Source organism: Magnetococcales bacterium, assembly GCA_015231755.1.
GTDB lineage: Bacteria > Pseudomonadota > Magnetococcia > Magnetococcales > Magnetaquicoccaceae > Magnetaquiglobus.
In genome coordinates this window covers 1-57671 of record JADGAZ010000004.1, presented here as the reverse complement: position 1 = coordinate 57671, position 57671 = coordinate 1, and the positions used below count along the sequence as shown (strand labels likewise).

The window sequence follows — 57671 nt, the reverse complement described above, 5'->3', positions numbered from 1 at the left end:
GTTCCATGGCACCGATCTTGGCTTGCAGGATGGTGCGGTTGAACGGTTTGGTCAGAAAGTCGTCACCGCCGGAGTCGATGCATTGCACCAGCCCCTCTTCATCGGTCACCGCGGTCAGAAAGATGATCGGCGTGAAATGGGAAGCGTGCAGGGTTTTGATTTCCCGCGCCGCTTCGTAACCGTTCATCCCTGGCATGCGGATGTCCATCAGCACCAGATCCGGATGATGGAGCGCAAACGCCTCCACGCCGTCGCGACCATTGTTGGCCGTGATGACCTCGTGTCCTTCCTTGCCCAGCAACCGTTGCAAAATCGTCCGGTTGATTGGGTCGTCATCGACGATCAGGATCTTCATGCCGTCTTTCGCATTCAAACTTTCGCATTCAAAAAAGGGGGCGGTATTTTCGGTCAGGCGATTTTGAACAGGCGTTGGAAATTGGCGGTTTCCAGAATCTTGCGGATTTCCGGACGGGTGTTGATGATCTCGATGTCCGATTCGTTGGCTCCGGCCTCTTCCCGCAGCAGCAACAGCATGCCCAGCGCCGACGAGTCGATGTATTCGGTGCCGGCCAGATCGATCACGAACCGTCTGCCCTGGTTGTCCTCTCCGGAGTCGCTTTGATAGGCGGCGCGGAACTGGGAGTGCATCTCGAAGTTGAAGCGACCTTTGACTCCGATGACGGTCTCCTTGTCGCTGCGGCTGACGTGAATGGTTCCAGACATGGGGTTCTCCTCGTGTTCAGAATGGTGAGTAGAAAAAAAGTATGATGATCTCGGCGTCGGGGAACGCAACCCGAACCTCGGGGTTTTCCGAACGCTTTTTTAAAACAACTCGATGCCGCCTTCATCCATGCTGGTCTGTTGCACAGCCTGACGGTCGGCGATGTTGAAGCGCTCTATCTGATGGACGAGCGCTTCCTGGATGGAATCGGCGTCGTGTTCCCCAAGATCGGAGGGAAACAGCGCCGACAGTTGTTCCAGTACCGCGAACTTTCGCTCCATGCTGTGGGTCAATTGGGTGACCATGTCCTCGAACTGCAAGGACATCACCGCGATGCCCACTCGCATGTTGATCTCTTCGGTGATCTCGGCCACCTTGCCGATGGTTTCGGCGGTGAACTGGTCGATGGCATTGACCTCTTCCATCATGAAGTCCACCCGGCCTTTGGATTCGATGGCAAAGCTCATATCCTTGGAGGCCATCACTTCGATGATCTCCTTGGTGGCCATGATGTTCTCCCGGGCCTGATCGATCACATCGCTGATCTTGCCGCTGAAGGCGTGGGAGTTGCCCGCCAGTTTGCGCACCTCGTCGGCCACCACGGCAAAGGAGCGTCCCGCCTGGCCGGCCCGGGCCGCCACGATCCGGGCGTTGAGGGAGAGCACATGGGTCTGTTCCGCGATGCCGTTGATGTCTTTGATGAGGATCACCACTTCGTTCATCTGACTGGCCAGGGCGTCCACCCGGTGAACCATCTCCATGCTTTGGCGGCTCACCAGAATGATGTGATCCACAAAGGTACGCAGAATCTTGTCCGTCTCGCTGACAAACTTACGAATGCTGATCGCTGAATCGTCCGCATCCTTGGAGATGTCCATGGATTGGGTGAGCGAGGAGACAAGCTGATGCTGATCGTTGGATTTGTCCCGCAGTCCGTTGAAACTGTCGGTCAACTTGACAATGGCATCTTGCACCAGCGAGCGGATCTGGCCCATTTCCACGCGCACGCTGTCCACTTCGCGCGTGACCTCTTCGCGGATCTCCCGGAGGAGCTGGTCGTTCCGGCCGCTCATCACTGTCAACTTGAAGCCTGATTGTTCAGCCCCAGCACTGTGGCCACATCGAGGATGATCAGAAGATTGCGCTCGAACTCCACCACTCCGTGGACAAAATCGGCGGCGATGCCGGTCAGGTTGGCCGGTGGCGGCAGAATGTTGTCATCCACGATGTCCCGCACGTCCCCGAGTTGATCCACGGCCAATCCCACCGGATCCTCCCAGGGACATTTGGTCATGGCCAGTTCGTGGTCGATTTTCAACACTTCGTCCCGGGTCTTCATGATGACGTTGTATTGTTTGACCCGGCTTTCGCCGGAGTCGGGTTTCGACCAGCAGAGTCGGGATTTCAGATCGAACAGGGTGATGACACGACCGCGAATATTCAGCATGCCCCGGATGTAGTCCGGAGAGCCGGGGACCGGGGTACACTCCATGGAGCGGTTGATCTCCCGGACCAAGAGGATATCGATCCCAAGATAGAGGTCGCCCAGGGTGAAAGTGCTGACGAGCATGGCAGGGTTACTCCGGCGGTTCTGGTTTCACGGTGTCAATGCGTCAACGGGGGCGCAGGGTGGAGACCACCTTGAGCAGTCGGTTCTTGTCGATGGCGGGCACACAACTGACGAACCCGGCACGGGTACAACGATCTTCCAGCTCCGAGGAGATGGAGGATGTGGTGGCGATCATGGGGATTTCCGCATGGGGCGTGCCATTCAGCTCGTTGGCCAGCTCGAAGCCATCCATGACCGGCATGTTGAGGTCGGTCACCAACAAGTCGTAGTCGCTGCGGTTGAGCATGCTGATGGCGGCCTGGCCATCTTCGGCCTGATCCACCTCGAAGCCCACCGAACTCAGATAGTTGCTGGTGAGTACCCGCAGGAACGGGGTGTCGTCCACCACCAAGGCGCGGAATCCCGAGCCTTCCACCTGAGGCGGCAGCCAGGGAGGACGGATGCCCGCCATCTCGAACACGGCGTTGACATCCGGGAACAGCACCACCCGGTCGTCGATCTGCGCCGAACCGAACAGGCCAGGAGCCTGGATGGCGCGGCAATCCAGATCGATGTTGGTCTCCCGGGTGTCGAGGATGCGCGAGAAGATCAGACCGGCCTGGATGTCCGGGATGTTGGGCACCACCATGCAGAGGTTGAGATCCTCCTCTTCCTCGGAGTCGCTGCTGTTGCGGGACAGCCCCATGCCTTCGAGTCCCAGGACGTGATCCGGGTAGATGGCCCGGAAGGTCTTGCCGTCGTAGCGTACATAGGGGAGTCCGCCGATGGTGTCGAGGAGTTTGGGGGAGATCTTCTCCACCCGGCGCACCATGCTGTGGACAATACCCATGATGAGTCCGGTACCGGTTTCCAGCAGGATGATGTTCTGTCTCTCCCGCAAGGCGGCCCGGCGTTCCTCGTCCAGATCCATGCGGGTGGCCCGTTCCACGTTGCTGAAGTTGATCTGGGCCTGCTCCATGAGTCCGGCGTAGTCGATGATCAAGGAGACGCTGCCATCACCCAGAATGGTGGTGGCCGAGAAACAGGGGTTGTCCTTGAAGAAGGCGGGCAGGGGCTTCACCACGATCTCTTCGCTGTCGAGGACTTCATCCACCACCATGCCGAACTCGTTGCCGCCTACGTTGAGGACCATCACGTAGGCCACCAGGGTGTGGGGATCCCGGCGATCGGTGAGGGGATCGGTGTGGTTTTTGCTGTTGATGGAGGCTTCCTTGGCCTTGCGCATGGCGCCCCGACGGTCGGAAAGCCGTTCCCGGCGGTCGGGTTCCTGGCTGTCGGCGGGCCAGACGCGCGGAATGTTCAACACTTCGGTGAGATCCACCAAAGGCAGCAGCATGTTGCGCAGTCGCAGCACCGGGGCGTTGCCAACGATTTCGATCTGTTGGGCACGGTCGGATTCCGCCACCCGCACGATTTCCACCAGTCCGATCTCCGGAATGGCGAAACGCTGGTTGCCCGCGGACACGATCATGGCCGGAATGATGGCCAGGGTCAGGGGAAGCTTGAGAATGATGGTGGTCCCCTTGCCCACCTTGGAGAGGATCTGAACCGTGCCACCGAGTTTTTCGATATTGGTGCGCACCACGTCCATGCCCACGCCGCGGCCCGAGACATCGGAGATCTTCTTGGCCATGGAGAAACCCGGCGCGAAGATGAGATCCAGGGCGTCTTCTTCGCTCATGGTGTCGGCCTGGCGTTCGGTGATCACGCCCCGTTCCAGCGCCTTGGCCTTGACTCGTTCCGCGTCGATGCCGCCACCGTCATCGGCCAAGGAGATGTTCACCATGCCGTTTTCGTGATAGGCGGCCAGTTCCACCTGTCCGGCTTCGGGTTTGTTGTTGGCCAGACGGTCCTGGGGCATTTCGATGGCGTGGTCGGCCACGTTGCGGATCATGTGGGTCAGGGGATCGGAGAGATGTTCGATCACCGACTTGTCCAGATCCACGTCGCCGCCCCGCAGTTCCAGATCGATTTTTTTGCCCAGTTTGTGGGCCAGATCCCGCACGATGCGGGGAAACTTGTTGAACACCACCGAAACCGGCTGCATGCGGGCCTGCATGACCCGTTCCTGGATGCGGCTGGTGATGGAGTCCAGATTTTGCACCAAAGGTCCGAAGTGGGGGAATTTGGCCTGCACCTCCACGGCGGCGCGGGAGAGCTGGTTTCTGGCCAGCACCAGTTCTCCCGCGTTGTTGATCAGCTCGTCCAGCAAGGAGACGCTGACCCGCAGGGTCTCTTCCACCGTGGGGCTGGAACTTTTGGTGGTGGGGGCTCCGGTGCGGGGGGTGGCGCTGCGCTTGGGGGTGGCGGCATATTTGGGTTTTTTGAGACGGGGGGTGTGGGGACTTTTGGTCCGTTGGCCGGAGTCGTCTTCGTCCTCGTCTTCGTCGTTGTTGTTGATCTCCCGGGGTTTGCTGGCCACGACAATCGGTCCGGAGGCCTTGCGGGTCGCGGTGACCTGGGCGGTCTGGGCCGCGCCGGCGGGCAGGGCCTGCTTCTGGATGTGGTCCGGCGCCACCTGTAGCAGCGACAGCAGCAGATCATCCTCCAAGACCGTGGAGAGCAGGACCGCCAAAGAGGTGGTTTCCAGGGCTTCCAGTTCCTTGTTGGACTGGAAGGACGGATCCGTGGCCACGATGGATCCCACCGATTCCATCAAGGATTTGGTGGTGTTGAACAGGTCGATCCGCTCGTCCTTGCCAGACGGCAGATCCATGGTGATGGAGAAAAACCGGCGTCCATGGGTGACCGCATCGGCCACCGCCTCCGGATATTTTTGCAGGTCGAAGGTCTTGAGCACCACCTTTTTGGTTTCCGTCCCGGTTGCCGCAGGGGCGTCGTCGGACTCCCCGGGATCGGCCTCGGGGACCGGTTCGGGTTCCGGAGCCGGTTCCGGGGTGGGCGCGGGTTTGGGAGCCGGGGCTGCCAGCACTTTCGGCGCCGCTCCCCCCCCCATGCCGCTGCCTTCCAGGATGGCCTGGATGGTGGCGATCTGTTCGCTGGCGTCCACGGATTCGCTGGCCGACACGTCGTGGATCATGGTTTGCAGCTTGTCGAGCCCGGAGAGCAGACTGTCCGTGACGGCTGGCGACACCGACATGGACTTGTCCCGCACCTTGCCCAGGAGATTCTCCATGGTGTGGCTCAGCTTGGTGATGCTGGAAAGTCCGAAGAATCCGGCCGAGCCTTTGATCGAGTGCACGCTGCGGAACAGCCGGTTGATGATCTCCGGATCCGTGCTGTCGCCTCGTTCCTCCAGGGTCAGAAGGTCAGGCTCGATGGTCTCCAAATGCTCGGTGGCTTCCTGCACGAACATGCCCAATAGTTCATCATCTTCCTCGGCCATGACGACAATTTCCCCTGAACGCGCGACGCTTGTTACGGGTTGTTACGGACCGCAACCCTTTTTTTAAGAGGCGGACTTTATCAGTGTATCGGGATTCCATCCGAGAAATCAAGATGGACAAGGAGGCATTCCCCCACAGGCACGTCTGGCCGCGTGAAAATGGATCGCGGCGAAAATTTCTATATCATTTTTGGAATGTTTCGGCTATGATTAACGCGCTTTGGATGCATTTTTCCCATTTACGCTATGTTACAAATGGGTCGTGGCCATGGCGAAGGGGGTGGAATCCCCCTGTACGCCGCGGGCCGCGATGGGACGAAGAGAGCGCGGTTATCGTTTTGTCCGGACTGCGCCCATGGGCGTTGTTCTCGTTTAAAATCATCTAGTAAAGACGGGCCATCGGGTCTGACAGGGAGAGTTGTACTATGAACAAATCGGTCGTTTCGGAACTGTTGCATGAGCCTGCCGTGGACAATAATGACACCCATCTCTGGATGGCCGTCATGGATCGGGCGGTGCGTGATCTCGTGGCCCTGGAGCGGTATCGTCAGGATCCGGCCGTGATGGAGGATCCGGTGTTTCGTTATGATTATCGCACCTTGCGGAAATGGTTTCACTCCTCCTCCATGGAGCCGGGTTCTTTCAACTGGATTTGTTCCCTGGTCAACATCGATCCCAAATGGGCCTTGAACCGCCTGGAAGAGCGTTTGAAAGTCTGCCTTGGACCGGCAAGCAAGAAACAAGCCGGCCAGTCGTGTCTGGACCTCCAGGATCCGGATGACATCGATCTCGCCGCCATCGCGGCCGCCGCCTGATTTCAAAGGGTTCAAGAGGCGCCCTTCCTTTGGAATCCGCAACCAAAGGGCAGCGGTGACTTTTTTCGATCCGAAGGATGGCAAGACGAAAAGACCGGGCCTTGGTGCCCGGTCTTTTCGTCTTGGGTACCCGGTCTTTATCCCCTCGTGCGACGGGGATTCCCGGTTCCGTATTCCGCCCCTCTTTAAAGTTTTCTTAACAGGCAGACCTTTTTGGAGAATATGAAGACTATGACCACTGAAACGGTTCCGGACTCCTGGCGACGGGGCATGGCGTTTCTCGGTGTGCAGCACGCCGTGATGGGGGGAGCCATGTCTTGGCTTTCCGAACGTCATTTGGTGGCGGCCATCTCGGAAGCCGGGGGATTTGGTGTGCTGGCCACGGGCAGCATGCCGGTGGAACTGGCCCGGGAGGAGGTGCGGGGGGTGCGCTCTCTGACCGATAAACCGTTCGGCATCAATCTGATTGTCATGAATCCGGCCTTGCCGGAGTTCGTGAACATGGTCATCGAAGAGAAGGTGAGCCATTGTGTGCTGGCCGGCGGGCTTCCGGGCCGTGAGACCGTCGATGCGTTGCGTGGCGCCGGGGTCAAGGTGATCCTGTTCGCTCCCTCCCTGGCTTTGGCCAAACGGCTGATCCAGCGGGGGGCCGACGCCCTGATCATCGAAGGTCACGAGGCGGGGGGGCATGTGGGACCGGTCTCCACGCTGGTGCTGGCCCAAGAGATTTTGCCGCACATCTCGGAGGTGCCGGTGTTCGTGGCCGGAGGGATCGCCGATGGGGCCACCACGGCGGCCATGGTGGCCCTGGGGGCCGCGGGGGTGCAGGTGGGCACCCGGTTCGTCTGCGCCACGGAGTGCGTGGCCCATGAAAAATTCAAGCAGCGTTTCATTCAGGCCCAGGCCCGGGACGCGGTGGTGACGGTGCAGTTTGATCCGGTGCTGCCGGTGATTCCGGTACGCGCCCTGTTCAACAAGGGAACCGAGCAGTTCAACCGCTTGCAGTTGGAGTTGGTGCAGGAGGTACGGGAAGGCCGCAAGGCCCGGGCCGAAGCCCAACTGGAGCTGGAACATTTCTGGGCCGGCGCCTTGCGTCGCGCCGCCATCGATGGCGATGTGGAACACGGTTCGGTGATGGCCGGGCAGAGCGTGGGCATGGTGCGTTCCATTCAGCCGGCGGCGGAGATCGTGCGGGAGTTGGTTGCGCGGTTGTGATGGGGGGGATGGTTTGACCTCCGGTTCGCCATTCGGCAGATCGGAAGCAGGGTGGGATTGCCGGGTCGGCAAAACCGGCGCTTCCGGTTCGGGCAGAAAATGCCCGGTGTGGAGGATCTTGCCTCCCGGTCCCGTTCAGGGGGACAGGGGATGGCGTCGGGGTTGAATTGTCAATATGGCATGATGTTTGAATGTAATGGAGTTGGATACCCGTCTTTTTTGTGCCAACTCCATCGTCGAGAGTCTTGCCATGACCTTGTTGAAGATGTCCATTCCCCAGGTGGAGATGCGTCCGCCCGCCAGTGCGGAGCGGACAACGGTCACCAGGTCCGCCGAGGAGGCGAGCGCCCGCCATTTCGAGAAGGCGTTGCAACGGGCCGAGGCCCGCAAGTCCGCTGCCGGACAGGACGAGAGCCAGACCGAATCGGCCCGCTCCCGTTCCGAGGTGGAAGAGTCTGAAAAAAATGCCGCAAACGTCAGTGAAGCCCGGGAAACCCGCGCATCCGGCGAGGCCCGGGAGGCGCGGGTTTCCCAGGAATCCCGGGAAGTCCGGGAAGCCCGGGAAGCCCGGGAAGCCCGGGATGTCGAGAGTGAATCCGAAGCCGCCGGGCAAACCACCGAATCCGCAGAGACCACGGCTTGCGCCGGGATGACCGGAGAAAAACCGTTGCAAGAGAGTGCCGGTTCTCCGGGGAAACCCCGTTCCAACCGGAAAAAAGGGGATGAAATGTGGCTGGCCTTGCCCCATGGCGCCTTGATCGTCCCTGTGGAGGGTCATGTGGCCGCCTTGTCCGGTACGCCCACCACGGAAGGAACCGCGTCTCCAGGTTCCGCCAATATACCGTCACTGCCGGGTCAGGGCGTGGCGCCGGGTCAACCCAATCCGACGGGACAAGCCCCCGCGTCTCCGGGTCCGTCTCCTGTCCACGAATTCGCCGTTCCTCCTTCCCCGGCCCAACGGCTCGCCGAAACCATGGGTGCCCGGGGCATGACCCGTCCCGAAGTCTCTCATCTGCAAGCCTTGACCTCCGGCGACGACAAGAACGATTTCGCTTTTGCCATGCGTCTGGTTTCCGATGGCAGTCCCACCGCCCCGGGCAAGCCGGGACTCACCTCCCAGACCCCTCTTTCGGCCAACTCTCCGACCTTTGCCGATGATCTGGCCGACGAAGTGGGGCGGTTGCGGGTCATCTCCCGTCCCGGCGGTGCGGAACAGGTGCGGATTTCCCTGCATCCCCGGGATCTGGGAGGGCTGGATATGCGGCTGGTGGTGGACGATGAGCGTCAGGTCCATTTGATGATCACCACCGAATCGGAAGCGACACGGGATATCCTGAACCGTCAAATGCCCCAGTTGCGGGAAGCGTTGGCCCGCCAGAATCTTGAAATGGGAGAGGTGATCGTCCATGTGGATGACGGCAGCGGTGGCGGAAACGCTCCGGAGTGGGGATTCCAGGGGGGCAATCCGGCGGATGACGAACGGCAGCAATCCCAGATTTGGTGGGGTGGACGGGGGAGTGATCGTGGAGAGTTGTCCATGGAATCCTTGCGTTCGCCGCCTGTCGCCAGCAGTGGAGGGGCCGCAGGTTTGAGTCTTTTTGCCTGATTGTCTGAAAAAGACGCAATTTTGGCGCGAAATGTGAATGAAACAGCTTCAGGGTCGATGATCGCCCCGGCGGGAACCGACCCTGACATGGGTTCCGACGACAGACGGGAGTATGGACGATGAGCAGCACGAGTGGAGTATATGGCAGCATTCCTACGGTGGATACCACCTCGACCAAGTACGCCCAGACCACTCAGGACGCCGATCAGTTGCGGGTTGATTTCCTGAAATTGTTGACCGCGCAATTGCAGTATCAAGACCCGATGAAACCGGTGGAAAACACCGAATTCACCAGTCAGATGGCCCAGTTCACCGGCTTGAACGAACAACAGAAAAGCAATCAACTGCTGGAACAACTGGTGAAGTCCCAGAATGTCGGTCAGATGAATCAGGCGGTCTCCTATATCGGCAAGGTGGCGGTGGTGGAAGGCAACAATATGACCATGGCCAGCGGGGAGGGGAAACTGCGTTTCGACATGCCCCAGACCGGAGCGGTCACCATCAACCTGTTGGATGAGACCGGTCAGGTGGTCAAGACCATTCCCGCGCAAACTTTTGACAGCGGATCCCAAAGTTATACGGTGCGGGATACGGCCATCCCGAATGGCAACTATCAATTTTCCGTCACCAGGCAGGATTCGGAGGGGAACTCTGTAGCGGTTTCCACCCTGGAGTCCGGTGTGGTGAAGGCGGTGATCAACGATACCTCTGGAGTCATCCTGGAAATGAACGGGCGGCGGGTGAATCTGGCCGACGTGCGCCAGGTTGAACAGGGATAGCATTCATAGTCCAATTTTAAGAGACCTCGCGGGTCCATTGTCCACGGAGAGCTGTTATGTCCATCATGCAAGCGATGTATTCCGGTTCGAGCGCCTTGATCAACTTCGGCGAAGCCATGACCGTGATCGGTAACAACTTGGCCAACGCCAATACCACGGCCTTCAAGGCGAGTACCTCCTCGTTCGAGGATGTGCTGGTCCAGTCTGTGGGGAGTACCGGATCCGGTGCCCAGAAACAGGTGGGTACCGGTGTGGGTTTGGCCGACATCACCCAAAACATGTCTCAGGGTGCGTTTCTTTCCACCGCCAGCGTGACGGATCTCTCCATCGACGGCAAGGGGTTTTTCATGGTGAAGGATCCGGCTTTGAGCACGAAGCTGGATGTGTCGGGACGTCCCATGGACACCTTCTATACCCGGGCGGGTTCCTTCCGCAAGGACATCAAGGGTGACTTGGTGAACTCCAGCGGTTTGGTGATCCAGGGGTGGGAGCTGGATGTGGATGGCAACCAGAAGGCGGGGGGGTTGACCGCCATCAACATCTCCACGGCCAACAACGCCGATCCCATGCCCACCAGCAAGGCGGTGGTGGGGGTCAATCTGGACTCCAATACTGTGGCCAAAAGCGCGGATCTGCCCTACAGCGCCACCGATCCCGCCAGCTATGATTTTTCCACCTCGATCCGGGTCTACGACTCCCGTGGCAAGGGTCACAACGTGGAGATCCAGTTCCGCAAGCTCAACACCACGGATGACAATACCTGGGAGTGGCACGCGGTTACCGATGAGGCGGGCACTGGCGATCTGAAGGCCGTGGACCTGACCGCCGCCAACGTCAAGGCCACCCCGACCGGGGCCACCTACACGGCGGGTCAATTGAAGTTCAACGCCATGGGAAAACTCGAAAGCGAAGGTTCCACCCCGTTGCTGTTTAATTTCAGCGGTGCCGAACCCCAGGAGATTCTGTTTGATTTCGGTGATGCCATCGGCACCAAGGCCGACTCCACCAATGACTTTTCCAAAAAGACCCTGGATGTGCTCTTCGGCGCGGGAACCGTGGCGGATGACACGGACAATACCGGTGGCGAGGGCAGCATTCAGGTCTCCAGCGGTTTCGCCACCCTGCGTCTCAGCCAGGATGGTTTCCCCTCTGGCTTCCTGGACAAGTTGGCGGTCAATCAGGATGGCATTCTCAGTGGATATTACACCAACGGACAGACCAAGCAGCTTTTCCAGGTCGCGCTGGTGGACTTCAACGACGAACTGGCCCTGGAGCAGACGGGTTCCAATCTTTACAAAGAGACCATCAATTCCGGTCTGCCCCGGGTGGGTACGGCCCAGAGCGGACGGTTGGGGAGCATCCTTTCCAACTCCCTGGAGCAGTCCAACGTGGACATGTCCGCCGAGTTTGTGCGCATGATCACCACGCAGCGCGGATTCCAGGCCAACTCCCGCATCGTTTCGGTCACGGACGGCATGCTGGAGGAGTTGATCTCCCTCAAGCGGTAATGCCGGTTTTTTTGCCCCGCGGGGAAAAAGGCTTTGTGCATGGCGCTGCGGTTTGTTAACTTGACACCGATCCCAACACAATCGGTACGAAATAAAGGAAGGGTCTCATGGCAGACGATGCGGAGCAGGAGTCGGGAGGTGGCAAAGGGGGATTGATGAAAATCATTTTCCCGGTGGTTGCCTTGTTGTTGGGAGTGGGTGGGGGTTATTTTCTCGGTTCGTCCATGGGTGGCAAGCAGGCCGCCGAGGCGGAGAAACTGGAACCCACGCCGGAGCAGAAATCCAGAAAACCCGAAGAGATGGTCGGGGTGATGTTCAAGCTGGACCCGTTCGTGGTCAACTTGAACGAGCCCAAGGGCAACCGTTATCTCAAGACCACCATCCAGTTGGAAATGGATGACGGCGGCAAAAAAGGCGAACCCGCCGGCAAGGGCGGCGAGAAGAAAGAAGAACACGGCAAAGAGGGAGCCTCTTCCGCCAGCAAGTCGCCCCTGGAACAGGAACTGGAACGGCGCAAGCCCCAGTTGCAGGATGTGATCCTGGCGCTTCTGACCTCGAAATCCTCCAGGGAGTTGCAGGCCCTGGAAGGGAAGTTCCGGCTGCGGGAGGAACTTTTGGCCAGGATCAATGCGCTCCTGGTGAATGGTTCCATCACCCGGGTCTACTTTACGGAATTTGTCATTCAATAATCGGGCGGTTGATTCTCGATCGGAAATACGATGACTCAAATCCTTTCCTCGGAAGAGATTGACGCCCTGATGGCGGGGCTGGACGAAGGCTCTATCAACCTCGACGGTGGCGAGGAGAGCGCCAAGTCCGAAAAAGAAGAAAAAAAGGTCACCTCCTTTTTCTTTGGGCAAAAGACGGCCATTCGGGTCGGCGCTTTGCCCGGATTGGATCTGATCAATGAACATCTGGCCTCGCAACTCTCCTTCAAGCTCACCCAGAAGGTGGGACGGGAGGTCCATGTGCAGCCCAAATCCACGACCAACCAGATTTTCGGTCGTTTTCTGCACGGTCTGGATCCGCCGATCTTCATCAACATTCTGCGGGTCGAACCCTCCCAGTCCATGAGCCTGCTGGCCATCGACGGGGAGGTGGTCTACCATATTCTCGAAGGCTTTTTTGGCGGATCCGGGGATTCGGAACGACCGTTCCGCAACTTCTCGCCCTTCGAGATGAAGGTCATCGACCGCATCATGGATGTGACCCGGGAGCAGATCGAACTCTCCTGGAAAAAACTCGACAACTCGTTCAAGCTGGTCCTGACCCGCTGGGAGAATCAACCCCAGTTTGCGGCGGTGATGCCTCTGGACGAGACCGTGTTTCTCATCTCCTTCGCGGTGGAGGTGGGGGATTCCGAAGGGACGTTGACCATCTGTTATCCTTCGGTAATCCTGGAACTGTTCAAGCAACAATTGAAAGTGGGTTTCCAGCAGAAGGATCTGGTGGAAGGCTCCACGGCCTGGATCGAAACCCTGTTCCATCAGTTGGGTCTGGTGCCGCTGGAACTCTCCCCGGTGGTCTCCCGGGAACGCATGTCGGTGCGGGAGATGTTGAATCTGCAGGTGGGGGACGTGCTGCCCTTGACCCATGACCTCTCGGAAGAGATGGACGTGGAAGTGGAGGGACAGGCCAAGTACAAGGGGCTGGCTGGGATCGTGGATGGCAAGCGGGCGATCCGCATCACCCAGAAGCTCCCGCTCGACAAGTAACACGCACAAACGGTTAATGATTGGAAACGAGGATACTATGGACGATTCGGGTGCGTTGTTGGATCCCAATATTCTCAGGGAATTGGAAATGGGAGGAGACAAACCGAGCAGCAGCATGGGAGCCTTGGGCGCGGATGGCATGCCCAAAAACATGGAACTCCTCATGGATGTGCCCCTGGAGGTTTCGGTACGCCTCGGACAGGTGAAAATGCAGATTCGTGACCTCCTGAAACTCAACAAGGGCGCCTTGATCGAGTTGGGCAAGGAGGCGGATGATCCGCTGGAAATCCATGTCAACAACCGCCTGCTGGCCTATGGCGAGGTGGTGATGATCAAGGATAAACTGGGCATCCGCATCACCGATATCGTCTCCCTGGCCGAACGGTTGGAGAATCTGCGCCGATGAGGCCGATGATGGGGCATGCTTTCTGGCAGGGAACCCTCCTGGCCGGAGTCGGATGGCTGATGCTCGGGGTTTCCACGGTGTGGGCCTCGACGGGGGCCGACTCTGTGGATTACGCCGGGGAGGCGGCCCGTGTGGCCGGGTATTTGTTGCTGCTCATGGCCCTCGGGGCGGTTGCGGTGCGTGTCAGCCAGAAATATTCCCCCCGTCTGGGCGGGGGTGGCCCGATTCGCATCGAGGATGGTCGCAACTTTTCGCCGGGGGTGGGTGTCCGTCTGGTGCGGGTGGGATCCCGTGCTTGGCTGCTGGGGGTCTCCCGGGATCGGGTCACGCTCCTGGCCGAAATGGCCCCGGAGGATCTCCCCCCCTTGAAGGATCCTTAAGGGTTATGAAGGCACGCGCCACGATTTTGATTGTGTTGTCGGTTCTGGCCGCCACCTGCTGGCTGGTCTGGCCCCAGTTGGTGGAAGCGGGCACCGTGGCCTTGCCCGGCGTAAAGCTTTCCACCGGGGACGCCGCCGGTCGGGCGGATCCGGAACAGGTAGGGGTCGGACTCCAGATCCTGGGGTTCATGACCCTGTTTTCCCTGGCTCCGGCCCTGTTGATCATGGTGACCTCCTTTACCCGGGTGATCGTGGTCATGTCGTTTGTCCGTCAGGCCATGGGCCTTCAGGGACAACCCCCCAATCAGGTGCTGGTCTCTTTGGCCCTGTTCATCACCTTTTTTGTCATGGGACCGGTATTCGACCGGGTTAACCAGGACTCCATCCAGCCTTATCTGTCCAAATCCATCGGCGAGGAGCAGGCTTTGGAACGGGCGGTCGCTCCGGTCCGGGCCTTCATGCTGCGTCAGACCCGCTCCAAGGATCTGGAACTCTTCATGCGTCTGGCGGGCATCAAACAGGCCCCCAGTCCAGCCGAAACCCCTCTGCGTCTGATCGTTCCCGCCTTCATGATCTCGGAACTCAAAACCGCGTTCCAGATCGGCTTTATGATCTATCTGCCTTTTTTGGTCATCGACATGGTGGTGGCCAGCGTGGTCATGTCCATGGGTATGATGATGCTGCCGCCTTTGGTGATCTCCATGCCGGTCAAGCTGATTCTGTTTGTCCTGGTGGATGGCTGGGCTTTGGTGGTGGGTTCCCTGGTGCAATCCTTCAAATAGGCGTTGCCGCTCCGTCGTGCCGGGATCTCTGGTGTCTGCTGCGATCCCCGTGTAGAATGCGGCGGAAGCGATCATGATCCGGTGCGCGCCCTGGGTCGGCGTGACTTGCGGTGCGTGCTTCGGGTGTCCACTCCTGCGTCGAATGCGATTGATCCATGGCGACCGTCGAACCCCCACATTCGGAAGAATTGACCCTGCAAGGCCTGAGACAGGCCATCGACGCCATCGACGATCACATCCATGACCTGCTCATGGCGCGGGTCGAACGGGTGATGGAGGTGGGGCGACTCAAGGGCAAGGGAAGCGCTTCCGATCTGTCGTTTTATCGTCCGGAACGGGAGGCCTCGATCCATCGCCGTCTGGAGGCCCGTCATCGGGGACCGTTGCCCAAGGCCGCCTTGCATCGGATCTATCGGGAGATCATTTCCGCCTCCCTGAGTCTGGAAAAACGGCTGTCGGTGGTCTATCTCGGTTCCGAACACGCCTTTACCCATCTGGCGGCTCTCAAGCAGTTCGGTTCTTCGTGTCATCTCGCCTCCGCCGCCTCCATCGACGCCTTGTTCCACGAGGTGGAGGTGAGCCGGGCGGATTTTGGCGTGGCCCCGGTGGAAAATTCCAACGACGGCATGATCACCCACACCCTGGACCGGTTCGTGGACTCGCCTTTGTCGATTCGCGGCGAGATTTATCTGGAGGTCTCCTACGCGTTGCTGTCCAGCGTGGGCGCCATCGACGGGGTGCGGGTGCTGGTGGGCACCCGTTTGGGATTGTCCCGCTGTCGGGCCTGGATCGAACGGTCGTTGCCCGGTGTGGCGACCCGTATGGTCGAAAGCATGGCCGAGGCGGTCCGCATGGCCCGGGAAGAGACCGGAGCCGCGTTCATCGCTCCCAGCCCGCTGGCGGATCTGGAGGGGTTTGAACTGTTGGCCGGGCATATCGAGGATCGGGCCGAAGAGACCCGTTTTCTGGTGATCGGTCGTGGCGAGCCGAGCCGTTCGGGCCGGGACAAGACCAGTGTGATGTTCGCGTTGCGGGATCAGCCGGGCTTTTTGCATCAGGTTTTGGGGATTTTCGCCCGGCGTCAGATCAATCTGAGTCGGATCGAATCCCGTCCTTCCCGCAAGCAGGCCTGGGAATATCTGTTTTTCCTGGATCTGGCCGGGCACATGAGCGATCCTCCGGTGGCCGGGGCGCTGGAAGAGTTGATGGCTCTGGCCGGGGTGACGGTACGGATTCTCGGTTCCTATCCCGTGCGCGCCTTGTGATCCTTTCGACAACCGTGAAAGATTGTGCCAAGATGTCTTTTTTTATTAAGCGTTTGACGATTATCGGAGTCGGCCTGATCGGCGGCTCTTTGGCCCGTGCGCTCAAGGCCAGGCAGATGGTGGGGGAGGTGGTGGGGGTGAACCGTACCCGCGACTCCCTGGCCAAAGCCTTGGAACTGGGGGTGATCGACCGTTGGACCACTTCGGCTTCCGAGGGGGTGCGGGGTGCGGAGTTGGTGCTGGTGGCGACGCCGGTGTTGACCATTCCCCGCATTGTCGAGGATTTCGCCCAGGCGTTGGATTCTGGCTGTGTGGTGACCGACGCGGGAAGCGTCAAGGGAACCGTGGTCGGTCCTTGCGAGGCGTTGATGCCGGAGGGGGTTCATTTTGTCGGGGGGCATCCCATTGCCGGCACCGAGCATTCCGGGGTGGAGGCCTCTTTCGCCACTCTCTACCAGGGAAGCCGGACCATTTTGACCCCCACGGCCACAACCGATCCCGGAGCCTTGGCGTTGGTGCGGCGGATGTGGGAGGCGGTGGGGTCTCATGTCGAAATCATGGATGTGGTCACCCATGACCGGGTATTGGGGGCGACCAGTCATTTGCCCCATCTGATCGCTTACAATGTGGTCAATACCCTGTCCGATCTGGAGGACGACATCCGTGCCGAGGTGTTCCGGTATGCCGCCGGGGGATTTCGTGATTTCACCCGTATCGCCTCGTCGGATCCGGCCATGTGGCGGGATATTTGTCTGTCCAATCGCGAGTCGATCCTGGACATCCTGACCCGCTTCCGGGATGCTTTGGAGGTCTTGACCCAACGGGTGCGGGATGGGGATCGGGATGGGCTGTATGGAACCTTCGCCCGTTCCAAGCGCACCCGCGACGGCATTCTCCAGGCCCACAAGAAGAAAGTGGAATCGGAATAGGCGAAATCCGTCCTTCCATCATTGAAAAAAAAGAGAGGGTCTGGGAGATTCATCTCCCAGGATTTTGATCTTTGTTGTTCTGAAAAAAACATCATGAAAAATTATTTTTTTAAAATTCAAAAACCTTAAAGTCAAAACCCTGGGGGAAGAATCCCCCAGACCCTCTCTTTTCTTTTAATCGTTTCAAACCTTTTCGAGTCGCTTGCGGTGATGCCAGTGGAATCCAGGTTGATCGCCCACCCCTGTGGGCCGTTGCGTGGGGAGATCGAGCTTCCCGGAGACAAATCCATCTCCCATCGGGCGGTGATTTTCGGCGCCCTGGCGGACGGGGTGAGTGTCATTCACCATCTGCTCGAAGGCGAGGATGTCTTGCGCACCGTGGCCGCCTTCCGGGCCATGGGGGTGCCGATCCATCGTGACGAAGCGGGAGCTTGGTGCATTCAGGGGGTGGGAATCGACGGTCTGAGCGAACCCATGGACATTCTGGACATGGGCAACTCCGGTACCGGCATTCGTCTGCTGGCGGGACTTTTGGCGGGTCAGCCCTTCTTTTCCGTGCTGACCGGGGACGAAAGCCTGCGGAGCCGTCCCATGAGACGGGTGGCCGTGCCCCTGGCTCGCATGGGAGCTCGTCTGCTGGGTCGGGACAACAGCCGTTTCGCGCCGTTGGCGATCCAGGGCACGGAATTGATCGGCATCGATTATATCAGTCCGGTGGCGTCGGCCCAGGTGAAAACCGCGCTGCTGCTGGCGGGTCTGACCGCCGCGGGGCGCACCTCCGTGACCGAGCCGGCCCTGTCCCGCGATCACACCGAACGCATGCTCTCCGCTTTCGGCGTGGAGGTGGAACAAAATGGCCTGACCGTGGCGGTTCAGGGGCGTCCGCGTCTGCGGGGATTGGAACTGACGGTGCCGGGTGACATCTCCAGCGCCGCGTTTCCCATGGTGGCGGCCCTGCTGGTGCCCGGCTCGGAGGTGACTTTGACCGGAGTCGGGATCAATCCCAGCCGTACCGGGTTGCTGGATCTGTTGCTGGAGATGGGAGCCGACATCACCCTTTTCAACTCCCGCGCCGCCGGGGGAGAGCCGGTGGCGGATCTGCGGGTGCGTCACTCTCGGTTGAAGGGGATCCAGGTTCCCCCCGAGGTGGTGCCGAGGGCCATCGATGAGTTTCCGGTCTTCGCCTTGGCCGCGGCCTGCGCCGAAGGAGAGACGGTGGTGACCGGAGCCGAGGAGTTGCGGGTCAAAGAGAGCGACCGGATTCGCGCCATCGCCCTGGGATTGGGGAGTCAGGGGGCCTGGATCGAGGAGTTGCCGGATGGCCTGCGCATTCAGGGGCGTTCCGAGGGGCTGGATGGTGGTGGAATCGCCGAGGCTTTCGGGGATCACCGGGTGGCCATGACCCTGATGGTCGCCGGACTGGCGGCCCGCAATCCCGTGACCGTGAGCGGACGGGCCAATGTGGAGACCTCGTTTCCGGGTTTCGCCGAAACCATGATCGGACTGGGCGGACGGATCGAACGTTGGACCGGGGAGCGCGCATCATGATGTCCGAGACGCCCAAGGGGGAACGGGTGGTGGTGGCGGTGGATGGTCCGGCGGGAGCGGGCAAGGGGGCGGTGTGTCGTGCGGCGGCATTTCATTTCGGGTTGGCCTATCTGGAAACCGGGGCGTTGTATCGGGCCGTGGGACTGATCTCCGCCCGGGGGGGGCTGTCGGATCCGGCGGAGTTGGCGCGGGCGGCGGCGGCGATGCCCTTCGCCTATCGCCCTTTGGGAGAAGGACGGCACGGGGCTTTTTTGGGGGAGGAGGATGTCTCGCTGGCCCTGCGTGACGAAGCGGTGGGACAGGCGGCCTCCCGTGTGGCGGCTTTGCCCGAGGTGCGCCAAGCGTTGTTGGGCTTTCAGCGTCGTTACGGCGCGGGGTTGAATCTGATCCTGGATGGCCGGGATGTGGGCAGTGTGGTCTGGCCGGACGCGGATTTGAAAATTTTTCTGACCGCTTCTCTCGAAGAACGGGCGCGACGCAGGGCTTTGGAGTTGCAAGCGCGGGGAGAAGCTGTTAATTTGGCTGAATTGATCGCCAGCATGGCGGAGCGGGATGCCCGCGACGCCGGCCGCGCCCACGCTCCCATGGAACCGGCTTTTGGAGCGGTGGTGGTGGATACCACCGCCATGACCATGGAAGAGAGCTGCGCAGCGGTGATCGCCAGAATCGCCCCGGTGCTGCGCCGCTCCTGATCCGGACCGGCAAGGCATCGACAACTAATGAAAATAAACCGAAAATGAATCATCGGAACCGGCGTGTTCCGATGTCATGAGAAACCTGTCGGAGGGGTCCGACGGGTTGCCCCTGGGGAAGTGATCCCCACAACATTCAACCGAAGGTGCTGGTCCCGTGGCTTCTGAATCATTGAATCTCGACTTTGAATTTGAAGATGAAGATTTTGGCGCGTTGTTGGAAGAGTCGTTCGGCAAGGGGGTGGGAAAGGAAGGGCAGGTTATCACCGGCACCATCATCCAGCGCGAGGGTGAGGAGTTTGTCATCGATGTGGGCCTGAAGTCGGAAGGCCGGCTCAACGTCAAGGAGTTCTTGAACGCCGATGGCACCTTGACCCTGGTTGTGGGCGACAAGGTGGACGTGTTTGTGGAGCGCTGCGAAGACCAGAATGGTCAAGCGGTGCTGTCGCGCGAGAAAGCCAAACGGGAAGAGGCCTGGATCTCTCTGGAGAAGGCCTTCAACGAAAGCGCCGTGGTGCGTGGTCGCATCATGGGCAAGGTCAAGGGCGGTTATACCGTGGACATCAACACCCTGGCGGCCTTCCTCCCTGGTTCCCAGGTGGATGTGCGTCCGGTCCACGACATTTCCCGCCTGCAAGACGAAGAGCAGCCCTTCGAGATCTTGAAAATGGATCGTCGTCGGGGCAACATCGTGGTCTCCCGTCGCTCGGTGATCGAAAAGCAGCGCGAGAGTGCCCGTACCGCCCTGTTGGAGACCCTGCACGAAGGAATGATCCTGGATGGCGTGGTCAAGAACATCACCGACTACGGCGCCTTCGTGGACCTGGGTGGACTCGACGGTCTGTTGCACATCACCGACATGTCCTGGAAGCGGGTCAAGCACCCCTCCAGCGTGGTCACGGTGGGCGACACCGTGGGCGTGCAGGTGATCAAGTTCAACTCGGAAACTCAGCGTATCTCGTTGGGTATCAAGCAGTTGCAGACCGATCCGTGGGAAGGGATCGGGGCCAAGTATCCGGCTGGCGCCCGTTTCCGCGGTGTGGTGACCAACATCACCGACTACGGCGCCTTCGTGGAACTGGAAGCGGGTGTCGAAGGTCTGGCCCATGTTTCCGAACTGGCCTGGACCAAAAAGAATCTCCATCCTTCCAAGGTGCTGAATGTGGGCCAGGAAGTGGAGGTGATGGTGCTGGATGTGGATGCCGAGCGTCGCCGTATCTCTCTCGGTGTCAAGCAGTGCCTGGAAAACCCGTGGCAGACCTTTGCCGAGAAGTATCCGGTGGGTACCACGGTGCGGGGCGAGATCAAGAACATCACCGAATTCGGTTTGTTCGTCGGTCTGGATGGGGACATTGATGGTCTGGTCCATCTGTCGGACGTGACCTGGGATCCCAATCCTCCGGAAGATCTGCTCAAGAGCTATCAGCGCGGCCAGGAGGTCGAGGCGGTGGTGTTGTCCCTCGATCCCGAAAAAGAGCGCATCTCCCTGGGCCTCAAGCAGGCCACCCCGGATGCCTGGACCCAGTGGGCCGACGCCCATGGCAAGGGTGACTCGGTGAATGGCGTGATCAAAGAGGTGAGTCAGGCCGGTGTGGTGATTCAACTGGGAGACGAAATCGAAGGGTTCTTGCGCAAGTCCGAGTATTCCCGGGATGATCGGGACGGGGCCGACTTCAAGGTGGGTGGCGAAGTGACCTCTCAGGTGATCCAGGTGGATCGTCAAAAACGCAAGGTCATGCTCTCCATCAAATCCATGGAGATCAGTCAGGAACGGCAGAGCCTCAAAGAGTACGCTGCCGATCCGGGCAGTGCCACGAGCAGTCTGGGCGAGCTGTTGAGTCAGGCCCTGGAAAGACAGGCCGGTGACCTGGGGAAACGGTAATGTTGCCCCGCGCTTCGATACGAGGTGTCCCATGACCAAGTCGTCGCTGATCAGTGCCATTGCGGTGAAGATGGAGCTTTCGCGCAAGGAAGCGGAAGTGGCGGTCAACACGGTGTTTGAAACCATCAGCGCCTCGCTGGATCGCAATGATCGGGTGGAACTCCGGGGATTCGGCAGCTTCGGCGTCAAACAGCGCCGTTCGCGGGATGGCCGCAATCCCAAGACCGGGGATCACGTCCTGGTGGATGCGAAGCGGGTTTTGTTTTTTAAGGCGGGGAAAGAACTCCGCAAACGGGTGGATGTGTGATGAAACTAGGCGCGGGTCACAAGGAATCGGTTGGCCGGAACGTGGACCGATTCCCCTTGGACCCGCGCCGTTTCATGCCTGTCGGATCGATGGATGACGGGAAGAACGATGGTCGGGGAGAGCGTGGATGGGTGTTGTGATGGCGGACCGGGCATGCACGGCTGGTTCCGTCTGATCGCCGCATCGATCCTCGGGATCGCGGCTTTTGTTTTTGCCCTCGGCAATCCGGATGAGGTGTCGGTGCATCTTCCCGGTGGGTGGACCCTGGCCGAGGTGCCACTGTTCGTGTTGGTTTTTGTACCCTTGTTTTTTGGTTTCATTCTCGGGGCGTATACCGGGTGGGCGGGCGGTCGGCGACAGAATCGGAGCATGGACCATTTGCGCGATCAGAACCGGGCCTTGGAACGAGAGTTGATCAATCTGCGTAATCTCCCCTTGACCAACGATTTGTGATGACAGGATCTTCCTGATGGATTTTCCTCATCTCGCGGGTTGGGCGGCCTTGGCGGTCACCCTGGGGGCGATCGTCTTTGGCGCGGGTCGCCGTTTGGGTCGGGAGGAGGAGACCCAGGGCAGACGCCGGGGCGAACTCGGGGAAGAGTCCGCGTTTTATCTGCGTGGCCTGAATTTCCTGTTGGCGGACGAACCGGACAAGGCCATCGAGGAATTTATCAAGTTTGTCCGGATCAACTCCGAGACCGTTGAAATTCATCTGTCTTTGGGCAAGCTGTTCCGGGCCCGGGGCGAAGTGGGCAGAGCGATCCGCATTCATCAGACCCTCATTGCCCGGCCCAATTTGTCGCAAGACCATCGCATCGCCGCTTTGCACGCCCTGGCCGAGGATTTTCGTCAGGGGGGCTTTGTGGATCGGGCCATGGACGCCTATCGGCAGGTGCTCAACGTCGATCCGGACCATCGGGCCGCCTTGGCGGGTTTGCAGGCGATGCACGAAAGCGAAGGGCGCTGGGACATGGCCCTGGAGATGCTGAAACGATTGGAGGCGGTGACCGGTACCCCGGATCCCCGTCGCGAAGCCCACATCCATGTGCGCATGGGACTGGAGGCGCAACGTCCACCCTCCGCCGGAGTGGGGGACGAAGGGGCCATGGTCCACTTCCGCGAGGCGATCCGGGTTTTTCCCGGTTGCGTGGAGGCCCGCCGGTTGTTGGGGGAGTCTTTGTTGGCCCTGGGCCGGACCCGGGAGGCCATCGAAACCTTCGAGGCGTTGAAGAGTACCCGTCCGAGCCATTTTTTCATGCTGACGGACGCCTTGCGTCGCGCCCATGAACGGGCCGGGGACGAGGAGGGGTTCTTTCGCGGCATGAGCGGTTCCCTGGCGGCTTTGGCCTCCTCCCCCCGGTTGGTGATCCAGTGGGCCGCGCTGCTGGAACAACGGGGACAATGGGATGATGCGGTGGCGGTGTTGCGTTCCGGGATGGCCAATCATCCCCGCTCCCTGGCCATCGTTTCTCCTTTGATTCAGTTGCTGGCCCGGCGGGAACGGTGGCAGGAGGCGTTGGAAATCGCCCGGCGTCGCATGGATGATTTGCTCTCCGTGCAACCGGCGTTTCAGTGTTCCCGGTGCGGCTTCAAGTCGCAGGATATCTACTGGAAATGTCCCCAGTGTCACCAGTGGGACACCATGGAACCCTTATTGTGACCCCTTCGGGGGGCGGGCCGGTGGGTGGGCCTGAAAAGAGAGTGAGCATGCGTGTATTCATGGCCGCGGATCACGGCGCGTTGGAACTGAAAAACGATCTGGTGATCTGGATCCGGGATCGGCATGGGCTGGAGGTGGTGGATTTCGGTGTGCATTCCTCCGTGTCGGTGGACTATCCGGATCTGGCCGCGCAATTGTGTCGGGGCTTGTTGGCCGGGGATCCGCAAGACCGGGGCATTTTGTTGTGCGGCACCGGACTGGGTATGAGCATCGCGGCCAACCGTTGGCCCGGAGTGCGGGCCGCCTTGTGTCACGACGCCTATACCGCCCGCATGTCCCGTCTGCACAACGATGCCAATGTGCTGGTATTGGGGGGACGGGTCACCGGATTGGGCGTGGCCCGGGATCTGGTGGATGTGTGGCTGGAGGAGTCTTTCGAGGGGGGGCGTCACCAGCGGCGTCTGGAAAAGATGGAAACGCTCCCGCAGGGGCAAGATGGCGGGAACTCCTGATTATTTCTTGATTTTGATTGAGGAACATCATGAAGATGGACGGATTGCAATTCGTGGACCCCGAGATTTATGCCGCCATCGGCGAAGAGTTGGGACGGCAGCGCAACCAGATCGAACTCATCGCCTCGGAGAACATCGTCAGTCGTGCGGTGCTGGAAGCCCAGGGCAGCGTGTTGACCAACAAGTATGCCGAAGGCTATCCCCACAAGCGCTATTACGGCGGTTGCGAGTTCGTGGACAAGGCGGAGGATCTGGCCATCGAGCGGGCCAGAATTCTGTTCGGTTGTCAATTCGCCAATGTTCAGCCCCACTCCGGCTCACAGGCCAACATGGCGGCGTTGCTGGCCTTGATGGAACCGGGTGAGTTGTTGTTGGGCATGTCTTTGGCCCATGGGGGGCATCTGACCCATGGAGCGGCTCCCAATTTTTCCGGACAGTTGTTCCGGGCCGTGCAGTATGGTCTGGATCCGGCCACGGAGTGCATCGATTACGACCGGGTGGAGGCCATGGCCCTGGAGCATCGGCCCAAGGTGATCGTGGCCGGGGCGTCGGCCTATAGTCGGGTGATCGATTTCGAGCGGTTCCGTCGCATCTGTGACGCCTGCGGGGCGGCCTTGCTGGTGGATATGGCCCATTTCGCCGGACTGGTGGCGGTGGGTGAGCATCCGGATCCCTTCCCCCACGCCGACATCGTCACCACCACCACCCACAAGACCCTGCGGGGTCCCCGGGGCGGCATGATCCTGACCAACCGGGAGGATTTGGCCAAGAGGATCAATTCCAAGATTTTCCCCGGCATTCAGGGGGGACCTTTGATGCACGTGATCGCCGCCAAGGCCGTGGCTTTCGGCGAGGCGTTGCGTCCCGAGTTCAAAGGCTATATCCAGCAGGTGCGCAGCAATGCCCGGGTGCTGGCGGAAACCCTGGTGGCCGGGGGATTGCGCATCGTCTCCGGGGGCACGGACAATCACCTGATGCTGGTGGATCTCACCTCCCGCAACATCACCGGCAAGGATACGGAAAAAGCCCTGGAACGGGCGGGATTGACTTGCAACAAAAATGCCATTCCCAACGATCCCCGTTCGCCCTTCATCACCTCGGGCATTCGGCTGGGCACTCCGGCCTCCACCTCCCGGGGGTTCGGGGAAGAGGAGTTCGTCACCATCGGCCAATTGATCGTGGGCATGGTGGATGCCCTTTCCACCCATCCCGAGGGGGATTCGGTGGTGGAGGCGGAAACCCGGCGTCAGGTTTCCGGGTTGTGTGACCGGTTTCCCGTGTATACAGGGATGTGATGGATCTGAATGGATCTTGAATGAGAGGGCCGGAACGCCTCGTGAACCACGACCGCCGTTACATGGCCCTGGCCTTGCGTCTTGCGGCGCGGGCCACGGGGCGGACTCGACCCAATCCGGTGGTGGGGTGCGTGATCGTGCGTGACGGCGAGATTGTGGGGCAGGGATTTCATCCCTGTGCCGGAGCGCCCCACGCCGAGGTGTACGCCTTGCGTCAGGCCGGTGAGCGGGCCAGAGGGGCGTCTTTGTACGTCAACCTGGAGCCTTGTTCCCATCATGGCCGCACGCCGCCTTGCGCCGACGCGGTGATTCGGGCCGGAGTCGCCCGGGTGGTGATCGCCATGATCGATCCGAATTTGCAGGTATCGGGTCGGGGCGTGGAACGGTTGCGGTCGGCGGGTGTCGAAGTGGTGGTGGGGGTGCGGGCCGAAGAGGCCCAGGAGCTGAATCGTCCCTTCGTCACCTGGATTGAGCAGGAACGCCCCCTGATCACCCTGAAACTGGCCGCCTCCCTGGATGGCAAAACCGCCACACGCACCGGCGAAAGCCAATGGATCACCGGACCTGCCGCCCGGGCCTGGGTGCAACGGATGCGGGATCAGCACGACGCGGTGATGGTGGGCATCGGCACGATCTTGGCCGACGATCCCCGTCTGAACTGTCGCATGCCCAATGGACGGGATCCGATCCGGGTGGTGGTGGATTCCCGGTTGCGCATTCCGGATCGGGCGCGGGTATTCGATTCGTCGGTGGTCTCCCCTCTGTGGATCGCCACCGGACGGGGGGCCAATTTCGCCCGGGCCGAGGCTTTGGGTTCCCGGGCCAATGTGCGGGTGATCCCCTGTCGCGAAACCCCGGACGGGCGGGTGAATCTGGCTGATCTGATGTCCCGGTTGGGCGAGATGGATCTGACGAGTGTGTTGTGCGAGGCCGGATCGGTCCTGACCGGTGCCTTGCTGGAGGCGGGTCTGGCGGATCGCATGGCGTTGTTTCTGGCTCCCAAACTGATCGGTGGCCACGACTCTCCGGGTCTGCTGGACAGCGTGGGCATCGGCTCTTTGGCGGATGCCCAGCGACTGGTCAACATGCGGGTTACCCAGGTGGGAGAGGATCTGCTGGTCGAGGGGGATTTCGAGGGGTCCCGATGTTTACTGGGCTGATCGAAGAGGTGGGGGTGATCCGGGCGGTGGAGCGCTCCTCGGCGGAGTGGCTGTTGCGGATCGGTTGCGGTTTCCAGGGGGTACGGCTGGGGGACTCCATCGCGGTTTCCGGGGTTTGCCTCACGGTGGTGGAGGTGCTGGACTCCGGCGGTTTCGCGGTACAGGTCTCCGCGGCCACGCTGGAAGTCTCCACATTGGGGAACTTGACCGCCGGTTCCCGTGTCAATCTGGAGCGGGCCTTGGCTTTGGGTGGACGGCTGGATGGTCATCTGGTTCAAGGACATGTGGACGCCATGGGACGGGTGGAACGCATCACCCCCAGGGGACGTTCCCTGGAAATCTGGTTCCGGGTGCCGGGGGCTGTGGGACGCTATTTGATTCCAAAGGGTTCCATCGCGGTGGACGGTGTGAGTCTCACCGTCAATACGGTGGTGGATGTCGGGGAGGAGACACGGTTTTCCATCAATCTCATCCCCCACACGCAACGCGGGACCACTCTTTCCGCGCTCTCTCCGGGTGTTGTCGTCAATGTGGAGAGCGATCTTCTGGGCCGTTACGTGGAACGCCTGCTCGCCCGTGGCGCGGCATGCGGTCAGGATCGGGAACGGCGTGGACTGGACGAGACCTTCTTGCGTCAACAGGGTTTTTGATAAGGGTTTTAGATGTCATTGCGTTTTGATCCGATCGAGTCGGTGCTGGAAGAGTTCCGGCAGGGCCGCATGGCGATCCTGGTGGATGACGAGGACCGGGAGAATGAGGGGGATTTGGTCATCCCCGCCGAGTATGCCACCGCCGAGGCGGTGAACTTCATGGCCATGCACGGTCGCGGGTTGATCTGTCTGGCCCTGACCGGCGAGCGGGTGCGTCAGTTGCAACTGCCCCTGATGGTCTCGGACAACAATGCCCAGTTCAAGACCGCCTTCACGGTCTCGGTGGAAGCCAAAACCGGCGTGACCACCGGCATTTCCGCCCAGGACCGGGCCCGTACCGTGGCGGTGGCCATCGCCGATCACGCTTCGCCGTGTGATCTGGTGCGTCCGGGCCATGTGTTTCCCTTGGTGGCCCGGGACGGAGGGGTGCTGGTGCGTGCCGGTCATACCGAGGCTTCGGTGGATCTGGCCCGGCTGGCGGGACTGAAACCGGCGGCGGTCATCTGCGAAATCCTCAAGGAAGACGGCACCATGGCCCGGGTGCCGGATTTGATGATCATGGCCCGACGCATGGGACTGAAAATCGCCACCATCGCGGATCTGATCTCGTTTCGCACTTCCCATGAACAACTGATCCATCGGGTGGTGGAGACCCGTCTGCCCACCGATTTCGGGGGGGAGTGGCGTCTGATCGTCTTTGCCAACCAGGTGGATGATTTTCAGCACGTCGCCTTGGTCAAAGGAGAGATCAATCCCGCAGAGCCGGTGCTGGTGCGGGTCCATTCCGAGTGTCTGACCGGGGATGTGTTCGGCAGCCAGCGTTGCGACTGTGGCAGTCAGCTTCAGGCTGCCATGCGGCGCATCGGCGAGGAGGGACAGGGGATTTTGCTGTATTTGCGTCAGGAAGGGCGAGGCATTGGATTGGTCAACAAAATGCACGCCTATAATTTGCAGGATCAAGGCCGGGATACGGTCGAGGCCAATCTGGAACTGGGTTTCCCCCCCGATCTGCGGGATTATGGGATCGGTGCCCAGATTCTGAAAGACCTGGGCGTGCGCCGACTGCGCATCATGACCAATAATCCGAAAAAAATCATTGGCCTGGAAGGGTATGGCATGGAGGTGGTCGAGCGCGTTCCCATCGAGATGCCCGCGCGCTCGGGCAATGCGGCCTATCTGGAGGTCAAGCACCACAAGATGGGACATCTCTTGCAACAGTTCGCCGATTCCGGTCGAAACCGCTAGCGATCATGGAGTTTTCCTTGTATGGTCAATGAGTTGAACACCCTCGAAGGGCACTTCGACGCCCATGGTTGCCGCTTTGCCATTGTGGTGGCCCGTTTCAACAGTTTCATCACCGAGCGGTTGCTGGAAGGGGCGGTGGATGGTCTCGTCCGTCACGGGGCGCCCCGGGAGGCCATTACGGTCTTGCGGGTGCCCGGCGCTTTTGAAATTCCCATGGCCGCGCAGAAAGTGGCCCGCAGTGGCCGGTTCGACGGGGTGCTGTGTCTCGGAGCGGTGATTCGCGGCTCCACGCCCCATTTCGATTATGTCTCCGCCGAGGTGAGCAAAGGGGTGGCCTCGGTCTCCCTGGAGAGCGGCATCCCGGTGGGGTTTGGCGTACTCACCACCGATACTTTGGAGCAGGCCATTGAACGGGCCGGTTCCAAGGCGGGCAACAAAGGGTGGGAAACCGCTTTGAGCGTGATCGAGATGGTCAATCTTTTCAAACGTATCGATCCATAATGCAATCCTTACAGAAGGATCCTCCGGGCACCATGAATCCGATTCCACGACGCACGCCAATCCGTTCGGTTCCTCTCGTCACTCCGGTCGGATCTCCGGATCCGGGTATGGGGGCCCTGCCGGTGCGCAGCCGTCACAAGGCGCGTGAGTTGACCTTGTTGGCCTTGTATCAATGCGACATCAGTGGAGATGGCATCCATCGGGCGGTCGGCCAGTTGTGCGAAGACAACGCCGATGGCCGGGCCGATCTGGAATATTTCCAGAAGGTGGCCGCCGGAGCCTGGAGCCGGCTGGACGAACTCGACCACTGGATCACCCGCGGCGCCAAGAACTGGTCCTTGTCCCGCATCTCCACCATCGACCGCAACATCCTGCGGCAGGGGATCTATGAACTGCTCGCCGAACCGGATCTGCCCATTCAGGTGGTGATCCACGAAGCCATCGAGCTGTCCAAGCGCTATGGCGGGGATGGTTCCGGCTCGTTCGTCAATGGGGTCATGGACAACGTGGCCAACCAGATTCGGGGTCCCGGCGCCCTTCCGGAGGGAGGCGCCAAGTGACCTCGGAAACATCCACCCTGGCTGAAGTCGGGGAGTTTGAACTGATCCGCGATTTTTTCGCGCCGCTGCACACCCCCGCCGCTCCCGGTGTGGTCACTGGCATCGGGGACGACGCGGCGGTGCTGGCGGTGCCCCGCACCCAGCAGTTGCTGGCCACGGTGGATGCCTTGATCGAGGGGATTCATTTCTCCCCGGATGACGATCCGTTCCTGGTGGGCCAGAAGGCGTTGCGGGTCAACCTGTCGGACATCGCCGCCATGGGCGGACAGCCGAGTTGGTATCTGCTGTCGCTGGGACTGCCGGGAAACACCCCGATCCCATGGTTGACCGGGTTTGTCCAGGGGTTGCGGGTGGCCGGGGAGGCGTTCGGCGTGCATATCGCCGGAGGCAATACCACGGGTTCCCCCGCGGGCCGTTCGATTCATGTCACCATGTTCGGACTGGTGAGCCAGGATCGCGCCTTGACCCGCAAGGGGGCGTTGGTCGGGGATCGGATTCTGGTCTCCGGCACCATCGGGGACGCAGCTTTGGGCTTGGCGTCGCGTCAGGGGCGTTTGACGGTCGAGGATCCGGCGGATCGGGCCTTCCTCGAAGCCCGTCTGGATCTGCCCGAACCGCGGGTCGCTCTCGGGGTGGCGGTTTCGGACGCGGCGGCGGTTCACGCGATGATCGATGTCTCCGATGGATTGGTGGCGGATCTGGGGCATCTGTGTCAGGCCTCGGGAGTGGGGGCGCGGATCGATGCGGCCCATATTCCCCTCTCCGACGCCGCCCAACGGCAACTGACCCAGGATCCGACCCTGTTGTCCATGCTTCTGACCGGTGGGGAGGATTATGAACTGATCGTCACCGCTGCCGAAGGGGCACTGGAAATGCTGGTCACTTTGGCCCGGCAAACCGGCGTTCAATTGACCGAAATCGGCGAGATCATCGCCACTCCAGAGATGGAAGTGGTGTCGGATGGTCAGCCATTGGTGTTGGAACACAAAGGGTGGCGGCATTTTTAGGGGGGTATGCTGACGATGGCGCGTGTGGAAACAGAGGCGTGCGCCCTCAGAAGGACACGAATGGCTCATCATTGGGGGGGTGATTTTTTTCGGATCTTGATTGGTTGTCCCGGATTGTGTGGGTAGCGCCGGATTTTTGTGGCAGAGATTGCAGCGTTGCAGGTGGTGTCATCCGTTTTTTTCGTTGATCTTCCCTGAATATCATAGGGAATGGCCCTCAGACGTGTCTCCTTAGTATCGAAGAACCCTCCTTGGGAGCGTTTCCGCTTCAAAAAGACGAGACAATCGGATAATCTACCCACCGGATCGTGTCGATGGGCATGAATGGATTCCTTGGGAACCGGGGCAGGCCATGGCGGAACGGCGCGAGCGCGAAAAAAAAAACGACCCTTTTGAAATCGCCGGGATCCGGGTCAAGCCCGGAGAGCATGCGGTTGCCAACATTCCAGTGACCCGGTTGCACACCCATACCCCCATCGATCTGACGGTGCATGTCTTTCAGGGACGGCGGGTGGGGCCGTGTCTGTTCGTGAGTGCGGCGCTGCATGGCGATGAACTCAATGGCGTGGAGATCTGCCGCCGGTTGATGCGGGAGCGGGCCTTGCGGGGATTGCGGGGGACGCTGTTGGTGATCCCGGTGGTGAATGTGTTGGGATTCTTGCATCACAGCCGTTATTTCCCCGACCATCGCGATCTCAATCGTTCCTTTCCGGGACTGGCCAACGGCTCATTGGCCGCACGTACCGCGGAATTGTTCATGCGCCAGATCGTGGCCCGCTGCACCCATGGCATCGATCTGCACGCGGGCACCCGGCAGCGTTTCAACCTGCCCCAGACCCGGGGCAAGGCCGGCAGCGTGGTGGTGGAGGAGATGGCCAAGGCCTTTCATGCCCCGGTCCATCTGTATACCGATTTTCTGGACGGCTCCTTGCGGGGGGCGGCCCATGCGGTGGGAGTGCCGGTGTTGCTGTACGAGGGGGGGGAGGCCATGCGTTTCGACGAGGTGGCGATCCAGGCCGGTTTGAAAGGTATTCTGGGGGTGATGCGCCATCTGGGCATGCTCGCCGAAGGGACCAAATCCACCCCCGTCTGGTCCAAATGGTGGACCGCCCACTCCAGTCGTTGGGTGCGGGCCCCGGAAAGTGGCATGATGTGGGCGGTCAAACGGGCCGGCTCCCATGTACGCAAGGGAGAGTTGCTCGGTCACATCGCCAACCCTCTGGGCAGCGAAAGGATTGAGGTGCGCGCCGAACGGGAAGGGGTGATCATTGGTCATACCAACCATCCCCTGGTCAATCAGGGAGATGCGTTGTTCCATGTGGCTTTTGTCCCGGATGCCGAGGCGTTGCAGGAGATGGTGCAGGAGACCCTGGGGGTCGCCCTGCACGAGGGATTGAACGACGAGTTCATGTGATCATGCCGATTTTTTTTAGTGAGGAAATCATTCAATCATGGAAATGAACAACCCAGGTTCCGCCCCCTTGAGCGGATTCCAACGCAAGTTTCTGCGTGGCCAGGCCCATGCCCTGCAACCCGTGGTCTGGGTGGGTCGGGATGGTCTGGGGGAGACGTTGCTGCGGGAGGTGGATCGCGCCCTGGAGGATCATGAACTCATCAAGATCAAGTTCAACGATCACAAAGAGGAAAAAGCAAACCTCTCCGAGGTGATCGCCCGGGAGACCGGCAGCGCCCTGGCCGGAATGATCGGTCATGTGGCCATTTTTTACCGTCCCCGCGCCGAGATCGCCAAGCGGCTCATCGTGTTGCCGCAACGCCCATGAGCCGGGGTTTCGGGGGGGTGACCCGTCACGAGGTGCGTCTGGACGGGGCGGTGCCGGTGGCGGTGAGCATGACGTTAGGCCATGGGGTGGAGGCGGAGGTGGATCTGGTGACGCGGGTGGTCACCCAGCGGCTCGGTCCACCCCTGAAACCGAAACAGTCCGTCTGGGTGTTGGAAATCGCCGAATTTCTGGCCCGTCAGCACCTTCTGGAGGCCGCGGAAATCCGACGGGAACAACAGAATCAGACCGGGGGACAGGCCACCATCGCCTTTGAACCCCGTCTTAAACCGGACATGATCTGGTGGGGTTGAGGAGATCGGGATGAGGGGGGCGCCGATCTGGAGTCGTCCACTGATGCGTCTGGGGGCTGTGGCGTTCATTTCCATGGCCCTGGCGGTGGTGGTGATGGAATATCTGCCTTTTTTCCGCATCATGGACAACTGGGTGGATGATTTCCGCATCGCCGCCCTCTCTCCTCCGGAACCGGTGCATCCGGATATCGTGGTCCTGGCCATCACGGAAGAGACCTTGCGCATGTTTCCGTATCGTTCCCCCATTGATCGGGCCTTTCTGACCACCCTGCTGGAAACCCTGGAGAAAAAAAAGGCCCGGGCGGTGTTTCTGGATGTGCTGCTGGACCAGGCCACCGAGCCGGCCAAGGATGCGTTGCTCAAGGAGCGGTTGCGGGCCATGCGGATTCCGCTGGTGGCCAGTTACGGTCTGGACCGTTTCGGTCACACCTTGAGCGCGGCGCAAATGACCTTTCTGGACGACTTTCTTCCCGTGGAGATGCGGGGTTTGTCGGACATGATCAAGGATGCCCACGATGGCAGTGTGCGTTGGCTTTATCCGGGTCGGACGCTGCCGGATGGCCATCGCATGCATGGGGCGGTGGGGGCTTTGGCGGCGCGTCTGGGGGTTGCGCCCCCCACCGAGACCACGCGCATCGCCTGGCGTGGCGCTCCCAAACCCGGAGAATCCCCGTTCGTGACCTTTCCGGCCCACATCGCCGCGGTGTTGCCGGATGCGTGGCTGGAAAATCGCATCGTGTTGATCGGTGGGGATCTGCCCTTGAGCGATCGTCACCGCACCCCATTGAGTCTGGTGGCCCAGTCCCGGGGGGATGAGGGGGGCAACATGGCGGGGGTGGTGATTCTGGCCCATGCCTTGGCCCAGATTTTGGACGGACGACGTTTTCCCGAGGCAGCCCCCCTGGCACGGTGGATTCTTCTGGCTGTGGCGACCACTTCCGGCATTCTGTTGGCGCGATTGGAGACCGCGTTCATCCTGAACGCGGGATTGGCCTTGGCGGGCACCATTGTCTGCTGGGGAGGGGGATTTTTGTTTTTTGCCCATCTGGGCATCCTGTTGCCTCTGGTGACGCCGACTTTGGCGTTCTGGCTGGGATTTCTGCTCACCACCCTCCAGGTGGGGGGGGAGGAGCGGCGACGCAAGCAGCGCGCCCAGGAGGAAACCCGCATGAAGTCGGAATTTCTGGCCAACATGAGCCACGAAATCCGCACCCCCATGAATGCCGTCATCGGTATGACCGAACTGCTGCTGGAAACCCCTTTGTCCGAAGAACAGCAGAAATTGCTCGCCACGGTGATGCGCTCGGCCAAGGCGTTGCTGGGCTTGTTGAACGATATCCTGGATTTCTCCAAGATGGAAGCCGGCAAGATGACCCTGGAGCAGGTGGTGTTCGATCTGCGCCAGATGCTTTCCGACGCCCGGGAGACCCTGATCGCCGTGGCCCGCATGAAGGGACTCTCCCTGGAGTTGGCGGTGGATGAGGCGTTGGGGCCTTGTTTCACCGGGGATCCGGCCCGGCTGCGACAGGTGATCGTCAATTTGGCGGGCAATGCCATCAAGTTTACCGAGCATGGCAGCGTGACCGTGGGGGTGAGCCGGGATGGGCGGGATGAGGATTTTTTGTATTTCACCGTGGTGGATACCGGCATCGGCATTCCGGCCAACCGGTTGGATGCCATTTTCGAGAGTTTCACCCAGGCGGATGGCTCCACCACCCGCAGTCACGGCGGGACCGGTCTGGGATTGACCATTTGTCAAAAGATCGTCGAACGCATGGATGGGCGCATCTGGGTAACCAGCGAAGTGGGCAAGGGGAGTGTGTTTCACTTCCGGATTCGTCTGCCCGAAGCCCGCGGGGTGACGGAATGCCGTTTGGCCCCCATGGGTCTGGCGACCACCTCGTCGGGTTCCAGGCGTTCGTTGTCGATTTTGTTGGCGGAGGATGTGGAGGCCAACATCGAACTGGTGATGATCCGCTTGACCCGTCCGGGGCATCGGGTGACGGTGGCCCGGGATGGGGCCGAGGCGGTGGAGATGTTCGCGCCGGGCCGTTTCGATCTGGTGTTGATGGATGTGCAGATGCCCCGTTTGAACGGTTTTGACGCGGCCATGGGGATCCGGGCCCGGGAAAAGGCCAGCAATGGCGGGCGGGTGCCCATCGTGGCCATGACCGCCAATGCCATGAAGGGAGATCGGGAGCGGTGTCTGGAGTCGGGCATGGACGAGTATGTGACCAAGCCCATCGATTTTAACGCCTTGTTCGCGGTGATCGCCCGTGTGGTGCCCGAGGGGGCGGGGGAGCCTTTGCCCGGGGAGTCCCAGGGGGAAGCGCAGACGGTAGACATCATGGCAAAGAGCGTTCCCGAGACTCCTGTGGTCTTGCCGGAGGTGGCCGGGGTGGATGTGGGGGCGGCTTTGGAGGCCTGGGGGGATTGGGAGGCGTATCGTCGCGCCTTGATCCGTTTTGCCATGACCAGGGCCGACGACGGTGCCCGCATCCGGGAGGCGTTGACCGGGGGGGACGCGGCCACGGCCAAGGGGATCGCCCACGCCTTGAAAGGGGGAGCGGGCAATCTGGCGGCTGTGGAGTTGGCCGAGGCGGCCAAGGTGTTGGATACCGCCTTGCGCAACGGGGAGGAGGGATTGCCGCTGGTGGCCGCGGTGGAGACGGCCATGGGGGTGGTGGTGGAGTCTTGTCGTCGTTTGGCGCGGGAGGAGAGCGGCGTGGTGGTGGAGCGGATGTTGGCCGCCATCGATGATGGGGATCTGGAGGCGGCCCGTGGGGTGTTGCCTTCCTTGATCGCGGCGGCGGATGGTCTGGTGGCGGTCGAAGAGACCCGTGCCTTGGCGGAGCAGTTGGAGGAGTTCGATTTCGACAGCGGGCGGGATACGGTGTTGGGGATTGCCCGGCAACTGGGCCTGGAGGTGTGAGCTGTTCGTTCTCAAGAAGATCGTCGGTTTTCTGGTGATGCCGTTGCCCGCGTTGCTGCTGGCAGGCGTGGTGGGGGTGTTGTTGCTGTGGTGGGGGGGCCGGAGGCGGGATTGGGGACGTTGGCTGGTGAGCGGCGTGTTGCTTGGATTGACGCTGCTCAGTTTCAAGCCGGTGGCCGATGCCCTGGTGCGACCTCTGGAAGGACGGTATGGGGCGTATGTGGCCTATCCGGAGCGGGTGGTGTCCCATGTGGTGGTGCTGGGGGGCGGAGCGGTGGATGATCCCGCCTTGCCGGTGACCAGCCAGCTTTCCACCGAAAGTCTGACGCGACTGGTGGAGGGGATCCGCATTGCGCGGCTGCATCCGGGCAGTCGTCTGGTATTGTCCGGCGGCGGGGTGAGGGCGGCGTTCACCGAGGCCCGGATCATGGGGCAGGTCGCCTTGGGATTGGGGGTGCCCGGGGAGCGGATTGTATTGGAAGAGGTGGCCCGGGATACCGAGAATCAGGCCCGTTTGATCCAGGATCTGGTGGGCAACGAGCCGTTTGTGCTGGTCACCTCGGCGGTCCATCTGCCGCGCTCCATGGCCCTGTTCCGCAAGCGGGGCATGGCGCCGATTCCCGCCCCCACCGACCACCGGGCCAAGGCGTTCGGATCCGATTGGCTGGCGTTGTGGAACGGAATCGCGCCCCGCCAGTTGGAAGCGGTCCACGCGGCGGTCCATGAGTATCTGGGACTGCTGTGGTCCGGATGGCGGGGAGCGATTTAGAGAATTGTGTGTGTTCAGCCCCCCGCGGGCACCTTGACCCACAGCGCCCGCAAGGGCACCCGCACCCCATCGAGCAGGCGGTTTTGTCCTTCGAGAAGGGTCAGCTTCAGCACCACCCCGCCAGAGACGAAATCATACACCCCGTTTAACCTCAAGCTCTCCCCGCCGGCCTCGTCCAGACCGATTTCCGCGATGGCCTGGTTCAAGGCCAGGTCCAGTTGACGGGTGAAGTCGTTGGCAAGCTGTTTTTTTTCTTCCAGGATGGGGGTGGCCACGATGGGACGGTCGGGCCATTTCTTCGCGAAGCGTTTGACCAGATTGATCATTTGCGGAGCCAGTTTTTCCGGATCCTCGGGCACCAGCTTGCGGGAGGTGCTGTGACCCGGGGGAACCCGTCGGGGGATGTTGTCCCAGGTGGCTTCCAGCCGTTTGGGCAGGTGTTCCCGGATGCGGTGGATCAGGTATTCCCCATCCACCGGCTTGTTGACGTATCCCTGACAGGTGCCGTGGAAGGCGTCCAGAATGTCGTCGGCGGTGTTGCGGGCGGTGATCATGATGGCGATGGTCTGGCCTTTGCCCGGAACCGCCCAGTTTTTTTCCATGTCGCGGATGGCGTAAAGGGCTTGATGGCCATCCAGGCGAGGCATTTCGATATCCATGCACACCACATGGTAGGGGGCTTTCTCCTCCAGTGCCGCCTCGAAGAGGGCCAGTGCCGCTTCGCCGTCTCCGGCCTGGTCGCAGGAACCCAGGGGGGAGAGAATGGTGGTCAGTTTCTCCCGTTGTCCGGGATCATCATCGACGATCAGAATTTTCATGTTGCCCTTCACCCCCGCGATAGACCTTGGCCCAAGTGGTGCTGCATCTTTTTGGATTCAGATCACAGGATACAACACCACGGGCCGAATGGAAATGTCATTGCGTGGCCTGGAGGTGGTTCAGGGAGGCCAATTGGGCATCGCATCCCTTGGCGGTCATCCAGGCGGTTCGCTCCTTGGGGGTGGTCAGGTTGGACGGAATCAGATGCAGCGTGGTCGTGCTGGGTTGACCATCCAACTCCAGTCGATAGACCGCCCCATCGCTTATGGGCATGGTGGGGGGCGGTGTGAGCTGGTTGGTGCCCGCCGGCCATTGGGAGTGGGCTTTCCATTGTTGTTGGCCCAGTCGCACGGTGATGAGGGCATTCTCCTGACTGGATGGACGCCAGAACACCAACGGTTGCCCCTCGTTCAGGCAGTAATGACCACTGCGGGTCACATCCAGAATTTGAGGAATGGCCCGGGTGGTCCCCAGACCCCCCGAACGGGTCTTTGGGGCGGATACGAGCATTTTCAAGGTGTTGACCACTCCGGTATCCGTACTGGCCTGAGTCTTGGATATAGGCAGACCTTGAAAAGGACCTTCCAGATTGATGGCGGTCCCGTTGGAAGAGAGTAAAGTCACCCGCTGTCCGGCGGTCAGGGTCAGGGGTTGCGTGGTGTTGATGGTCTGGCCAGGGGTCAGTTGGATCCCTTCGGCCTTGTACACCACGAGTTCACTGGCCAGCAGCGATCCGCTGGCCAATATGCCCATCACCATCCCCAGTCGGCTCCAGAAAGCGATGCGTTTCATGGTAATCTCCTTCTTTGTGTGAAGCCTGATTTGAAATGGACCGTCACGGTGTTGAAATGTGGTCCGTTTCTTGGTTGTTATTACAGTGTGCAGACTGGGTGCCAATCATGTGATGTTATATGAATCAATAGGTTGATTCAATAAATGGTTATGGAACCAACCGAGAGATGTAAAAACAATGGACACTGACCAAAAATGTGACTCCCATTTTGGCTTCCGGTCTTCGAAATGGCCTGGCGCGCCGATTTTTCCCGTGATGCTGGCTTTGGAGGAGCGGTTGTTGCTGGATGCCGCCGGCGTGGGGGATGCGCTGCGGGTCTGGGAGGATGGCGGGGTTCATGGGGAGGCCACCACCGGGTCCGCCACATTGGCTCTGTTGCACGCTTTGGTGCCTGCGGTGGAGCCGTCTGGGGTGGATCGGCGGCGGGAGGTGGTGTTTGTGGATGCCGGTGTGGCGGATTACCGGGTGTTGCTGGAAAATCCCGCCATGGAGCGCACGGTGGTGGTGTTGGGGTCCAACGAGGATGGCGTGGCCCGGATTGCCCAGACCTTGGCGGGTCTGGAAAAAGTGGATGCGGTGCATCTGATCACCCACGGTTCCGATGGAAGGGTGCGTTTGGGCAATGCGGAACTCTCCCTGGAGAGTCTGTCGGTGTATGCCGAAACGGTTCGGGCCTGGGGTTCGGGTTTGAGCGGGGAGGGGGATATTTTGTTTTATGGCTGCGACGTGGCCGCTGGCGCGGAGGGACAGACGCTGGTCCGGCGGATTGCGGAGTTGACCGGCGCGGATGTGGCCGCCTCCCGGGATGCCACCGGGGCGGCGCGTCTGGGAGGCAACTGGGATCTGGAGTGGACCGAAGGGGTGGTGGAGAGCGCTTTGTCACCTTCGGTCAGGGCGCAGGCGGAGTATGATGGTTTGCTGGCCACCTATACCGTGACCAATCTCAACAATACCGGGGCCGGGAGTCTGCGTCAGGCGATTCTCAACGCCAATGCCACGTCGGGCGTGACGGATACCATTCAATTTTCCGTGACCGGCACCATCACCCTGACCAGTATGCTCACGGTCACGGATGATTTGGTCATTCAGGGGGATACCAATGGGGATCAGGTCGCCGACATCACCGTGAGTGGTGGCGGGGCCAACCTGCGCGGATTGTATGTCAACATGAGCGCAAGCACCAATACCCTGACGGTCAACGGCGTGACGATCGATAATTTTGATTATGTCGCCTCGTCCAACACCGGAGGTGGGGCGGTGCTGATCGGGAAAGGGACTCTGGTGCTGGATTATTCCACCATTTCCAACAGTTCCATCACGCCGACCGCCGGGTTCAGCACCTTTGGCGGCGGGGTTTACCTGAACGCCAACGGCGTGTTGCAGGTGATCGATAGCACCGTGAGCGGCAATTCGGCCACGTTCGGTGGCGGGATCCGCAACGATGGGGGAGTGGTCACCATCACCCGCAGTACCTTTTCGGGCAACTCGGCTCCCACCGGGGCGGCGAGTGGTACCGGTGGAGGCATTTATCAGGCGGTGGGCGGTACCCTGACCATCACCGACAGTACAATCTCCGGGAATAGCAGTGTCGGATCCGGAGGGGGCTTGATCGTCATCGCCGGGACGGTCTCCATCGACAACAGCACCATCGCCGACAACAGTTCAGCGCTTGGCGCGGGCATCCGGGTGGGGGGCGGCACCCTGACCCTGACCAATACCACCGTGGCGGCCAACACCGCCACCGGTGCCGGGGGAGGACTTTCGATTGCGGCTGGGGGGGTGGTGTCGGCGACCAATACCTTGATTGCGGACAATACCGGTACCACCGCCGATGTGTCAGGGACGATCACCGCCAACTACAGCCTGATCGAAAACACGACCGGAGCCACCATCAACACCACCACCAGCAATGTGACCGGTGTGGATCCGGTGCTGGGGAGTCTGGCCAACAATGGAGGGACAACCAAAACCCTATCGTTGGGCACCACCAGTCCGGCTTTGGACCGCTGGACTTCGACCCAGGTGAGCAGCAGCTCCACCACCGATCAGAGGGGAACCGGTTATACGCGTTATTTCAATACGTTGATTGATATCGGCGCCTATGAGTCATTGTCGCCGCTGGCCATCGACGACACCGCCAGCGCCACCGAAACCGGGAGTGCGGCCGGAGCCAACGGGTCGGGTACTCTGGTGACCAACGATGTGACCACAGGCACCAAGACGGTGACGGCCATTCGTACCGGCAGTGTGGCGGGTGGCGGCGTGGCCGGGACGGTTGGCAGTGCCCTTTCCGGCAGTTATGGGGCGTTGACCGTGCTGGCGGACGGGAGTTTTACCTATGTGGTGGATGATGCCAACAGCATGGTGAACGCCTTGCAGAGCGGTCAAAGTGTGTCGGATTCTTTTAATTATACCCTGTCCGATGGCTCCTTGACCGATATCGCCACCCTCACCGTCACCATTCAGGGTGCCAACGACACCCCCCTCGGCAGCAACGACACCGCAACCGCCATCGAAACCGGCAGCAGCGCCGGCAGCAATGCCACGGGTAATCTGCTGACCAATGATTCCGATCCGGAATCTTCTACATTAAGCGCCGTGGCTACGACGTTGACCGGCACGTATGGCACTCTGACCATTTCCAGCAGTGGCGCTTATGTCTATGTGGTGGATGATGCCAATAGCACGGTGAACGCTTTGCAGAGTAGTCAAAGCGTGTCGGATGCCTTCACCTATACCCTGTCCGACGGCTCCTTGACCAGCACGGCCACCCTCACCGTCACCATCCAGGGTGCCAATGATACCCCTCTCGGCAGCAACGATACCGCAACCGCCATTGAAACCGGCAGCAGCGCCGGCAGTAGCGCCACGGGCAATCTGCTGACCAATGATTCCGATCCGGAAAGTGCCACGTTGAGTGCCGTGGCCACCACCCTGACGGGCAGTTACGGCACCCTGACCATTTCCAGCAGTGGCGCTTATGTCTATGTGGTGAACGATGCCAATCCCACGGTGAACGCCTTGCAGAGCGGTCAAAGCCTGTCCGAGGCCTTTATTTATACCCTTTCTGATGGTTCCCTGAGTACTGCCGCCACTCTGATGGTCACCATAGACGGGGCCGATGATTTGCCGGTTGCCAGCGGGTTGACGACTCCCGAGGGTTTTATCGAAGATGGTGCTGCGTTTCTGTTGGCGCCCATCGTGATTCAGGATCCAGACTCCGCCGCTGTGACTGTCACCCTGAGCTTGAGCCAGGGTGGCGCGGGAACGTTGTCTGCCGGTCAGTCGGGAGGAGTGAGCGCCACTTTTGATGGGTTGGTTTGGCGTGCTTCCGGTGCGTTGGCTGATGTCAACGCTTTGTTGACTGAAACCTTCTTTTCTCCGGCTGCGGATTGGGATCAGGATCTGACCATCACCGCCACAGTGACCGATGGGGTGACCCCGATGGTGACCGGGGTCAAGCGGGTGGGGGTGACCGCCGTGAACGATGCCCCCACCGCCATCCATCTGTTCGGTCAGGAACGAATCCTGGAGGATGTTTCGCGTCATGATTTGATCGATCTGGTGATTACCGACGTGGACAGTGCCAGCGTAGGGGTGACTTTGACCCTGGCCGATGGTGCGGCAGGCGTTTTGACCACTTCCACCTCCCAGGGGGTGACTTCCACCTTTGACGGACGAACCTGGTCAGCCTTGGGGCCGGTGGCCGATGTCAACGCGCTGTTGGCCGCGGTGGCGTTCATTCCGTCCCGGGACTGGGATCAGGATTTCGTCATCGCCATCGCCATCGATGACGGTCAGGCCCCGACGTTGACCGGATTCAGGAATGTGGTGATGACCGCTGTCAACGACCCTCCCACCGCCACCAACCTGAACGCCCCGGAACGCTTCATCGAGGATGCCTCCCCCTTTGATCTGACTCCGATCGTGGTGACGGATGTGGACAGTGCATCGGCCACCGTCACCTTGACCCTGGAAAATCCGGCGGCAGGCAGTTTGAGCACCCTTCTGGATGCCGGGGCCACGTTGAGCAGCAATGGCACCTATTGGCGCGGTTCCGGCGAGTTGGCAGCGCTCAACGCGCTGTTGACCGGCGTGCGCTTTACCCCGGCGGAGAACTGGGATCGGGATTTCACCATCGCCACTGCGGTCAGCGATGGACAGGCTCCGGAGATCACCGGCGTCAAACCGGTCACGGTCATTCCGGTCCATGACAACCTGTTGGTTTCGCAGCTTTCCGCCCCGGAAAGTGTGCTGGAGAATGGTCCAGGGATCGACTTGACCGATATGGTTATCACCGGTACCGACAGCGCCACGGTGATCGCCTCCCTGACCCTTTCGGATCCGGGTGCGGGAATCCTTTCCACCGGGGTTGTCGATGGGGTGGCTTCGACTTTCGCGGGGGGGGTCTGGCAGGCGTCCGGAGGGATCGACGCGGTCAATGCCCTGTTGGCGGCGGTGCGTTTTACCCCGTCTGCCGGGTGGAAGCGGGATTTCACCCTGATCACCACGGTTGGGGATGGCGTAACCCCGAATGTGATCGGTGCCAAGCCCATCTCCATGATCGCCGTGAACACCCCTCCCACGGCCACCCATCTGGATACGGCCGAATCCATGGTGGAGGATGATCCGTTTCTGGCGTTGGACAGCATCGTCATCACCGACGACAGCCCCCGTGTGACCACCACCTTGACCCTTTCCGAAGGCGCGGCGGGACGGTTGTTGTTTCGTACCCAGACCGGCGTGGATTTGACCGGTGACGGTACCGCATGGACGCTGGCGGGATCTCCGGATCAGGTCAACGCCATGCTGGCGGGATTGACGTTCATGCCGGCCCTGGACCACGATCGGGATTTCACCCTCACGGTGGTGGTGAGTGACGGCGTGGCGGATCCTTTGGTGGGGGTGAAGCGGATTCAGGTCACCCCCGGCAACGATCCTCCCCGTGATCTGACGTTGAGTTCCGCCTCCATTGTCGAAAATACCGATACCACCCAGGGTGTTCTGATCGGCGTGTTGTCTGCCATCGAGGTGGATACCGGGGATCGGGTGGTTTATTCCCTGGTCGATGGGGCGGACAGCGCCGTATTCCGGTTGGGAGGAGCGGACTCCGGGCAATTGTACATGGTGGGGGAACGGTTGGATTTCGAGAGCCGGGATCGCTATTCGGTCACGGTGCGGGCCACGGATCTCCAGGGCGCCCATGGCGAGGAGACCTTCGCCATTGTCGTGACCGATCAGAACGAAGCGCCGGTCAGCCTGACCTTATTGCCCGAGATCCTCCGGGAGAACACCTCCAGCGTGAACGGTCTGATCGCCGGGCGGTTGAGCGCGGTGGATGTGGACGCCGGAGACGGATTGGTTTTTTCCGTGGCCGGAGGGGTGGATGCCCATCTGTTTGCCATCGGCGGGCCGAACCGGGATCAATTGCTGCTGTTTGACGGTGTGCTGGATTACGAACGTCGTAGCGCCTATGAGGTCACGGTGCGGGTCACGGATCTGGCCGGGGCTTATCGGGAGGCCAGATGGATCGTGCCGGTGATCAACGTCAACGAGCAGGTGGAGGGGACCACGGCTTTGGAGTGGTCGCCGCCGGTGGTCGTGGCGGAGGGGCCGATGGCGGTGACCGGGGGCGGGAGTCCGGAGGGAATGCCGGCGGTCGTGGTTGGGGAACCGGGGCCGTTGTTTTTGGATCCTGCCCCCTGGGAGAGTGGATCCGGGAGTGGTGATCGTGTACCGGAGGGGAGCGAGAGGGTTCCGACGGATCCGGGGGCGGTGATTCAGGGGTATCTGGAGAGTCCCGACTCTTTGACCCAGGCGGTGGGGGATGTGTTGGATCGGGTCGCCCATGGGGAACCGGTGCAGCAGGCGGATCTGATCGATCTGTTGGAGCAAGGTGGCGCGGACCGGGAGCGGATGATGCAGGTGTTGCGGGATTTCATTCAGATCCAGAAGGAGGCGCGCACCGAACTGTATGCGGGGGCTGTGTCGGAGTTGGCGCAACGGGACCGGGAAAATCCCTTTGAAACCGGCACGGACAGTGCGGAGGGCAGGGATGACTCCTGGTTTCCGCCCTTGACCGGGGAGCGGATCGCGTTGTTGATCGGGGTCAATCGGTATCAAGAGCCGATTCCCGCGTTGTATACCCCGGTGAATGATGTCAACGTGATCGCGGCCTTGTTGCGCGCCCGGGGGTATCAGGCCATCGTGATGCCGGATGCCACCCACGATCGGGTGGTGGAGGCTTTCCGGGCGGTGGGATCGAAGATCAAGCCCCATCAGGATCTGTTGATCTATTATGCCGGACACGGTTATCTCCAGCCGGAGACCGGGAACGGCTACTGGTTGTTGTCCGACGCCAGTGCCGGAAGTGCTTCCCAGTGGATTTCCACCCGCCATTTGTCGGATTTTCTGGCCAAGGTGAAGGCGCGTCATACCATGGTGATTTCGGATAGCTGTTTTTCCGGCACCTTGACCCGGGAATTCACCTTCACTTCCGAGAGTGCCGGTTTGACTCGGGAGCAGATCCAAGCCAAGCGGTCGGTGATGATGATGTCTTCGGGAGGCGAGGAGCCGGTGATGGATGGGGGCGGGGATGGCCATTCGGTTTTCGCCTCCCGTCTGATCGAGCAGTTGAAGGGCATGGGATCGGGACAGACGGGGTTCGATCTGTTCTTGAAGGTGCGCCGCTCCGTGGTGGAGCGTTCTCCGCAGACGCCCCAGTATGGGGCCATGTTGTCCGCCGGACATGAGCCGGGCGGGGACTATTATTTTCAGTAAAACGCAGTCGGAACAGGGGATGATGGCATGATGATGGGAAGTGTGGATCGGGAGAAAAAGGCGTTATTGGAAATCTGGCGGGAGTTGGATTCCGAAAAACAACGCACGCTGCTGAGCTTCGCTCGTTTTCTGGCCAGCGAACAGGCCGGGGAGTCGGACAAGGCCGTCGGACCGGTCATTCCGGAGGTTCCGTTGGAGATTCCCCGGCCTGCCACGGAAAGCGCGGTGGCGGGATTGAAACGGCTCAAGAAGCGTTATCCCATGATCGAGGCGGACGAAGGGGTGTTGGCCGAGGCGTCGCGGATTTTGATGGGCAAAGTGATGGGGGTGGCGGACCGAGAGGTGATCGACCAGTTGGAGGAGTATTTCGCCCGTTGTTATCAAAACTGGCTGGCGAAACGGGGCTGAACGGTTTTCAGTGGGGCGTCCGGGGTGTGATCGGGACGGAGGGGACGGAGGGGGGGGGTTGATGTTCTCCGGGGTCTTTCTGGGTCGAGGTGATGTCCACCAGGGCCAGGGTCACCAGCACGATCAGTCCGCCCACCAGGATCCAGCGACTGGAGCGTTCATCGAACCAGTCGGGTACGGGCAGGGGTTTGGGGGCCGAGTCGGGATGGATGGCCAGCCATACCAGGCGCACACCGTAAAAGAGTCCCACTAAAGAGACGATACCCAGCGTCAAGAAAATCAGGATGCGCATGTGGACCTCGTCAAGATGGCGACGCTGAATTGTGTCATGATTCTGGCTGTGGCCCCCCAAACCACTTCGCCTTGATGGTCGAAGTGTGGAGTATCCGGGTTGAGTTTGACCCTTTCCAGGAAAACATTCAAGGGAATGAGCAGGGTGCCAGCCACTTCAGCCGGATCCGGTCGCGGAATCGGCGGGGCGGGGAGCAGACCCACGAAAGGATGGATCAGGTAACCGGTTTGCAGGGTCGGCGTGGGGGGCAGACGGCCCAGAATATGCATCTGGAGCGGATCGAGGCCCAACTCCTCCTGGAATTCCCGTAGGGCGGTGGCCAGGGGGGTGGTATCGGCGGATTCGGCGCGACCACCGGGAAAGGCGATCTGGCCTTTGTGGTGGGAGACGGTCTGGGTGCGACGGATGAAAAGCAGATCCCACTCCCGGTCCCGTGGCACCAGGGGCACGATCACCGCAGCCGGCAGCAGAGACGGGGTTGCAACCTGGCGTGACAGGGTTTGCCAGGTTGGCCCGATTTTTTCATCTAGACAGGAGGCGAGGATCGCCGGTGTCAAGAAGGTGGTCAAGATCCCGATAATCCCGATGGTTCAAGGAAGAATGGGATCAACGGGCGGCACGCAAAACCGGAACGCTCTCTCCTTCGATCGGTTCGCTCAAGGCCAGGGCGAATTGGGGAATTCGTCTGCCATTGGCGTTCGGCGAAACCAGTTCGTGACGTGCCTGGATATTGGCGCGATGGATCGACAGTGTGGGCAGCGGAGGGGCGACCCTGGCGACGATGTGGGCGTTTTTCTGAGGTTTCAACCGGGGATCGGCGAGTGGGGACTTATCAAGAAAAATTTTATCCGCATCGATACGTTTTTTGATGGTGGGTTTCTTTTTGTAATAGCTTAAGACCTTGCCTACGTAGCGTTGGGTTTCGGCCAGGGGAGGGACACCCTGGAACCGTTCGACCATTTTGGGGCCGGCGTTGTAGGCGGCCAGCGCGTGGGGGATGTTGGGGAACTGCTTGAGCATTCGGCCCAGATAACGGGCGCCGCCGCGCAGATTCTGTTCCGGGTTGTGGATGTTTTTGACTCCCAGAATGCGTGCGGTTTCCGGCATGAGTTGCATCAGGCCCACGGCCCCGTCCGGGGATATGGTTTCGTTATTGAAATCCGATTCCGTGGCCACCACAGCCCGTAGCAGTTCGGGGTCGAGATTTTCCTGGATGGCGATTTTGGTGATAAGTCGATCCAGGGGTGAGTCAGCCTGGGCGGTCGATGCGCCGAGGGGGAAAAGGACCGTGGCCACAAGCAGGGCGGTCAGTGGATGGGCGATCCGGAACCAGGAAGATCCCGGAGAGTTGTCTGCCGCACGGGGTTTGTCCGCGATGGACCGCCCGACGGTGACTGAAGAAAAGGGATTCGAGCGCATAGGTACATTGTTCCAGATTGATGATTTGTCGAGCGTCAATTCCGGTCTTGATGAGCCGTGCAAGGACGTATCCTGGTAAATCGAAATTCACTTTATCAGGTTTCTTTTCCCTAGAAAAGAATTTTTGCCACTCCTGTTCCATTTTATTTTCCGTGGATTTCAATAATTGATCCCGGAATGTCAGGTCCACTTCATAGCAATCCGGTCCGATACACGGACCGATAATGGCCAGCATTCGATTTCGGTCCGCGCCCAACGTCTCCATCGCTTCAATAGTGTTTTCCACAATGCCGGCTACCGCTCCGCGCCAACCCGCGTGGGCCGCTCCCACCACCCGTGCCATCGGGTCGGCCAGCAGTACCGGTGCGCAATCGGCGGTCAGCACCCCCACCACCACCCCCTCCCGATCGGTCACCACCGCGTCGGCGTCCGGGCGGGTGCCGTGCCATCCCGCCCGTTCGACCCGGATTCCATGCACTTGATTCACCAAAGCCAACTCCCGCCCGTGGGGCGCCAGGGAGCGCAACAGCCGTTCCCGGTTGGTGTTCACGTGGTCGGGCCGGTCTGAAACATGATCCCCGAGATTGAAACTGTCCCAGTTCCCCTGACTGACCCCTCCCTGCCGGGTGGTGAAAAAAGGGACGATTCCGGAGACCGGTGGGGAATTTTTCCAGGGGAAGAGGATATTTTCTTGATTTCCGGATTCCTGTCTGTGACAATGGTGTGTTTTCTTCATCATGGCCTTATTAACTCCTTGCTCCTGGGTATGAGTGCCTTGGGGCCAGCCGTTACGAACCAAGCCGAAAGGAGGCGCCGTGGCTTTTTACGAGTCCATCTTCATTGTACGTCCGGATCTGACCACTGAACAGGTTGAACAGGTCGCCACCCGCGTGGCCGACATCATCACTGCCGGTGGCGGAACCATCCTTCAAAACGAGCTGTGGGGCCGTCGTCAATTGGCCTATCCGCTCAAGAAAAACACCAAGGGGTTTTACATCTTCAATCTGGTGGAAGGCGGCGGTCCCCTGATCGCCAACCTGGAAGCCCGCTTGATGATCGACGAGGATGTGCTGAAATTCCAGAACATCCGTGTCAAAAAGGCCAATCTGGTGCCTTCTCCCCTGGCTCCGTTCGGTGAACGGGCCGCCGATGCCCCCGATGTCCTCTTGCCTGGCGACGACGATTACGACGCCCAGGACGATGACGACGAGGAGTACGGAGAAGAGGAAGAAGACGACCTGGACCTGTGATGCGATCACGGGTTCAACGGGGCTTCGGGGGGTGTGATGGGAGATGACCAAGTCGCGACGGAATCTCTGTCGGGATGCGGCCTCTCCCCGGACTCCCCACACCCGGCGGCCAATCAGGTGCTTCTGGAAGGCCAGCTCCTGGCACCCGTGGATTATCGGGTGACTCCGGCTGGCCGTCCGGTACTCTTCTTGGAAATGGAACATGGTTCCCGTCACGAGCAGCCGGATTCATCCTTGTGTCTGGAAGCGCGCATGCCGGTGATGGCTCTGGGAGACCTCGCCCTCCGCTGTCGCTCCCTGACACCCGGTTGCACGCTGCGGGTGACCGGACGCCTGAATCAGAAACGTTGGGTCAAGGATGGCAAGGTCCGCTGGGGCCGTCTGGAACTGGTCGCCATGGAGATCCGGATGCTCGCCTCCGCGGATCCGTCCTGACCCCTTTAGAATCACGTGTGGCTTTGCAATCAAACCGCGCGTCAACATGGATTGAGGAAGCTTGACATGTCCGATCAAGACAATGACTCCAATTCGACTTTCGACTCCCAGCCAGCCCGTTCGTTCGGTGGCGCGGGTCGTTCCTTTGGGGCGGGTCGTCCCGGTGGTGGCGGTGGTCGCATGGGGGGCCGTCCGGCTGGTGGGGCTTCCGGTGGACCCGGTGCCCGTCCCGCGGGGCCTGCCGGCGCCGCCGGTGCCGCCGGGGGATTCCGTCGTCCCTTCTTTCGCCGTCGCAAGGTGTGCGTGTTCTGTGCGGACAAGGCGCTCCAGATCGACTACAAAGATCCCAAGCTGCTGCTTCGTTTCATCACCGAGCGCGGCAAGATCGTCCCGAGCCGCATCACCGGTGTCTGTGCGCCTCACCAGCGCCGTCTGAGCAAGGCGATCAAACGGGCGCGCAACATCGCTTTGTTGCCTCACCTCGTCAAGTGAACCGGACGGCTTGGTCATCCGGGGGGCCATGCCGTTTGTCGATCGGAATGAAGGGGTGCCTCCGGGTAGCCCCAACCCGGTCGGATGACCTGTCATGACTCCCCTCGGCTGGGTGACCAATCCGGTGGTCGCGGGAACGCAGGCCCTGGTCTTGATGATCCTGCCCATGGGACTGCCTCTGCTGGTGCCGTTGCAGATGGTCGCCCCCTTGCCCGTACTCCTGACCGCCCTGTGGGGTGGCTCCCGGTCCGGGTGGATCGGAGCGGCCATTCCCGTGGTGGGAGCCTTTCTCCTGGGGGATGGGCTGCGTTTTCCCCTCACCGCCTTCCTGCTCTTTTTCGGCTTCCCGCTGTTGGCGGCCCGGATGGTACGGGCGGGGTGGAAGGTGAGCCACTGTCTGGGCGTCGCCTTTTTGTCGGGCGTCGGCATCATGCTGCTCTTTTTTGTCTGGACGCTGTTCATGGGCATCGATTTTCAGGCCGAAACCGCGCTGAAACTCGATACCTTCAAGACCCATGTGCTGGCCACCATTGCCAAGAAGGGAGGGGATGCCGTAATCTTGGCCGACGCCCGTACCGTCTTGGAGCCGGTGCTTGCCGTCATGGCCCTGCTTCTGCCGGGCTTTGTGGTGTCGGGGTGGTTTTTGTTGCATGCGGGCAACCTGTTGGCAGCCCGTACCCTGGTGGGCAAATGGGGAGGAACCACCCTGTTCGCCGTCGAGGACCTGACCGAATGGCGTCTGCCTTTCCCCCTGGTCTGGGTGGTCATCGGCGCGGCCTTGCCGGCCTTCGCCGCTTCCGGCTTTCTCCACATGCTGGGGGCCAATCTGGTTTTGGTTCTGGCCATCCTCTATTTCATGCAGGGGATGTCGATCGTACAGGCCGCTTTCCGCCGCTACCCGGTTTCCGGGGTGGTGCGGAGTTTTTTCTATCTGGCCATGTTTTTGTGGTACCAGGTCGTCCTCGTGGTGACGGCTCTGGGCCTGTTTGATATCTGGGTCGATTTTCGCACTCGGTTTTTCCGCACCAGCAAGGAGGGGGGGAATCCCCCTGGGAGCTAATAAGCCATGGAAGTGATACTTTTGGAAAAGATTGGCAAATTGGGTGATCTGGGCGCCGTGGTCCAGGTGCGCGCCGGTTATGGCCGCAACTTCTTGATCCCGGAAGGCAAGGCTCTGCCCGCCACCCGGAAGAATCGGGATCGCTTTGAGGTGGAACGGCTCGCCTTCGAGGCCCGTCAACAAGAGATCTTCGAGCGGGCCCAGGCCCTGGCCGCCAAGATCGCCGACGTGGAGGTGGTGCTGGATCGTCCCGCCGGATCCTCCGACAAACTGTTCGGTTCGGTCACCAATTCCGACATTGCCGCTTTCTTTTTGGGGCGGGGCATCGAGACCCCCCGGGGTTCCATCGATGTGCCCTATCCCATTCGGACCCTCGGTGATCACACGGTGCGCATCCGTCTGCATCCCGACATCATCCCCGAAGTCAAGGTCCGGGTGGAACGCCGGGTGAATCGTTGAGATCAATCGGCAAAACGGTTCCCGTGAGGTGATGAAATGACGCTCTACGACTACAAGTGTGATGGTTGCGGCCTGCGTTTCGAGCAGGATCATCCCATGTCCGCCCCCCCGGTGCGTGTCTGCCCGGAGTGTGGCGCGGAAAAGGTTCGCAAGATCCTGTCCACCGGTGGAGTGCAGGTCGCCGGCTCCCGCAGCGCGGCCCCCTCTGCCTCGCCGCCTCCTTGCGCGTCCGGTGGTTGCGCCGGCGGAATGTGCGGCCTGGGTTGAGGCAACGGTGTGCCGAATCGGCACGCCAGCCGTTGTCGAAGAGAAGGCTGGACGATTGGAAGTATTGTCGCCGCCCGTGCGTTGTCTGCACGGGCGGCGTTTTTTTTGGGGATGAATACACCGGCGTATCGCTTTGCTGCAATCCGATGCGGATCAGACAGGCAAGCTGGGTGCCGATGTGTGAGTCCGTGTTAATGATTGGTACGTATTGGTGTGGAGAAAAATTCTGACAGGTGTCTTCTCTTTTTTGGGGTTTCTGTGCCGATTGTCCGCAAATGGACTTGATTCTTTTGAATGGGCCATTATCATCTGCCTGCTTAATTATTCCTGAGAGGAATCGGTTTGACGGTGCATGGACTTTAAGGAATGGTCTTAATGGATGGCCATGTGATGCGGCCCTCGATAGAATTGGCAAGAATGGTCCTGTTGAAAGGGCCCCCTATTGGGAGAAATGGATATGTTTTTATGGCGTCTTCTTGGCATCTCCGTGTTGAGTCTTGCGGTGAGTACAACGGCCTGGGCCGAATCCAGCCATAAACTGGATGCGGGTCTCGCTTCCAAGTTGCGGGCCTACACGCCCCCTTCCGGCAGCCATCCCCTGCGGGCGGCAGAGGACAAACAGGATCTGGTGGCCGCCACGGTGCAATTTTCCGGCAACGGACTGGTGGCCATGCGCGCTTTGGATGTGGTGGTCCGTTCCGTATTGGGGGATGTGGCGACGGTTTTGATTCCCATCAACCGCCTAGCGCAAGTGGCGGCCCTTCCGGAGGTGCTGCGGCTGGAAACCCCCAGTCGTCCGGTTGCCCGTTTGCACAAGAGTGTGCCCTTCATCAAGGCCGATCAACTGCGTACCGGTTCGTTGGCGCAAGGGTGGGGGGGGAACACCGGCAAGGATGTGCTGGTGGGGGTCATCGATTCCGGTATTGATATCAATCATGGGGATTTCCGGGATGCCAACGGCAAAACCCGCATCGTGCGGTTGTGGAATCAGCGCACTGTCACCGGTGCCACTCCCCCCACGGGCGCGGATGGCGCGGCGTTGTATGGCGCCGAGTGTGACACGGCGGCGATCAATCAGGTGCTGGACACCACCGCCAGCGGCACCAGCGCCTGCAATCCGGATGACAACAACAATCACGGCACCCATGTGGCTGGCATTGCCGCTGGAAGCGGTGGCGGCACGGGCAACGCGAAAGCGGCGGGACGCTTCGTCGGCGTGGCTCCCGAGGCGGGTCTGCTGGTGGCCAACGCCCTGGACAAGTCGGTCGCGGCCAACGGGGATCCGGTGCTTGACGCCATCTCCTGGATGACACGGGTCGCCAAGCAGCTCAACAAGCCGTTGGTGATCAATTTGAGTCTGGGTTCTTATTTTGGGAGCCGGGACGGCACGGGCAGTTTCCAGAAGGGTATCGACAACGTTTCCGGGGCTGGCGTGATCGTGGTGGCGGCGGCGGGCAATGAAGGCAACGCGGCGATTCGCGCCGAACTCGCCCCGATGACCCAGGATCAAACCGTAGGGGTGACTTTTTCCATTCCGGCGGGTCGCACCGAAGAGAAATTGGAGTTCTGGAGCAACGGAGACAATCAGTATGCGGTGCAACTGGTCTGCCCGAACGGCACCACCACCGCCTATACCACCGCTGGCAACGCCTTGACCGATTACGATGCCGTCGGTTGCGGCAAGATCAATGTCACGTCGTCGGCGCCGAGTTCCGCCAACGGGGATCGTCAGTATCTGATCACCTTGGGCAAAGGCACCAATGCCTTGGCGACCGGCAACTGGACCCTCAACATTCGTGCGGACGCCGTACCGGTGGCCAACGAAAAGCTTGGCGTCATTTGCGGCGAGACCGAATCCGGCGCGGTGTTTACCGGCACCTACAAGACCGCGGTCACCAAAGGGATTCTCACGGATTCGGCCAGCGCCCGTCGGGCCATCGCCGTGGCCGCCTTGAACACCAATTATGTCTGGAGCACGGCCTCCGGGGAGACCGACAAGAATGCCGACAACGGCCCCTTGGGAGATGTGGGGGGCTTCAGTAGTCGCGGTCCCCGTCGTGTGTGCAGCGCCAACGCCAAATACGTCGATATCAACACCACCGCGGGGCAGAAGAACGCCGACGAATGCAAAAAACCGGTCATGAAACCGGATTTGACCGCGCCGGGTTCTTATATCATGTCCAGCCTGTCCAAGGCGGCCACGGCGGCCGCGACCGCGTCTGACGTGGAGGCGGATGGAGTGCATGTGGCCTACATGGGAACCAGCATGGCCACCCCCCATGTGACGGGAACCGTGGCGTTGATGCTCCAGGCCAATCCGCAGCTCACACCGGAGGAAGCGAAGCGGCATCTTTTTACTTCCTTGCAGAGCAACACCTATACCCAGGCGGCCAATCTGCCCACCTACGCCTCCGGGGTCGAGATGCCGACCAATCCGAATGATGCCTGGGGTTATGGCGCCATGGACGCGGCCGCGGCGGTGCGTTCGGTGAGTGGCACCGCGAACGGCGTCTGCGGAACCGCCCATAACCAGACCGTGGCCACCGCTCCCGCCGCCAATCTGTGTGCCACCGGTACCGCTTCCGCGGTATCCGGTACCGGACCTTGGACCTGGAGTTGTGCCGGGGTCAGCGGTGGAACCAGCGTCAATTGTTCCGCGAACCTCACCAACGCATCGTCCAATGCCGGTACCTTGAATGTGGACAAGAGTGCTGGAACGGATGCTTCGGATGGGGTGTTGATTCTGAGACGGTTGAACGGGGCCTCTTCCATCGATACCGGAGTGGTGTTGCCTGCCGGGCAGGATAATGCTTCGGTCAAGGCCAGCATCGAAGGGGCTGGTCTGAAATTGGATGTGGACAAAAGCGGCGTCGTGGATGCCACGGACGGGGTATTGATCTTGCGGCGCTTGAATGGCGGCTCCACCATTGATACGGGTGTGGTGCTGCCCGCGGGTCAAACCAACGATTCGGTCATTGCCACGATCGACGCCCTCAAATGACGAGGGGGTGACGGGTCAGGGCCGGGGATTGTCAGGCGTTTGTTTGGCTTGGCAATCCCCGGTCGTTTTTTGGCTTTGATGGCGCTGGTCATGCCGCATTAAGGTTTCCTTTCTGTCCTTGCCTTTTCTCAACAGAAATCAGCACCCATGCGCCCTGGAAGCCGAAGGAATGGAGATGCGGGTTGCTTTTTTGGCCTGTTTGTTGCTTGTTTGTGCTGTTGACGTTGGGGAATGTCGTTGATTCATCATTTTTTGTCAACAGAGGAACCCAAGGCGGTTGCACGGTATTGAACGTTGACACGCTTCTTTCCAATCCATCCATCCATATGAACGGCCTTTACAACCTCGACGAGGGGGAGTATGCCGCCACCTTGTCCACTTTGGCCGAATGGGGCGATGCCAAGGCCCAGCACAATCTCGCGGCCATGTACCTGGAAGGGGTGGAAGTGCCTCTGGATTACGACATGGCCTTGCATTGGCATCGTCAATCCGCCGGGCAGGGGTATGCGCCGGCCCAGCATGATCTGGGGACCATGTACCTGGAAGGATTGGGAGTGGAGCCGGATCCGGCCACCGCTGCCGCTTGGTTTCTGGCCGCCGCCCGCCAGGGGGATCCCAAGGCTCAGAACAATCTGGGCATTTTGTATGCCACCGGTGACGGGGTGACCCGGGAGATGGTGCAGGCCCGGGCGTGGTTTCTGCTGGCCGCCCATGGGGGACTGGCGGATGCTTTGGAAAATCTGCAACTGTCCGCCGAAGAGATGACTCCGGCAGAGCTGGCCTGCGCCGAAGCGTTGGCCGCCGAGTGGTCGGTCGCCGCGTGACAAGCGGTTGGCGACGCGGATGCTCGACAGGCTGTTGGCTGGATTGGTTGACAACATTCATGAACAAGGGGTCCGGGGAAGAGTGTTCTCCGGACCCCTTTTTTTTGGGCGAGGGGTTACGGCTCCGGTGTGGGAACGATCAACGCCGCTTCCGGTTCTTCCCGGCCATCCAGGATGTGGACCCGTTGTCCTGAAATGTGCAGGCGTTTTCGGGCGAACAGGGAGACGGCCATGGGATAGATGCGGTGTTCTTGCCTGAGGATGCGGGCGGCCAGGGTCTGGGCCGTGTCGTGGTCGAGGATTGGAACCACGGCCTGGGCCACGATGGGACCGGCATCCACCTCTTCGGTGACGAAATGGACCGTGGCCCCGGAAAAACGCGCCCCCGAGTCGATGGCCCGCTGTTGCACGTGCAGACCGGGAAAGGCGGGCAGCAGGGCGGGATGGATGTTGAGCAGTCGCCCTTCAAAGGCGCGAATGAAACAGGGGGTCAGCACCCGCATGAATCCAGCCAGACAGACCAGTTCCACTCCCGCCTCTTGCAAGGCGGTGATCATGGCCTGTTCAAAGCTTTGGCGGTCCGGGAAGGCTTGGTGGTGGATCACCCGGGTGGGGATGCCCGCCATTTGGGCCCGTTCCAGACCATAGGCGTCCGCCTGATTGCTGATCACCAGGGTGATGCGGGCCGGAATCGTGCCATCCGCCATCCGGTCGATCAGGGCCTGGAGATTGCTGCCGCTGCCCGAAATCAACACACCGACGGCCAGAAGGGGTTCAGCCATGGATGATCACCCGCGCATCCTCTGCGCTGGCCTGGGCCACCACCGAACCGATGCGCCAGGCCTGTTCTCCGGAAGCGTTCAAGCTGGCCAGGGCTGCGGCGCATTCGGTTTCCGCCACCACCGCCACCATGCCCAGTCCACAATTGAAGGTGCGATTCATCTCGGATTCCTCGATGTTGCCCAATTGCTGCAACAGGTCGAAAATGGCTGGACGGGGCCAGCTTTTTGCGTCCAAAATGACCGATGTGCCATCCGGCAGGACCCGGGGGATGTTTTCGGTGAATCCGCCACCGGTGATGTGGACCAGTCCTTTGACCGTGACCTGTTTGGCCAGCTCCAAGACCGCCTTGACATAGATCCGCGTCGGGGTCAACAACACCTCGCCGAGGGTTTTTGTCCCTTCGGGTGTGGTGAAGGGGGCGTTGAGGCCGGGTCCGTGGGGTTCCATCACCAGACGCCGGATCAGGGAGTAGCCGTTGGAGTGGGGACCGGAGGAGGCGATGCCGATCACCGCGTCGCCGGGGGTGATCCGGGAGCCGTCGATCAGCTTGGGCCGATCCACGATGCCGACCGCGAAGCCCGCCAGATCGTATTCGCCGGGGGGATAGAAGGAGGGCATTTCAGCGGTTTCCCCTCCCACCAGGGCGCAACCCGCCTGACGGCAGCCGGCGGCAATGCCCTGAATCACCATGGCGGCCACTTCTGGATTCAGGGTGCCGGTTGCGAAATAATCGAGAAAGAAGAGGGGTTCGGCCCCTTGCACCACCAGATCGTTCACCGACATGGCCACCAGATCGATGCCCACCGTATCGTGACGACCGGTGAGGAAGGCCAGTTTGAGTTTGGTGCCCACCCCATCGGTGGAGGAGACCAGCAGGGGATCGGTGAATTTTTGCCATTCGGGCCGGAACAGGGCGCCAAAGCCCCCCAGACCTCCCAGCACGCCGGGACGACGGGTGGAGGCCACCGCGTCACGGATCAGGTGGACCACTTGATTGCCCGCGTCGATATCGACGCCCGCATCGCGGTAGGTGAGGGAAGGTCTGTCCCCTGGAGGGGTGAAGCCGGGAGTTTCGGTGGCGGACATGGGGCGGATGCATCCTTCGGTGCAAAGGGGGTTTGGTCTTTTTGATCCGGAAAGGGTACACTAGCCGGACGAGATGTGGAATGATCGAATTCAAAATGGGGGAGTCTGGTCAATCATGAACAATTTTTCCGGTCCTGGCCGCTGGTTTCCCGGGTGGTGGCTGATCGTGTTGTGGGTTTTGATGCTGATGCCGGGTTCCGTGGCGTGGTCGGCTGCGCCGGAGACCGGAAGCGGATCGATTTACGAGGTGCGTCATGTGGAGATTTCGTTGCTTCTGGGAGGCAAGAGCGTCGAGGTGATGCAGGATGCCGGCGTGGCCCAGGCCCAGAGGGAGGGATTGCAACGGCTGTTCAAGCGCATGCTCCCCACCCCGGAACGGGAAGCCCGCAAGGAGTTTCTTGCCGGTTTGCTCAAGGAGTCCAAACGGCTGACCGAACGGACTGTGGTGCGCAGCAAGAAACAGGTCGGCGACCGGCTCGACATGACCGTGGATCTGTTTTTTTCCCGCAAGGAGGTGACGGCGGCCTTGGTCAAGGAGGGGATTCCCCACGGGGAGGTGGCCTATCCGCTGGCGCTACTGATCGCCCGTGAGGAGGCCACCGAAGGGCCTTCCACTTGGTTGTGGAAGGCCATGCCCAACGTGGCGCAGGAACACGGGGTATCGTTGTTGCAGCCTTTGGGGGATGTGGAGGATTTGACCCATCTGAACTGGGACAAGGCCCTGAAGGGGGATCCGGAGGTGTTGAACTGGGCCTCCACCCGTTATGGCGCCTCGGACGCCTGGGTGGTGAAGGCCGAATCCACCCCGTTGACCGCCAGCAAGGGGGGTGCCCGGCTGCGGGTTTCCGGCACCTTGGTGGTGAGTCGTCCCAACAGCGCCCCTGTCACCTTTCAGGCCCGGGAGGAAAAAAGCGGGGCCACTCCCGAAGAACTCGCCACCGCCTTGTATCCTGTGGTGGCGGGCAAACTGGTTCAGCAGGCGGTGGAACAGTGGCTCGGCGGGCACGCGGTGCAGCCGGGCATGAAACATCAACTGCGTTTGCGGGTGATCCATGAGGCGCAACTGGCCCGGCTCACCGAGTTTTTGAACGCCTTGAAGGCCATTCCAGGGGTCAAGGATCCCCAGGTGGTGCAGGCCACGGCCCGGGAGACCCTGTTTTCCTGCGAGTATCAGGGGCATGATGAACTCCTGGAGCAGTCGTTGGCGAAATGGGTGACCCGCAAGGAGAAAAACGCGGAAGGCTTCACCCTTTGGCTGGCGACCGCGTCCAAACCCCCGGCGTCCGCCCAATCCGCCCCGGCGGCCCCGGCGTCCCCTGAAGCCAAATCTCCGGCCCCGGCCCAGCCTGAAGCCAAATCTCCGGCCTCGGCGTCCCCGACGCAGCCCGCGAGCAAGACGGCTGCCCCGGCGCAAGCTGCCCCGGCGCAGCCTGCGGGCAAGTCTCCGGCCCCGGCGTCGCCTGAAGCCAAATCTTCGGCCCTGGCGCAGCCTGCGAGCAAGACGGCGGCCCCGGCCCCGGCGCAAGCGGTCCCGGCGCAGCCCGCGAGCAAGACGGCGGCCCCGGCGTCGCCTGAAGCCAAATCTTCGGCCCCGGCGCAGCCTGCGAGCAAGACGGCGGCCCCGGCCCTGGCCCCGGCGCAAGCGGCCCCGGCG

Annotated in this window: 56 protein-coding genes (1 of these 56 running past the window's edge); 42 read left to right on the top strand and 14 right to left on the bottom strand. The window is 60.8% G+C overall.

From position 1 onward, the window contains the following. The 5 genes from HQL98_03830 to HQL98_03810 all read right to left on the bottom strand — a co-directional run. Positions 1-355, bottom strand: partial view of a SpoIIE family protein phosphatase gene (locus HQL98_03830; protein ID MBF0271195.1) — the 5' end (the start) only. The gene continues 1358 nt to the left of window position 1, outside the view; the window shows 355 of its 1713 coding nt (coding positions 1-355); its start codon is at positions 353-355; the stop codon falls past the left edge of the window. A gap of 53 nt (positions 356-408) precedes the next feature. Continuing rightward, positions 409-723 (bottom strand): STAS domain-containing protein, encoded by a 315-nt coding sequence (locus HQL98_03825; GenBank protein ID MBF0271194.1) that lies wholly within the window; start codon positions 721-723, stop codon positions 409-411. A 99-nt stretch (positions 724-822) separates the two neighbouring features. Next, positions 823-1794: a hypothetical protein gene (locus tag HQL98_03820; protein ID MBF0271193.1), complete on the bottom strand. Its 972-nt coding sequence runs from the start codon at positions 1792-1794 to the stop codon at positions 823-825. Positions 1795-1799: 5 nt separating this feature from the next. Beyond that, on the bottom strand, positions 1800-2291 hold the full coding sequence (locus tag HQL98_03815; GenBank protein MBF0271192.1) for a chemotaxis protein CheW: 492 nt from the start codon (positions 2289-2291) through the stop codon (positions 1800-1802). A 43-nt stretch (positions 2292-2334) separates the two neighbouring features. After that, entirely contained in the window at positions 2335-5637 is a 3303-nt protein-coding gene (locus HQL98_03810) for a chemotaxis protein CheW (GenBank protein MBF0271191.1), read from the bottom strand. A 425-nt stretch (positions 5638-6062) separates the two neighbouring features. Between HQL98_03810 and HQL98_03805 the strand changes: the two genes are divergently transcribed. The 31 genes from HQL98_03805 to HQL98_03655 all read left to right on the top strand — a co-directional run bounded on the left by HQL98_03805 (position 6063) and on the right by HQL98_03655 (position 35849). Next, entirely contained in the window at positions 6063-6452 is a 390-nt protein-coding gene (locus HQL98_03805) for a hypothetical protein (protein ID MBF0271190.1), read from the top strand. A 231-nt stretch (positions 6453-6683) separates the two neighbouring features. After that, the gene (locus tag HQL98_03800; protein MBF0271189.1) at positions 6684-7667 is read left to right on the top strand and encodes a nitronate monooxygenase; all 984 of its coding nucleotides are present in this window, start codon (positions 6684-6686) and stop codon (positions 7665-7667) included. Between the two features lie 250 nt (positions 7668-7917). Next, positions 7918-9273 (top strand): flagellar hook-length control protein FliK, encoded by a 1356-nt coding sequence (locus HQL98_03795; protein ID MBF0271188.1) that lies wholly within the window; start codon positions 7918-7920, stop codon positions 9271-9273. A gap of 119 nt (positions 9274-9392) precedes the next feature. Beyond that, complete coding sequence (locus tag HQL98_03790; GenBank protein ID MBF0271187.1) at positions 9393-10052, top strand: hypothetical protein; 660 nt, start codon at positions 9393-9395, stop codon at positions 10050-10052. 56 nt (positions 10053-10108) lie between these two features. After that, positions 10109-11560: a flagellar hook protein FlgE gene (locus HQL98_03785; protein ID MBF0271186.1), complete on the top strand. Its 1452-nt coding sequence runs from the start codon at positions 10109-10111 to the stop codon at positions 11558-11560. 107 nt (positions 11561-11667) lie between these two features. Continuing rightward, entirely contained in the window at positions 11668-12249 is a 582-nt protein-coding gene (locus HQL98_03780) for a flagellar basal body-associated FliL family protein (protein ID MBF0271185.1), read from the top strand. A 30-nt stretch (positions 12250-12279) separates the two neighbouring features. Next, positions 12280-13275 (top strand): flagellar motor switch protein FliM, encoded by a 996-nt coding sequence (gene fliM / locus HQL98_03775; GenBank protein ID MBF0271184.1) that lies wholly within the window; start codon positions 12280-12282, stop codon positions 13273-13275. Between the two features lie 37 nt (positions 13276-13312). Beyond that, positions 13313-13681: a flagellar motor switch protein FliN gene (fliN, locus tag HQL98_03770; protein ID MBF0271183.1), complete on the top strand. Its 369-nt coding sequence runs from the start codon at positions 13313-13315 to the stop codon at positions 13679-13681. Further along, entirely contained in the window at positions 13678-14061 is a 384-nt protein-coding gene (locus HQL98_03765) for a FliO/MopB family protein (protein ID MBF0271182.1), read from the top strand. The genes fliN and HQL98_03765 overlap by 4 nt, the downstream gene beginning before the upstream one ends. Before the next feature lie 5 nt (positions 14062-14066). After that, complete coding sequence (gene fliP / locus HQL98_03760; protein ID MBF0271181.1) at positions 14067-14843, top strand: flagellar type III secretion system pore protein FliP; 777 nt, start codon at positions 14067-14069, stop codon at positions 14841-14843. Between the two features lie 155 nt (positions 14844-14998). After that, complete coding sequence (pheA, locus tag HQL98_03755) at positions 14999-16108, top strand: chorismate mutase (protein MBF0271180.1); 1110 nt, start codon at positions 14999-15001, stop codon at positions 16106-16108. A 32-nt stretch (positions 16109-16140) separates the two neighbouring features. Next, positions 16141-17037: a prephenate dehydrogenase/arogenate dehydrogenase family protein gene (locus tag HQL98_03750; protein ID MBF0271179.1), complete on the top strand. Its 897-nt coding sequence runs from the start codon at positions 16141-16143 to the stop codon at positions 17035-17037. Positions 17038-17247: 210 nt separating this feature from the next. Then, complete coding sequence (gene aroA / locus HQL98_03745; GenBank protein MBF0271178.1) at positions 17248-18585, top strand: 3-phosphoshikimate 1-carboxyvinyltransferase; 1338 nt, start codon at positions 17248-17250, stop codon at positions 18583-18585. Continuing rightward, on the top strand, positions 18585-19277 hold the full coding sequence (locus tag HQL98_03740; GenBank protein MBF0271177.1) for a (d)CMP kinase: 693 nt from the start codon (positions 18585-18587) through the stop codon (positions 19275-19277). The genes aroA and HQL98_03740 overlap by 1 nt, the downstream gene beginning before the upstream one ends. Before the next feature lie 157 nt (positions 19278-19434). Continuing rightward, a complete protein-coding gene (gene rpsA, locus HQL98_03735; protein MBF0271176.1) occupies positions 19435-21159 on the top strand; it encodes a 30S ribosomal protein S1 in 1725 nt (574 codons plus the stop codon). Positions 21160-21190: 31 nt separating this feature from the next. Next, positions 21191-21466, top strand: a complete 276-nt coding sequence (locus HQL98_03730; GenBank protein MBF0271175.1) for an HU family DNA-binding protein — start codon at positions 21191-21193, stop codon at positions 21464-21466. Positions 21467-21559: 93 nt separating this feature from the next. Next, positions 21560-21919 (top strand): LapA family protein, encoded by a 360-nt coding sequence (locus tag HQL98_03725; GenBank protein ID MBF0271174.1) that lies wholly within the window; start codon positions 21560-21562, stop codon positions 21917-21919. Between the two features lie 16 nt (positions 21920-21935). Then, positions 21936-23126, top strand: a complete 1191-nt coding sequence (locus HQL98_03720; GenBank protein ID MBF0271173.1) for a tetratricopeptide repeat protein — start codon at positions 21936-21938, stop codon at positions 23124-23126. 47 nt (positions 23127-23173) lie between these two features. Further along, positions 23174-23638 (top strand): ribose 5-phosphate isomerase B, encoded by a 465-nt coding sequence (rpiB, locus tag HQL98_03715; GenBank protein ID MBF0271172.1) that lies wholly within the window; start codon positions 23174-23176, stop codon positions 23636-23638. A 35-nt stretch (positions 23639-23673) separates the two neighbouring features. Then, complete coding sequence (locus HQL98_03710; GenBank protein ID MBF0271171.1) at positions 23674-24933, top strand: serine hydroxymethyltransferase; 1260 nt, start codon at positions 23674-23676, stop codon at positions 24931-24933. 62 nt (positions 24934-24995) lie between these two features. Further along, positions 24996-26093 carry a bifunctional diaminohydroxyphosphoribosylaminopyrimidine deaminase/5-amino-6-(5-phosphoribosylamino)uracil reductase RibD gene (gene ribD / locus HQL98_03705; protein MBF0271170.1) on the top strand — a complete coding sequence of 366 codons (1098 nt, stop codon included), beginning with the start codon at positions 24996-24998 and terminating at the stop codon, positions 26091-26093. Then, positions 26078-26743 (top strand): riboflavin synthase, encoded by a 666-nt coding sequence (locus HQL98_03700; protein MBF0271169.1) that lies wholly within the window; start codon positions 26078-26080, stop codon positions 26741-26743. Before ribD ends, HQL98_03700 begins: the two co-directional genes overlap by 16 nt. Before the next feature lie 12 nt (positions 26744-26755). Beyond that, positions 26756-27988 carry a bifunctional 3,4-dihydroxy-2-butanone-4-phosphate synthase/GTP cyclohydrolase II gene (locus HQL98_03695; GenBank protein MBF0271168.1) on the top strand — a complete coding sequence of 411 codons (1233 nt, stop codon included), beginning with the start codon at positions 26756-26758 and terminating at the stop codon, positions 27986-27988. Between the two features lie 21 nt (positions 27989-28009). After that, on the top strand, positions 28010-28489 hold the full coding sequence (locus HQL98_03690) for a 6,7-dimethyl-8-ribityllumazine synthase (protein ID MBF0271167.1): 480 nt from the start codon (positions 28010-28012) through the stop codon (positions 28487-28489). 32 nt (positions 28490-28521) lie between these two features. Next, complete coding sequence (nusB, locus tag HQL98_03685; GenBank protein ID MBF0271166.1) at positions 28522-29049, top strand: transcription antitermination factor NusB; 528 nt, start codon at positions 28522-28524, stop codon at positions 29047-29049. Then, the gene (gene thiL, locus HQL98_03680; protein ID MBF0271165.1) at positions 29046-30056 is read left to right on the top strand and encodes a thiamine-phosphate kinase; all 1011 of its coding nucleotides are present in this window, start codon (positions 29046-29048) and stop codon (positions 30054-30056) included. Before nusB ends, thiL begins: the two co-directional genes overlap by 4 nt. Before the next feature lie 352 nt (positions 30057-30408). After that, positions 30409-31470 (top strand): succinylglutamate desuccinylase/aspartoacylase family protein, encoded by a 1062-nt coding sequence (locus tag HQL98_03675; GenBank protein MBF0271164.1) that lies wholly within the window; start codon positions 30409-30411, stop codon positions 31468-31470. A 43-nt stretch (positions 31471-31513) separates the two neighbouring features. Continuing rightward, the gene (gene yhbY / locus HQL98_03670) at positions 31514-31837 is read left to right on the top strand and encodes a ribosome assembly RNA-binding protein YhbY (protein ID MBF0271163.1); all 324 of its coding nucleotides are present in this window, start codon (positions 31514-31516) and stop codon (positions 31835-31837) included. Continuing rightward, complete coding sequence (locus HQL98_03665) at positions 31834-32148, top strand: hypothetical protein (protein ID MBF0271162.1); 315 nt, start codon at positions 31834-31836, stop codon at positions 32146-32148. The genes yhbY and HQL98_03665 overlap by 4 nt, the downstream gene beginning before the upstream one ends. 10 nt (positions 32149-32158) lie before the next feature. After that, positions 32159-35080, top strand: a complete 2922-nt coding sequence (locus HQL98_03660) for a CHASE2 domain-containing protein (protein MBF0271161.1) — start codon at positions 32159-32161, stop codon at positions 35078-35080. After that, positions 35052-35849, top strand: coding sequence for a YdcF family protein (locus HQL98_03655; protein ID MBF0271160.1), 798 nt, complete (start codon positions 35052-35054; stop codon positions 35847-35849). Before HQL98_03660 ends, HQL98_03655 begins: the two co-directional genes overlap by 29 nt. Positions 35850-35863: 14 nt before the next feature. Here HQL98_03655 and HQL98_03650 read toward each other — a convergent pair whose 3' ends face one another. Together HQL98_03650 and HQL98_03645 are read right to left on the bottom strand one after the other, a co-directional pair. Then, on the bottom strand, positions 35864-36667 hold the full coding sequence (locus tag HQL98_03650; GenBank protein MBF0271159.1) for a response regulator: 804 nt from the start codon (positions 36665-36667) through the stop codon (positions 35864-35866). A gap of 97 nt (positions 36668-36764) precedes the next feature. Next, positions 36765-37460, bottom strand: coding sequence for a hypothetical protein (locus tag HQL98_03645; protein MBF0271158.1), 696 nt, complete (start codon positions 37458-37460; stop codon positions 36765-36767). A gap of 253 nt (positions 37461-37713) precedes the next feature. Here HQL98_03645 and HQL98_03640 point away from each other — a divergent pair, with 253 nt between their 5' ends. Continuing rightward, positions 37714-44241, top strand: a complete 6528-nt coding sequence (locus HQL98_03640) for a DUF4347 domain-containing protein (protein ID MBF0271157.1) — start codon at positions 37714-37716, stop codon at positions 44239-44241. Between the two features lie 30 nt (positions 44242-44271). After that, a complete protein-coding gene (locus HQL98_03635; GenBank protein MBF0271156.1) occupies positions 44272-44649 on the top strand; it encodes a hypothetical protein in 378 nt (125 codons plus the stop codon). 7 nt (positions 44650-44656) lie between these two features. Here HQL98_03635 and HQL98_03630 read toward each other — a convergent pair whose 3' ends face one another. From HQL98_03630 to pgeF, 4 genes are read right to left on the bottom strand one after another with little or no spacing between them, the layout of a single operon-like run. Further along, positions 44657-44941 carry a hypothetical protein gene (locus HQL98_03630; protein ID MBF0271155.1) on the bottom strand — a complete coding sequence of 95 codons (285 nt, stop codon included), beginning with the start codon at positions 44939-44941 and terminating at the stop codon, positions 44657-44659. Next, positions 44929-45510: a CoA pyrophosphatase gene (locus HQL98_03625; protein MBF0271154.1), complete on the bottom strand. Its 582-nt coding sequence runs from the start codon at positions 45508-45510 to the stop codon at positions 44929-44931. The genes HQL98_03630 and HQL98_03625 overlap by 13 nt, the downstream gene beginning before the upstream one ends. Before the next feature lie 37 nt (positions 45511-45547). Next, complete coding sequence (locus HQL98_03620) at positions 45548-46237, bottom strand: lytic transglycosylase domain-containing protein (protein ID MBF0271153.1); 690 nt, start codon at positions 46235-46237, stop codon at positions 45548-45550. Beyond that, complete coding sequence (gene pgeF, locus HQL98_03615; protein ID MBF0271152.1) at positions 46191-47096, bottom strand: peptidoglycan editing factor PgeF; 906 nt, start codon at positions 47094-47096, stop codon at positions 46191-46193. The genes HQL98_03620 and pgeF overlap by 47 nt, the downstream gene beginning before the upstream one ends. 79 nt (positions 47097-47175) lie before the next feature. On the opposite strand from pgeF, the gene rpsF reads away from it, so the two are divergent. The 7 genes from rpsF (at position 47176) to HQL98_03580 (ending at position 53324) form a co-directional block, all read left to right on the top strand. Further along, a complete protein-coding gene (gene rpsF / locus HQL98_03610; protein ID MBF0271151.1) occupies positions 47176-47610 on the top strand; it encodes a 30S ribosomal protein S6 in 435 nt (144 codons plus the stop codon). Positions 47611-47646: 36 nt separating this feature from the next. After that, complete coding sequence (locus HQL98_03605; protein ID MBF0271150.1) at positions 47647-48045, top strand: single-stranded DNA-binding protein; 399 nt, start codon at positions 47647-47649, stop codon at positions 48043-48045. 66 nt (positions 48046-48111) lie between these two features. Beyond that, positions 48112-48537, top strand: coding sequence for a 30S ribosomal protein S18 (locus tag HQL98_03600; protein ID MBF0271149.1), 426 nt, complete (start codon positions 48112-48114; stop codon positions 48535-48537). Between the two features lie 94 nt (positions 48538-48631). Further along, positions 48632-49597: a DUF2232 domain-containing protein gene (locus HQL98_03595; GenBank protein ID MBF0271148.1), complete on the top strand. Its 966-nt coding sequence runs from the start codon at positions 48632-48634 to the stop codon at positions 49595-49597. A gap of 6 nt (positions 49598-49603) precedes the next feature. After that, positions 49604-50056 carry a 50S ribosomal protein L9 gene (locus HQL98_03590; GenBank protein ID MBF0271147.1) on the top strand — a complete coding sequence of 151 codons (453 nt, stop codon included), beginning with the start codon at positions 49604-49606 and terminating at the stop codon, positions 50054-50056. Positions 50057-50092: 36 nt separating this feature from the next. Continuing rightward, complete coding sequence (locus HQL98_03585; protein ID MBF0271146.1) at positions 50093-50323, top strand: zinc ribbon domain-containing protein; 231 nt, start codon at positions 50093-50095, stop codon at positions 50321-50323. Between the two features lie 457 nt (positions 50324-50780). Beyond that, positions 50781-53324 carry a S8 family serine peptidase gene (locus tag HQL98_03580; protein MBF0271145.1) on the top strand — a complete coding sequence of 848 codons (2544 nt, stop codon included), beginning with the start codon at positions 50781-50783 and terminating at the stop codon, positions 53322-53324. A gap of 88 nt (positions 53325-53412) precedes the next feature. Here the strand turns inward: HQL98_03580 and HQL98_03575 are convergent, their stop codons facing one another. Further along, positions 53413-53625: a hypothetical protein gene (locus tag HQL98_03575; GenBank protein MBF0271144.1), complete on the bottom strand. Its 213-nt coding sequence runs from the start codon at positions 53623-53625 to the stop codon at positions 53413-53415. 25 nt (positions 53626-53650) lie between these two features. Here HQL98_03575 and HQL98_03570 point away from each other — a divergent pair, with 25 nt between their 5' ends. Then, positions 53651-54148 carry a sel1 repeat family protein gene (locus HQL98_03570; GenBank protein MBF0271143.1) on the top strand — a complete coding sequence of 166 codons (498 nt, stop codon included), beginning with the start codon at positions 53651-53653 and terminating at the stop codon, positions 54146-54148. 116 nt (positions 54149-54264) lie between these two features. On the opposite strand, the gene HQL98_03565 is transcribed toward HQL98_03570, so the two are convergent. Both HQL98_03565 and HQL98_03560 read right to left on the bottom strand, forming a co-directional pair. Further along, positions 54265-54930 (bottom strand): phosphoribosylglycinamide formyltransferase, encoded by a 666-nt coding sequence (locus tag HQL98_03565; GenBank protein MBF0271142.1) that lies wholly within the window; start codon positions 54928-54930, stop codon positions 54265-54267. Continuing rightward, on the bottom strand, positions 54923-56017 hold the full coding sequence (locus tag HQL98_03560; protein ID MBF0271141.1) for a phosphoribosylformylglycinamidine cyclo-ligase: 1095 nt from the start codon (positions 56015-56017) through the stop codon (positions 54923-54925). Before HQL98_03560 ends, HQL98_03565 begins: the two co-directional genes overlap by 8 nt. A gap of 115 nt (positions 56018-56132) precedes the next feature. On the opposite strand from HQL98_03560, the gene HQL98_03555 reads away from it, so the two are divergent. After that, the coding region (locus HQL98_03555) for a DUF2066 domain-containing protein (GenBank protein ID MBF0271140.1) at positions 56133-57671 on the top strand (1539 nt) is incomplete at its 3' end.

Bases quoted from the DNA above. Each gene is read 5' to 3' on its own strand.
- HQL98_03825 (MBF0271194.1), bottom strand. From the start codon at position 723: ATGTCTGGAACCATTCACGTCAGCCGCAGCGACAAGGAGACCGTCATC.
- HQL98_03820 (MBF0271193.1), bottom strand. From the start codon at position 1,794: ATGAGCGGCCGGAACGACCAGCTCCTCCGGGAGATCCGCGAAGAGGTC.
- HQL98_03815 (MBF0271192.1), bottom strand. From the start codon at position 2,291: ATGCTCGTCAGCACTTTCACCCTGGGCGACCTCTATCTTGGGATCGAT.
- HQL98_03810 (MBF0271191.1), bottom strand. From the start codon at position 5,637: ATGGCCGAGGAAGATGATGAACTATTGGGCATGTTCGTGCAGGAAGCC.
- HQL98_03805 (MBF0271190.1), top strand. From the start codon at position 6,063: ATGAACAAATCGGTCGTTTCGGAACTGTTGCATGAGCCTGCCGTGGAC.
- HQL98_03800 (MBF0271189.1), top strand. From the start codon at position 6,684: ATGACCACTGAAACGGTTCCGGACTCCTGGCGACGGGGCATGGCGTTT.
- HQL98_03795 (MBF0271188.1), top strand. From the start codon at position 7,918: ATGACCTTGTTGAAGATGTCCATTCCCCAGGTGGAGATGCGTCCGCCC.
- HQL98_03790 (MBF0271187.1), top strand. From the start codon at position 9,393: ATGAGCAGCACGAGTGGAGTATATGGCAGCATTCCTACGGTGGATACC.
- HQL98_03785 (MBF0271186.1), top strand. From the start codon at position 10,109: ATGTCCATCATGCAAGCGATGTATTCCGGTTCGAGCGCCTTGATCAAC.
- HQL98_03780 (MBF0271185.1), top strand. From the start codon at position 11,668: ATGGCAGACGATGCGGAGCAGGAGTCGGGAGGTGGCAAAGGGGGATTG.
- fliM (MBF0271184.1), top strand. From the start codon at position 12,280: ATGACTCAAATCCTTTCCTCGGAAGAGATTGACGCCCTGATGGCGGGG.
- fliN (MBF0271183.1), top strand. From the start codon at position 13,313: ATGGACGATTCGGGTGCGTTGTTGGATCCCAATATTCTCAGGGAATTG.
- HQL98_03765 (MBF0271182.1), top strand. From the start codon at position 13,678: ATGAGGCCGATGATGGGGCATGCTTTCTGGCAGGGAACCCTCCTGGCC.
- fliP (MBF0271181.1), top strand. From the start codon at position 14,067: ATGAAGGCACGCGCCACGATTTTGATTGTGTTGTCGGTTCTGGCCGCC.
- pheA (MBF0271180.1), top strand. From the start codon at position 14,999: ATGGCGACCGTCGAACCCCCACATTCGGAAGAATTGACCCTGCAAGGC.
- HQL98_03750 (MBF0271179.1), top strand. From the start codon at position 16,141: ATGTCTTTTTTTATTAAGCGTTTGACGATTATCGGAGTCGGCCTGATC.
- aroA (MBF0271178.1), top strand. From the start codon at position 17,248: ATGCCAGTGGAATCCAGGTTGATCGCCCACCCCTGTGGGCCGTTGCGT.
- HQL98_03740 (MBF0271177.1), top strand. From the start codon at position 18,585: ATGTCCGAGACGCCCAAGGGGGAACGGGTGGTGGTGGCGGTGGATGGT.
- HQL98_03730 (MBF0271175.1), top strand. From the start codon at position 21,191: ATGACCAAGTCGTCGCTGATCAGTGCCATTGCGGTGAAGATGGAGCTT.
- HQL98_03725 (MBF0271174.1), top strand. From the start codon at position 21,560: ATGACGGGAAGAACGATGGTCGGGGAGAGCGTGGATGGGTGTTGTGAT.
- HQL98_03720 (MBF0271173.1), top strand. From the start codon at position 21,936: ATGGATTTTCCTCATCTCGCGGGTTGGGCGGCCTTGGCGGTCACCCTG.
- rpiB (MBF0271172.1), top strand. From the start codon at position 23,174: ATGCGTGTATTCATGGCCGCGGATCACGGCGCGTTGGAACTGAAAAAC.
- HQL98_03710 (MBF0271171.1), top strand. From the start codon at position 23,674: ATGGACGGATTGCAATTCGTGGACCCCGAGATTTATGCCGCCATCGGC.
- ribD (MBF0271170.1), top strand. From the start codon at position 24,996: ATGGCCCTGGCCTTGCGTCTTGCGGCGCGGGCCACGGGGCGGACTCGA.
- HQL98_03700 (MBF0271169.1), top strand. From the start codon at position 26,078: ATGTTTACTGGGCTGATCGAAGAGGTGGGGGTGATCCGGGCGGTGGAG.
- HQL98_03695 (MBF0271168.1), top strand. From the start codon at position 26,756: ATGTCATTGCGTTTTGATCCGATCGAGTCGGTGCTGGAAGAGTTCCGG.
- HQL98_03690 (MBF0271167.1), top strand. From the start codon at position 28,010: ATGGTCAATGAGTTGAACACCCTCGAAGGGCACTTCGACGCCCATGGT.
- nusB (MBF0271166.1), top strand. From the start codon at position 28,522: ATGAATCCGATTCCACGACGCACGCCAATCCGTTCGGTTCCTCTCGTC.
- HQL98_03675 (MBF0271164.1), top strand. From the start codon at position 30,409: ATGGCGGAACGGCGCGAGCGCGAAAAAAAAAACGACCCTTTTGAAATC.
- yhbY (MBF0271163.1), top strand. From the start codon at position 31,514: ATGAACAACCCAGGTTCCGCCCCCTTGAGCGGATTCCAACGCAAGTTT.
- HQL98_03665 (MBF0271162.1), top strand. From the start codon at position 31,834: ATGAGCCGGGGTTTCGGGGGGGTGACCCGTCACGAGGTGCGTCTGGAC.
- HQL98_03660 (MBF0271161.1), top strand. From the start codon at position 32,159: ATGAGGGGGGCGCCGATCTGGAGTCGTCCACTGATGCGTCTGGGGGCT.
- HQL98_03650 (MBF0271159.1), bottom strand. From the start codon at position 36,667: ATGAAAATTCTGATCGTCGATGATGATCCCGGACAACGGGAGAAACTG.
- HQL98_03645 (MBF0271158.1), bottom strand. From the start codon at position 37,460: ATGAAACGCATCGCTTTCTGGAGCCGACTGGGGATGGTGATGGGCATA.
- HQL98_03635 (MBF0271156.1), top strand. From the start codon at position 44,272: ATGATGGGAAGTGTGGATCGGGAGAAAAAGGCGTTATTGGAAATCTGG.
- HQL98_03630 (MBF0271155.1), bottom strand. From the start codon at position 44,941: ATGCGCATCCTGATTTTCTTGACGCTGGGTATCGTCTCTTTAGTGGGA.
- pgeF (MBF0271152.1), bottom strand. From the start codon at position 47,096: ATGAAGAAAACACACCATTGTCACAGACAGGAATCCGGAAATCAAGAA.
- HQL98_03605 (MBF0271150.1), top strand. From the start codon at position 47,647: ATGGGAGATGACCAAGTCGCGACGGAATCTCTGTCGGGATGCGGCCTC.
- HQL98_03600 (MBF0271149.1), top strand. From the start codon at position 48,112: ATGTCCGATCAAGACAATGACTCCAATTCGACTTTCGACTCCCAGCCA.
- HQL98_03595 (MBF0271148.1), top strand. From the start codon at position 48,632: ATGACTCCCCTCGGCTGGGTGACCAATCCGGTGGTCGCGGGAACGCAG.
- HQL98_03590 (MBF0271147.1), top strand. From the start codon at position 49,604: ATGGAAGTGATACTTTTGGAAAAGATTGGCAAATTGGGTGATCTGGGC.
- HQL98_03585 (MBF0271146.1), top strand. From the start codon at position 50,093: ATGACGCTCTACGACTACAAGTGTGATGGTTGCGGCCTGCGTTTCGAG.
- HQL98_03580 (MBF0271145.1), top strand. From the start codon at position 50,781: ATGTTTTTATGGCGTCTTCTTGGCATCTCCGTGTTGAGTCTTGCGGTG.
- HQL98_03570 (MBF0271143.1), top strand. From the start codon at position 53,651: ATGAACGGCCTTTACAACCTCGACGAGGGGGAGTATGCCGCCACCTTG.
- HQL98_03565 (MBF0271142.1), bottom strand. From the start codon at position 54,930: ATGGCTGAACCCCTTCTGGCCGTCGGTGTGTTGATTTCGGGCAGCGGC.
- HQL98_03560 (MBF0271141.1), bottom strand. From the start codon at position 56,017: ATGTCCGCCACCGAAACTCCCGGCTTCACCCCTCCAGGGGACAGACCT.